The organism is Bradyrhizobium guangdongense, assembly GCF_006483445.1.
Taxonomy (GTDB): domain Bacteria; phylum Pseudomonadota; class Alphaproteobacteria; order Rhizobiales; family Xanthobacteraceae; genus Bradyrhizobium; species Bradyrhizobium guangdongense_A.
This window is the reverse complement of the sequence record NZ_PPPT01000043.1, coordinates 1-40,726: the sequence shown is the minus strand read 5'-3', so window position 1 is coordinate 40,726 and position 40,726 is coordinate 1. Positions and strand designations below refer to the sequence as shown.

Here is a 40,726-nt window from a genome sequence, read left to right as displayed (position 1 = left end):
GCCGTCGACGGCGTGTCGCTCGACATCAAGGCCGGCGAGTTCTTTGCCCTGCTGGGCCCGAGCGGCTGCGGCAAGACCACGCTCTTGCGCATGCTGGCCGGCTTCGAGGCGCCGGATGCGGGTCGCATTTTGCTCGCCGGCAGCGACATCGCGCAGGCGCTGCCGCATGAGCGGCCCATCAACATGATGTTCCAGAACTACGCGCTGTTTCCGCATCTCACGGTCTACGACAACATCGCCTTCGGCCTGAAGCGTGCCGGCATGGCGCGCGCCGACATCGCGACCCGTGTCGCGGAGATGGTGGCGCTCGTAAAACTCGAGGGTTTGGAGAAGCGCAAGCCAGACCAGCTCTCCGGCGGTCAGCGGCAGCGCGTGGCGCTGGCCCGCTCGCTGGCGCGGCGGCCGCAGGTTCTCCTGCTCGACGAGCCCCTGGCCGCGCTCGACAAGAAATTGCGCGAGAGCACGCAAGGCGAGCTGATGGCCCTGCAGCGCCGGCTCGGCATGACCTTTGTCATCGTCACCCACGACCAGGAGGAGGCGATGACGATGGCCGATCGAATCGGCGTGATGAACGCCGGCCAACTCGTCCAGGTCGCGCCGCCGCGCGAGCTCTACGAGACGCCGCGCTCGCGTTGGATCGCGGAGTTCGTCGGTGACATCAATCTGTTCGATGGCGAGGTGCAGTCGCAGGACGGCCATCGCCTCAGCATCGCGACCCGCGATGCCGGAACGCTGGTGGTGGCTGAGCCGCGCGAGCCCCGCGACAAGACGAAATTGGCGGTCGCGATCCGCCCCGAGAAGGTCAAGCTGTCGCGCCGCGGTCCCGTCAACGATCCCGGCCACGAGAGTGCGATCAACCGGCTTGAGGGCGTCGTCACTGACGTCTGCTATCTCGGCGGCGCGACCTCCTACAAGGTGAAGCTCGCGACCGGCGCCGTGGTGCAATCGTCGATGGCCAACACCGCGCGGCTCGACAGCGACACCTTTCATCTGGATCAGCACGTCGTGGCCTGGTTCACGCCCGATGACTGCCTGGTGCTGGACCAATGAGCGCGCGCCGCATCTTTGCGCGGCCGGCACGCTTCGCCGCGATCGCGCCCTATGTGTGGATGGTGCTGTTCTTCCTGGTGCCGTTCGCCTTCGTGCTGAAGATCAGCCTGTCGCAGACCGCGATCGCGCAGCCGCCTTATGAGCCGGTGTTCGACCTGACCGCAGGGTGGGACGCAATCCGGGCGGCGTTCGCAGCGCTCTCGATCGACAATTTCAAGCTGCTCGGCTCCGACGATCTCTACATCTACGCCTACGTGCGCAGCGTCACCGTCGCCGTCACCGCGACCGCAATCCTGCTCCTGATCGGCTACCCCATCGCCTACGGCATGGCGCGGCTGCCAAAGCGCTGGCAGGCGGTGGCGATGGTGCTGGTCATCGTGCCGTTCTGGACCTCGTTCCTGATCCGCATCTATGCCTGGATCAACATTTTGCAGCACGATGGCCTGCTCAACAAAATCCTGCTGGTGCTGCATGTGGTGAGCGCGCCCGTGGTGTGGCTCTCGACCGACACCGCGATGTATATCGGCATCGTCTATTCCTATCTGCCGTTCATGATCCTGCCGCTCTATGCGACGCTCGCAAAAATGGAGCCGGCGCTGGAGGAGGCCGCAAGCGATCTCGGCGCGCCGCCCTGGCAGGTGTTTTGGCTGGTTACGTTTCCGCTGTCGCTGCCCGGCGTCGGCGCCGGCGTGCTGCTGTGCTTCATCCCGATCGTCGGCGAGTTCGTGATCCCGGATTTGCTCGCCGGTTCGAACGCGCTGATGATCGGGCAGACGCTGTGGCTCGAATTCTTTACCAACAAGGACTGGCCGGTGGCCTCGAGCGCGGCCATCGTTCTGCTGGTCGTGCTGCTGCTGCCGCTCCTGCTCTATGAGCGCCTGCAGCGCCGGCAACTGGAACAGGGGCGCTGAGATGCGCAAGCTGAACCGGCTTTCCCGCTTCAACATCGCCTCGCTCGTGCTGGGGCTCGCCTTCCTATACTTGCCGATCGTGATCCTCGTGATCTACTCATTCAACGCCTCGCGGCTGGTGACCGTCTGGGGCGGCTGGTCGCTGCGCTGGTATGTCGAGTTCTTCAACGACCGCGCCATGATCGAGGCCGCCTGGATGAGCCTGCGGGTTGCGGTCGCCTCGGCCAGCATCGCCACCGTGCTCGGCACGCTGGCTGCGGTCGCGCTGTCGCGGGGCGAACGGTTTGGTGGCCGCACGCTGTTTTCGGGCATGCTCTATGCGCCGCTGGTCATGCCGGAGGTGATCACCGGCCTGTCGCTGCTGCTGCTGTTCGTGGCGCTCAACGCCGAGCGCGGCTTCTGGACGGTGACGATTGCGCACACCACGCTCACCATGTGTTTCGTTGCCGTCGTGGTGCAGTCGCGCCTCGGCTCGCTCGACCGCTCGCTGGAGGAAGCCGCGATGGATCTCGGCTGCAATCCCGTAAGCGCCTTCCTGTCGGTGACGTTGCCGCTGATCGCGCCTGCGATCGTCGCCGGCTGGATGCTGGCCTTCACGCTGTCGCTCGACGACCTCGTGATCGCGAGCTTCACCACCGGTCCCGGCTCGGCGACGCTGCCGATCCGGATCTATTCCGAGGTGCGGCTGGGCGTAAAGCCCGAGATCAACGCCATCTGCACGCTGGTGATCGGCCTGATCGCTATCGTCATCGTGCTGGCGTCGCTGGCGTCAAAGCTGTCGAGCTCGCAGGGCGAGAGCGCGGCGCCGCTCTGAAGGACTGGAGCGATGATGACACTTGCCTACCAGATTGTGATTCACACCCCGGTCTGGGTCTGGTTCCTGCTCGCCTATCTGGTCTGGCAGGGCATCAAATCGATGCAGCCGCGCAAGACAAAGATCTGGCGCGCGCTGATCGTGCCTGTGGTGTTCATCGTCTGGGGTATCTCGCGGATCGGCTTTGGCCATTTGGACAGCGCATGGCCGGTCGTCGCCTGGGCTGCTGCCGCGCTGGCGCTGCTGCCGCTCGGCGTGCTGACGCCGCGGCCGTTCGACGTGGACCATGTCACCGGCGAGATCATCCGCCCTGGCAGCATTTTTGCCTTGGTCCGGAACCTCGTGGTGTTCTCGCTGCAATATACCGTCAGCGTGATCTCGGCGATCAGCGCCAGCGAGCGTGCGCTCGCCTTCATCGTCGGCCGCGCCATTTCGGGCGCGACTGCCGGCTATTTCCTGGGCTCGCTGATCGCGCTGCTGCTTGCTTACAGGCGAAAGCGCGCCGAGGGATGATCAGCGCGACCGCGGCGCGCGCTTCGAAGCGCGCGTGCCGGCTGGGCGGGTCGCTGTGGCCGTGACGTTATTGGTTTGCCGCGCGCGCACGGCGCCCTGGATCGCGGCGCCGAGCTGGCGCAGGGCGAGGCTGTTGAGCGGAAACTCGAGCAGAATGTGGACCAGGCTCAGCGCCAGCAGGAAGGTGAAGCCGAACGCATAGTCGTAGAAATACAGCGCGGTGGACGCGGTGCTGGCGACGACCATCGCTGCGAGCCGCGCTTTTGGGACCGCCGTCCAGCGGATCACGTCCGCTTTGATGAACCAGTTGAGGTAGTGGTAGGTGTAGACGAAGGCGAGCAGGCTCGTCAGGCGGGTGTCGAGCACGAGGCCGGGCACGCCGAACAGCCGGCCCAATGCCGGACCGACATTGCCAAAATAGTCCTGCCCGACCCGGGCGAAGCTCGCAATTCGGATGTCGGCAGTCGGCGGCAGCAGCAGGATCGCTGCGATCGAAAGCAGGTAGACGGCCACCAGCGCGGCCTGCGTACGGCTGCCGGACTTGTAGGCGCCGAGCGCCATGAAGATCAGCGTGAACAGCGAGACGTGGATCAGGGTCGGAATCAGGATGCCGATGACCGCGAGCGAGGATCCGCTCGAGTACATGATCGCCGACAACGCGATCGCCACGATGAACAGCAGCATGCTCTCGATCGCGGTGGTGGTCGCCGCCAGCATCGCGCAGATCACCAGCGCGCCCCACATCGCGAAGCCGAACCACGAGGCGTTGTCGATCAGGGCGGCGGCCACCGCGACGAGCGCGAGCGCGATGGCGATGCCGCGGTGAGGCAGAAAGTAGCTGCGATCGTGCAGCCACGAGATCTCGGTGAAATAATGCGCCGGACCGAGCACGACATAGGCGAGCAGCAAAAGCTCGAATGGCACGACATAGGCCGCGGCAAGCGCCAGCAGGATCAGTCCGAGATGAATCGCATCGTTGCTGCGCATGTGGCGGGCCCGCAATGAGGCCCGCAGGTTAAAGCAGGCATGGACAACCCGCAATTGTCCACGGCGTCGGCCAAGCGTGATGCTTGCGGCGACGCGATGCGTCCTGCAGCGTCAGGACTTCACCGCACCCGCCGTGAGCCCGCCCACCATGTAGCGCTTGAAAGCGTAGTAGATCGCGGCCGGCGGCAGCGCATAGATGAAGCCGGTGGTCATCAACAGCTCCCACGGCGAGTCGTCGGCGGCGAGGAAGTTGCCGAGCGCCACGGGCAGCGTGAGATTGGTGTCCTTGGACAGGAGCAGGAACGCGTAGAGATATTCGTTCCAGGCGAGCAGCACCGCATAAGTTCCGATCGCGACCAGCGACGGCATCATCAGCGGCACATAGACCAGGCGGAACAACTGCAGCGTGGTCGCGCCGTCCATCACGGCGGCCTCGTCGAGCTCCACCGGCAGCTTGTCGGACGCCTGCTTCAGCACCCAGATCGCGTAAGGCGAGGCGATCGTCACCATGGCCAGGATCAGCGACCAGTGATTGTTGAGCAGGCCGTAATTGCCCATGGTGCGGTACATCGGCACGGCGAGGAACGCCGCCGGGATGAAATAGGTGAACAGGGCAAGGTTCATCACCCAGCGGCCACCGGGCACCCGCAGCCGCGAGATCGAGAATGCGGCCGCGGTCGCGATGAACAGGGTCAGCGCACCGGCGGCCAGCGCAATGACCGTCGAATTCCAGAACTGGATCCAGAAGTCGCGCAGGAAATAGTGCTCCTGGTAGAACACGATGTGGAAATTGTGCAGCGTCGGATGATCCGGCCACAGCTTGCCCGAGAACGCGTCCTCCTTCGGCGAGATCGCGAACAGGAACATGTGGTAGATCGGAACCATGGTCCAGATGAAGACCGGGATGCCGATCAGCAGCAGCTTGGCCTCGGTGCCGACTTCGCGGAGGGTGGGAAGCTTCATCGCGACAACCGTTTCATCATGAAATACACGAGCGGCAGCACCAGCGGCATCGCGACGACGATGGAGGCCATCGCGAGCGAGAGCTGGTCGAGCCGGAGATAGCGGATACCGAGCGTCGACAGCACGTGCGTGAGGTCGGCCGGGCCGCCGCCGGTGAGCAGGTAGACGCTGTTGAAGTCGCCGAGCGTCCAGATCATCGAGAGCAGCGTGCAGGTGACGTAGAGCGTCTGCATCGACGGCCAGGTGATGAAGCGGAATTTCTGCCACGGGTTGGCCCCGTCGACTTCGGATGCCTCGTACAGATCGTGCGGAATGGCAAGCCGGCCGGTCAGCAGGATCAGCGTCCAGAACGGCAGCGACTTCCAGATGTGCACGCCGATCGCCATGGTCAGCGCCACCGTCGGATCGTTCAGCCAGTTCGGGCCGTCGTCACCGGTCAACGCGAAGATGTAGTGGTTGATCATGCCCCATTCGGGATTGAGCATGAAACGCACAGACAGGATGGTCGGGATCGACGGCACCGCCCAGGGCAGGATGAAGATCACCGACAGCCATTTGATCCAGGGACGCTGCTGGGCGAAGAAGCCGGACAGGAACAGCGCGATCAGCATCTTCACGTTGATGCCGATGACCAGGAAGATCAGCGTGTTGACCGCGGCGCGCGCAAAGATCGGGTCGTTGTACAGCGCGACATAGTTTTGCGGATCGCGCGCCAGGTACAGCCCGTAGCAGACGGGATAGACGACGAAGGCAAGGAAGACGAGCAGATAGGGCGCGAGCAGCAAAATGCCCCAGACCTGCTGCGTCGTCAGGCGCGAGGACAGGGGAGGAGCCGGGATTGTGTCTGAACCGGAAAGTGTGATCGCCATATCGCTTACCCACCGAAAGCAACCGGCCGCGGAGGTCCGCGACCGGTAATAGCATACATCTATATCAGTCCGGGATCAGCCCGCGACCTGCTTGATGCGGGCGATCAGCTCGTCGACCGCCTTGTCCACCGGCACCTTCTCGCTGACCACGCGGTTCATCGCCTTGGCCCAGGCGTTCTCGTTGTTCAGGATGGTGAACTTCCAGTTCTTGGTGAAGTCGAACGCGGCGGTGCCGCCTTTGAACTGGGTGTAGACCGCCTTGCGATGCTTGTCGGCCTGCCAGAACGGGCTTTCCTGGCTTTCCTTGGTCACCGGGAACCAGCGGCCGAGCGCGCCCTCGATATAGGGGCGGACGTTCTCTTCCTCGAGCAGGAAGGCGACGAACTGCTTCGCCTCGGCCTTGTTCTTGGCCGCCTTGAAGATCAGCCCGGTCTTGACGTCGGAGCGGTACTGGATGGTCGAGCCGTCCGGCGCCTTCGGGAAGGAAGACGTGATGATGTCTTCTTCATACGCCTTCTTGCCGGCCGCGCGCTGTTCGGGGGTCAGGGTCTGGTTGCCCGAGTCCTCGAACCATTTCGCCGCGATCGAGATCGTGAAATTGTGGGTCATCACGATGGTCTTGTTGTGGAAGGCGACGTTGTTGTCGGGATCCTTCCAGGTCGTGGAGGAGGGCGGCGAGCAACCCCGGATATAGGTGTCGGTGTAGTCCTTCATCGCCTTGATCAGGTTCTCGCGAACCTTGGGATCGTCGACCAGCAGCTTGCCGTCGTTGTCGACCAGCTTGACGTGATAGGCGTCCATGAAGGTGTAGAACGACTGGAAGCTGTCCGTCGATTCCACGCCCATCGGCTGGCCCACCGCGTAGATGCGCTGGCCGGTCGCCTTGCGGATCCCCGACTGCACCTTGTCGCACCAGAAGGTCCAGTAGTCCTCCCACTTGTTGGGAATGTCGCTCTGCTTGAAGCCGGCCTTCTCCAGCATGTCGTTCCAGATCTGGACGTGCATGCTCTGCTGCTTCAGCGGGAAGCCGTAATAGGCCTTCTTCTTGGCGACGTCGTCATAGAGGATCGACGCATCCAGCGTGTTCTGCACGAACCGACCCTCGATCGGCTTCATGATGTCGGAGAGGTCCTCGAGCTTGCCCTCATAGGCCCACTTGCCCTGCACCTGCACGTCATAGGTGTCGGCATAGGCGACGTCAGGCACGGTCCCGGAATCGAGCGCCGCGACCGTCTTCGGAATCATGTCCTGAATCGCATATTGCGACAATTCGACCTTGATGCCGGTCTTGGCTTCGAATTTCTTGATCGTCTCGGCGAGCGCTTCGTCCTCGGACTTGTAAAAGCCCTTGCCCCACCAGATCGTAATCGTTTTCTGCTGGGCGAATGCGGGTGCAGTGACTGCGAACAGCCCGACTGCTGCAACTGCCAGCGAAACTGCGCCAATAACCTTGGATCTCACGTTTTTCTCCCTCAATCCACCGATCTTTTAACCGGTTGGATAAAACACTAGCGCATGCCGCAAGTGCGATCTAGCGGCATGTTGTCAGACCAAGGTCGTGGGTAAATCATGCGCAGCGCGCGAATTGATTTAATCGACGCATCAATTCATGTCGATCAATTCGCCTTCTGCGCCCTGACCGCGCCAGAGCGCGGCGGCGAGCGCCACGCGTCGAGAAGCATCTTGAGGAACTGGCTGGCATGAGGAGACAACGTCGCCCCGTGCCTGCGCACGATTCCGATCGTCCGCGACACCTCCGGCTCGATCAGCCGTACGGTGTGAATGATCGGGTGGCCGGCGGCGGGGGTCGCCAGTCTCGGGAGCACGGCAATGCCCAGCCCCGCCTCGACCAGACCAAGCGAGCCGGAGAGGTGAGAGACTTCGTAGGCCCAGTTGAGCTGCTGGCCGTGTCGCGCCAGCGCATTGTCGATCAGCGCGCGATTGCCGCTGTTGCGGCCGACGGTGATGACGCGGTGCGGCGCGATCTCCGACCAGCTCACCTGTTTGCGCGATGCCAGCGGATGGTCATGGCGGCAGGCCAGGACAAAGGGGTCCTCGACGAGTTTCTCGAATTCGATTTCGGCATGCGAAGCGCCGATGAAATTGATGCCGAAGTCGGCTTCGCCGCGCGCGACCGCTTCCAGTCCCTCATTGGCGCCGATGTCCAGAATCCGGATGCGAATGCGCGGATAAGCTTCGGCGAAGCGGCCGATCGCGCGCGGCAGGAAGTAGAACACCGCCGTCGGCACCGCGGCCACCGAGACCAAACCCGAGCTTCGCGCGCCGATGTCATGGATCGCGAGCACCGAAGTCTCGAACTCGTCGATGAGCCGGCGCACCTTCGGCAGGAGATCCCGCCCGGTCATGGTGAGGTTGACGTGACGCGTCGAGCGTTCGAGCAACGGCGCACCGAGGCTTTCTTCCAGTTTCTGAATGCGACGGCTGAGCGCCGGTTGAGACAGGTTGAGTGCCTTGGCGGTCCGGACGAAGCTTCCCGTCTCCGCAACCGTGATGAAGGCCTTGAGGTCGAGCAGTTCTGCGTTCACGGGGCCAGGCTCCATTATTCCTAATATCGAAATAATACATCAGATATTTGCATTTTACAAAATAGTGGCGTCGAGAGACTGTCAGGTCCGGCGAAGACATCTCGAACGGACGGGTTCCATGAACGATCAGATTGCCATTCCCTGCGTGGTCATGCGCGGCGGAACCTCGCGCGGGCCGTTTTTCCTGGCCAGCGATCTCCCGGCCGATCCCAGCGCGCGCGATGCGGTCCTGTTGTCGGTGATGGGGGGCGGGCACGATCTGGGCATCGATGGCATCGGCGGCGGCAATGCCGTCATCAACAAGGTCGCGATCATCGGACCGGCATCGGTGCCCGGTGCCGATGTCGATTATCTGTTCGCCCAGGTGCGGGTGCGTGAAGGGATCGTCGATACCTCGCCGAACTGCGGGAACATGCTGGCGGCGGTGGGGCCGTTCGCAATCGAAGCCGGCCTGGTCGCCGCTGCCGCAGATCGCACCCAGGTGCGCATCCACAATGTCAACACCGGCAAGCTGATTGATGCGACGGTCGCCACCCCGGGCGGGCGGGTGACCTATGAAGGCGAGGCGCGGATCGACGGCGTGCCGGGAACGGCCGCGCCCATCGAACTGTCGTTCCCCAACGCGGCCGGCGCACGCACCGGTCGCCTGCTGCCGACGGGACGGCCGGTCGATCGCATCGATGGGATCGACGTGAGCTGCGTCGACGCAGCGATGCCCGTCATGCTGGTCCGCGCGGCGGATCTGGGCTGGACCGGCCGCGAGGCACCTTCGGCGTTCGCCGACAGCGGCTTCCGCGCCCGGCTCGAAAACCTGCGCATCGAGGCCGGATGCCGGATGGGCTTTCCAAATTCAGCGTCCATGGTGATTCCGAAGCCGGTCCTGATTGCTCCCGCGACGGAAGCGACGTTGCACACGCGGTACTTCATGCCGCACGATTGCCACAGCGCGTTGGCGGTGACCGGCGCGGTCGCGATCGCGACGGCCTGTGTGACGCCGGGAACGATCGCGGCAGAGATGGTCGGAGCGCTGGCGCCGCCGGTGCCGATCACGCTCGCCCATCCCTCCGGCCAGCTCGTGGTTCGGCTGGAGCCAGGCCCGGTTGCCCGGGTGCAACGGACGGCCCGTCGAATTTTCCAGGGTCACGTCTTCGCTCGGCGAGCGCACGTGCCTCATTCAATCCTGGCGGCCTGAACTCTATCCGCCTTCAAGCCATCGATAAAAATCAAAGCCAAAATCAGAACCATGGGAGAAACGAGAATGCACACGCAGACGCTGGCTGGGTCTCCGAACGTCGAGGCACGCAAGCCATTCTACCGTATCCTCTACGTCCAGGTGCTGATCGGTCTCGCGCTCGGTGTCCTCGCCGGTCATTTCTGGCCTGAGTTCGGCGCTGCGCTGAAGCCCTTCGGAGACGGCTTCGTCAAGCTGGTCAAGATGATGATCGCGCCGATCGTCTTCTGCACCATCGTGAGCGGCATCAACAGTATTAGCGATTCCCGCGAGGTCGGCCGTACGCTGGTGAAATCCATGGCGCTGTTCTACCTGCTGACCGTGCTCGCATTGCTGGCTGGACTGATCGCCGTCTCGCTGATCCAGCCGGGCGTCGGCATGCATGTTGCCGTCAACACCCTCGATCCGTCGGTGGCCGCGAAATACACCAAACAGGCGGCGACGTCCGGGTTTGCGGACTTCATGCTGCACATCATTCCGCATTCCTTCTTTGGAGCCTTCGCCGATGGTGAAGTGCTGCCGGTCCTGCTGGTCTCGATCCTGGTCGCCTTTGGGCTCAGCCGCGCCGGCGACGACGGTGCGGTGGTGACGAAGGCGGTCGCCTCGTTTTCACACGTGCTGTTTGTGGCCTTCGGCTTCATCATGAAGCTGGCTCCCCTCGGCGCCTTTGGCGCCATGGCGTTCACGGTGGGCCGCTACGGCATTCGATCGATAGGCTCGCTCGGATTGCTGATCCTGACATTCTACATCGCCTGCGCGTTCTTCGTGGTCGTCGTGCTCGGCACGCTGGCGCGACTGAATGGCTTCAGCCTCTGGAAGACCATCCGTTACTTCAAGGAAGAACTGCTGATCGTGCTCGGCACCTCATCGTCGGAGCCGGCGCTGCCTGGCGCCTTGCGCAAGCTGGAGCAGCTCGGATGCCGGAAGGGCGTGTCAGGGCTCGTGCTGCCGATGGGTTACTCTTTCAATCTCGATGGCAGCGCCATTTATCTCACGCTGGCGTCCATCTTCATTGCCCAGGCCTGCGACATTCACCTGTCATGGGGACAGATCGCGGCGATGCTCGGGCTGATGCTGCTGACGTCCAAGGGGGCGGCCGGTGTCACCGGCAGCGGCTTCGTCGCGCTCGTCGCAACTCTCTCCGTCATGCCGGATCTGCCCGTCACCGGCGTCGCGCTGCTGATCGGCATCGACCGTTTCATGTCGGAGGCGCGCGCGCTGACCAGCATGATCAGCAACTGCGTCGCATCGATCGCCGTCTCGCTGTGGGAGAATGCCTGCGACCGCGAGGTGCTGGACCGTGAATTGGGACAGAGCAGCACTCCCAGGCTCGCTGCCGCATCGAAGATTCCCGCGGCAGCAATGGTGCAGGACGAGAGCTGGATTGCGACGACGCAATCGGCCGCCTGACGACGCGCTTGGGATCAATTGGCAAATGGCAGGCTGCGGCGCGAGTTGCCGCACCCTAGTTGGACTTGCTAGTTTGACTTGGCGTTGTCCTTGGCGTTCTCTTTGCCGTTTTCCGCCGATGGCACCGGCGCCGCATCGGGCGCGGGCTTGCCGCCGGTGAAGCGTTCGAGCACGGAGCGCACGGCGTCGCGGGTCTTGCGGTCCTTCACCGCGTCGAGCAGCGGCGCCGACGCCGGCGAGCGGCGGATCAGGCTTTCCGGATCGGGGAAGATCAGCGGATCGTCCCACGGGCCCTGCACCACGAAGGGCAGCTCGAAGCCCGAGGTGGCGTTGAGGCTCGCGACACCCTTCATGTCGTATTCGCGCGCCGGCACCGAGGCCGTTCCGGTCAGCGTGATCTTGGCCGAGGGTCCCTCGATGCGGACGTCCTGCGCGGTCGCGATGCCGTCTGAGAATTTCACGGCGATGTTGAGCTTGTCGTAGGGCGTCGAGCCGTTGCGGAAGTTGCCGCCGCCGGACAGCGGCCGCCGCTCCAGCCGCTTCAGGAGCTGCTCGGCATTGAAGCCGGAGATCGCGCCGTTCTGTCCGGTCACGGTGGCGGTGCCGTCGAGCGAGCTTGCGAGGCCAAACGGGCTCGAGCCGGAGGCGACCAGTGCGACGCTGATATTGCCGCGGCCACTCAGCTTGTTGACGCCGAACAGTTCGGTCGCGCAGGCCTGCAAATCGACATCGGTGAACTGGAATTGCGCCTTGACGTCGGCCTGGCTGTCGGAGCGGATGATGTTGAACGAGCCCTTGGCGATGCCGCCATAGACCTGGGCTTCGCCGACCGACAACGCCAGCGTGCCGTTGCGCAAGTTGGCGCCGATCGCGGTACGGCCGAGCTTTGACGGCCCGACCGTCAGCTTCGCGGCCGACAGGCGCATGTCGAGATCGGTCGCAAGCAGCGCGTTGAGATCGAACAATTGCCGGTTCCAGTCGCGCGCGCCGCTGGCGAGCAGGCGGAAGGTCGAGATGTAGGGCGTGAAGTCGAGCGCGTCGGCGGCGAGCGTGGCCTGCAGGGTCTGCCTTCCGTTATTGGCGTAGGTCATCACGCCTTCGGCGACATTGCCGTCGAGCTCGACATTGACATTGGTGAGCGCGATCGAGGCGCCCACCACATTGGCACGCGCCTTCAGCGCGAAGCGGCCGAAGCCGCCGCTCGCAGGCGATGGCTGCCCGGTCCAGCGCAGCGCGTTGCGCAAGGACGGGCTGTCGATCGTGAGCGTGCCTTCCATCATCGGGCTGGTGCGGTTGGCGACGCTGCCGTCGAAGGCGACCTTGAGCGGCGCGCTGACGATCCGCGCCTTCAGGCCCGAACGGTCGCCGGACAGGGCCGCGGCGAAATCGGCAAAGCTGATCGCGCCGTCGACGCGCTCGCCGCGCCAGTCGAACTGTCCGGTCGCGGCAAAGGAGCGCGAGATCGAGGGCCAGGCCAGCGACAGGTCGATGTCCTCGAATTTTTCGGTCGCGTGGCTTGCTGTGTCTTCGTAGTTGAGCACGCCGTCCGAAATCCTGATCTCGGAGAACGAGACCTGGTTGTCGGCGCCGGGTTTCATGGTGCGCGCGATGGTCTGGATGAAGGGCGTCCAGTTGCTCTCGCCGTTCGGCTCCAGCGCGACGCGGATTTTTGGCCGCAGCAGCATCAGGTCGGCGATCTCGAACCGCTGCAGCAGCAGCGGCAGCAGCCTCAGATTCGCGGTGAGCACGTCGACGTGAAGAGCAGGGTCGCCGGCATTGCCGCCGCCCTTGAGGCCGACGTCATGGAACGACACATAGCTTGCCGGCAGCACCGATATGTCGATCGACCCGGCGACCGTCAGCTCGAGGCCGGTGACGGCGCGAATCTGGGCTTCCACCGCGTTGCGCAGCGCGTCGCGGTTGATCAGCCAGGAGGTCGCGATCAGGGCGATCAGCACCACGCCGAGCAGCGCCGCAATCGGCGTCCCCAGGCGCTTCATTCCTTGGGCCATCGTCAATGGCATGTCCTGATCGGGTTTGGTTGTCGGTGGCCGAAAGGGGCGGTTGCGGGAAACCAGCGCGCCCCTCGCCCAACCCCCGCAACTTGATGGGTTTTCTTGTCGCTTTCAAGGCCGCGATGGCGGTTATGCCCACGGCGTGGGCACCTCTACCACAGGGGCGGCGCCGGTGAAGCCCGTAACATTGACGGCTTCCGACCATTTCGCCTAATACTCCGGCCAATAACACGCCCCTTCAGCCAAGGTTTGCTGCATGAACAAGGTCTATCCCGACGCCAAGTCGGCTCTCGATGGCATCCTGAAAGACGGCATGATGATCATGTCCGGCGGGTTCGGTCTCTGCGGCATCGCCGAGGCGCTGTCGGATGCGATCCGCGATTCCGGGGTCAAGAACCTCACGGTGGTCTCCAACAATGCCGGCGTCGACGGCATCGGGCTCAGCCGCCTGTTGGAAACCCGGCAGATCAAGAAGATGATCTCGTCCTATGTCGGCGAGAACAAGCTGTTCGCCCAGCAATTCCTCGCCGGCGAGCTGGAACTCGAATTCAATCCGCAGGGCACGCTGGCCGAGCGCATCCGCGCCGGCGGCGCCGGGATCCCGGCCTTCTACACCAAGACCGGCGTCGGCACGCTGATCGCCGAAGGCAAGGAAGTGAAGGAGTTCGACGGCCAGAAGTACCTGATGGAGCGCGGCCTGTTTGCCGACCTCGCCATCGTGCACGCCTGGAAGGGCGACACCGCGGGCAACCTCATCTACCGCAAGACCGCGCGCAACTTTAACCCGATGATGGCGACCGCCGCCAAGATCACGGTGGCCGAGGTCGAGCATCTGGTGCCCGCCGGTGAGCTCCACCCCGACCACATCCACACGCCCGGCATCTTCGTGAAGCGCATCATCGAGGTCGGCAACGCCAAGAAGCGCATCGAATTCCGCAACACCCGCCCGCGTCCTGCGGCCTAACATCAGGAGAGCCACATGGCCTGGACCCGTGAACAAATGGCTGCGCGTGCCGCAAAGGAATTGCGCGACGGCTTCTACGTCAATCTCGGCATCGGCATCCCGACGCTGGTCTCGAACTACATCCCGGACGGCATGGACGTCTCGCTCCAGAGCGAGAACGGCATGCTCGGCATGGGCCCGTTCCCCTATGAGGACGAGGTCGACGCCGATCTCATCAACGCCGGCAAGCAGACGGTGAGCGAGCTGCCCTCGACGTCCTATTTCTCCAGCGCCGATTCCTTCGGCATGATCCGCGGCGGCCACATGGATCTCTCGATCCTCGGCGCCATGCAGGTGGCCCAGAACGGCGATCTCGCCAACTGGATGATCCCCGGCAAGATGGTGAAGGGCATGGGCGGCGCGATGGACCTCGTCGCCGGCGTCAAGCGCGTCGTCGTGGTGATGGAGCATTCCGCCAAGGACGGCGCAAAGCTGCTCAAGCAGTGCAATCTGCCGCTGACCGGCGAGCGCGTCGTCGACATGGTCGTGACGGATCTTGCGGTCTTCACCATCGACAAGCACGGCGACGGCGGCATGGCCCTGATCGAGCTCGCCGACGGCGTCACCCTCGACGAGGTCAAGGAAAAGACCGAAGCCGAGTTCCGGGTCGCGCTGAAGAATAGCTGAGGCTGTCGCAATGGGGCGCGCATGACGATCAGGTCAGCGCGTCCAGTCGACGCCGGGTTCATCGCAAGAACCACGCGCCGGGTTTTCGCATGTTTGTGCGGGCGATTTGATTTTCCTTCCCGCAACGACATTACCGCCAGTCCCGTCATCCTGAGGTGCGAGGCTTGCGATGCGAGCGCATCGCAAGGTGAGCCTCGAAGGATGAACGGCCGAGATGCAGCCGGGCCGTCGCCCTTCGAGGAATCCGCTACGCTCCGGCGCCTCAGGGTGACGGTGTTGGGTTAGTGTTTGCGGCACAGTGTCGTAGCAGGGACTTCTCCCCGGGTGTCGCTTCGCTCACCCGGGCTACCGGTCAGGGCGACATTGCGTCAAGCGCGGTCATCTGCGATTGGGTGGGAGCGGGGGAAACAAGCATGTGGCTGACATATCTTGGCGTCGCGGGCGCGGTCGTTTTGGTCGGGCTCGCTTGTCTCAACTATGTCTTTCCGGAGTTTACGGCCCGACGGCTGCTGGCGCTTCGGCTGAAGGCGGGTGGATTTGCAGACAAGCGCGCCGCCACCCCCGGATTCAACATCGCCTATTGGGAGGCCGGCAGCGGTGAGCCGCTCGTGCTGGTTCACGGCATGGGCGTCGACCGCGGCACGATGCTGGATATCGCCGAGAAGCTGAAGCAGAAATTTCGCGTGATCCTGCTGGATCTGCCGGGGTTCGGCGACAGCGACAAGCCAGATAATGCCGACTACGGCATTGAGGCCCAGGTCGAACATCTCAGGCAATTCATCCAGGCCCTTGGTTTGCAGCGCGTGCATCTCGCCGGCCATTCGATGGGCGGCTGGATCAGCGCGGGTTTTGCGGCCAGCTATCCCGACATGGTGTCCACGCTCTGGCTGATCGCGGCTGCGGGGACCTCCGACCTCGAACACGGGCTTCCGATGGAAGCATTTCGACGCGGCGAGTACATCCTGTGCTGCCGCACGCCGTCGGACCTGCCCGGCATCATGCAGCTTGCGATGGTGAAGGTGCCGCGATTGCCGCATTTCCTCTGGACGGCGTTGGGGCGCCGGGCTGCAGCCAACTACGAGCTTCACAAGCGCATCTTCAAGACGATCGCGGACGATGTTGCGGGCTACGATCTGGAGAGGCGGCTTCCCGCCATTGCTGCGCCCACGCTGCTGGTTTGGGGAGATTCCGATCGGCTGGTGCCGCCGTCCGCAATGCAGACCTTCAAGCGGCTGATTCCGGGCGCGCAGGCGATCCTCATGGAGCAGATCGGGCATGTGCCGCAGATGGAGGCGGTCGGGCGCTGCGCGAACGACTACATGGCCTTCCGGCAATCGGTGACCTGACCGGGCGTCGTAACCCGCATGAGCGCAGCGATATGCGGGGACTCCTTTCCCGGGTGTCGCGGGCCTGTCATCGGGCGGCGCTTCGCGCCGACCCGTTGGCTCACCCGGGCTACGGGTCTGAGCCTACGACCTCGCCGACCACACCTTGCCGAGCCGGCCCGACACGCTCGCCACCCACGAGGAATTCTCCCGCACCAGGCGGAAACCGAGATTGGCGGGCGGGACGCCTTGCGCGCAGCCGCCGGCGCGGGCGTCGCGGATGAAGTCGGTGACGTAGGCGCGGTGCGCGCCTTCGGCGATGCGCACGCCGCAATTGACGGTCGAGCGCCCGGCGTTACCGTTCTCGTCCTGCCGCGAGCGCACGAAGCAGCTCGAGGTCCATTCCCAGACGTTGCCCGCCATATCAGATACGCCGTGCTCGTTGGCGCCGCCCTTGCCGAGCGGATCGGGTGTGTTGTCGGTGAACGTGCGATCGGACTCGCGCTCATAGCGGCTGAGAGAGCGTTTTGAGGGATCGTTGGCATCGACCGGCCCGCCGTCGTCCTTGAACCGGCTGCCGGCCGCATAAGCCCATTCCTCGTCGGTCGGCAGGCGATAGCGTTCGCCGGTCTTGCGCGACAGCCAGTTCGCGTAGGCGTCCGCATCGTGCCAGCTCACCTGCACCGCGGGGCGGTCAAGCGCAACGGCGACGTCGCGGTCGAGCGCGCGGCAGGCACCATCCTGCACGCAAGCCTGGTAATCGGCGGAAGAAACCTGATGGCGCATGATCGCAACCGGACGCGTGAAGCGCACCGAGACGAGCGGCGCCTCGGCCTGCTTGCCGCCGCGGGTGAAGTCGCCGGCCGCACGGTAAGTGAATTCGCCGGGGGCTATCTCGACGATTGCGGGTTCGCCCGCTGCGCCGTGTTTCGCGACTTCAGAGACCAGTGGTCCCACGGCCAGCGGCCCGGAAAGGCCGGCGACACAAGCCAGTGCCACCTTCAATTTGAATGCAATCAACATGATACTTCCCCCGAAAAGAAGAAGGGGCCGGTGATGAGCCGGCCCCTTGGTTTCAGTCAGTTGATCTTGGGGGCCGGGATTTCGGCAGGCGCCTTCACCTGGGTCATCAGATCGTCGTTCCACTTGCCTTCGACCTTGAAGTGCGCGGTGGCGCCGAGATTGGCGGCCTCGATCAGGTTATGCGTGACATAGGCGTAGATGCCCGGCTGCAGGAACTTGTACAGCGCAGCTCCCGCCGAACCGCCGCGAATGAACCAGGTCTCGAGCCCGGTCTCCGGCGCGTTGGAGAACTTTCCGGTCTCCCAGACATAGTCGCCATGGCCGCCGATCAGATGCGGACGGCTGTCGCGGTTGGCCTGCGAGTGCACGATCAGCACGTTCTCGCCGACCTTGGCGGTCAGTGCGTTCTTGCCGGTGAGCGCACCGACCTTGCCGTTGAACACGACATGCGTCGGGATCAACTTTCTCATTACCTCTTCGGTCTCGGTGTAGGCCTCGCCCGGCGAGTCGTAGCTCTTGAAGTTGCCCTTCTCGTCGCGCGGCACGTACATGTCCTGCTCGCCGATGTAGTAGACCTTGTCGTATTTCAGCGCTTGGCCCTTGCCGTCGTTCAGTCCGTCACGCGGCAGCACCATCACGGCGCCGTTCATGCCGGAGACGACGTGCCAGGGGATCATCGGGCCGCCCGGTGCGCAGTGATAGACGAACACGCCGGTGCGGGTTGCCTTCCAGCGCAGCACGACCTGCTCACCGGGATTGACGAGCGTCAGCTCGCCGCCGCCAAGCGCGCCGGTGGCGGAGTGGAAGTCGATATTGTGCGGCATCGTGTTGGTCGCGGGGTTGACCAGCGTCAGCTCGACATAGTCGCCTTCGTGCACGACCATCAGCGGGCCGGGCATCGAACCGTTGAAGGTCATCGCCTGGAAGGTGGTGCCCTTTTCATCGATGACGACCTTCTTCTCCTCGATGGTCATCTTGAATTCCATGATCTTCGGGCTCTGCTTGGTGGCCTGCTCGTGCGCGTGCACGAAGGGCGGCGCAACCAGCTCGACCTTCTGCCGCGGCAGCTTGAGATCGTCTGCGGCGAAAGCGGGGACGGCCAGCATCAGGGAAGTCACGGCAGCGCTGATCAATGCGGCTCTGCGGGTCAACATCGGAAGCATCCTTCATCCATCTGAAACGTTCTAATCACGAGGATGAGTTTGCGCCGATCCCGGCAAGACGGTTTGTGCTGCAACAAACATCCGCCGGATTTGCCTCCGGCACACTCCTTAGGTGCCTCACCCCGAGCAGGATCGGTGACACGATGTTAACCGTGTCGGATGCGTCGTCTGTGTGCGCAGCCGGGCGAGACCGTGGAGACCGGTTCGCGTCGAGACCGCGCGTCAAGGTAAATCTAGAACAGGCTGATGGCGAACCAGACCGTCGCCCAGACCGCGAACGACAGCACGGCGAAGACCGCGACCATTGCGGCGAGAGCACGGATCAGGCGGGTCGAGGCGGATACCGGCACGGCCGGTACAGGCTGAAAATCGTCGAACCGCGGAATGTGACCGCGTATGCCCGTCAACCACAACACGACATCGAGCACGAACAGTCCCATGGTCAAACTCCGCCCTGGCCGGGTCATCCGGCCTCAAACATGGACCGGATCGGCAAATTCCGCTTTGCGCGAGCGCAAGCCTGGGTCGTCGGCGGCTTTGACCGAGCGCAAGGTCGTCCGCCGCGAATGGCGGTAGAGGAGGACCATTAAGGGCTTGGGCAAGGATTTTGGCAGGGATTCTGGAATGAGGACCGATCTTGCGGCGGCCTATGGCGAGGAACGCCTGCCGCGCTACACGAGCTATCCGACCGCACCGCATTTCTCGCCGGCCGTGACGCCTGATGTCTATGCACGATGGCTCGCCGAGATTCCGGCCAATGTCAGCGCCTCGCTGTACCTGCACGTGCCGTTCTGCCGGAAGATGTGCTGGTATTGCGGCTGCCACACCCAGATCGCCCGCCGCGAGGATCCGGTGGCGCAATATCAGGCGACGCTTTTGCGCGAGGTCTCCCTGGTCGCTGAAGCGATCGGCCGCCGCATCAAGGTCGAGCACATTCACTTCGGCGGCGGCACGCCGACCATCATGGCGCCGGAAGCTTTTACCGAGCTGATGGCGGCGATCCGCCAGGCCTTCTTCGTGCTGCCGACGGCCGAGATCGCCGTCGAGATCGACCCGCGCACGCTGACATCGGAGATGACCGACGCGCTGGCGCTCGCCGGCATCAATCGCGCCAGTCTCGGCGTGCAGAGTTTTGATCCCGCCGTGCAGGTCGCGATCAACCGCGTGCAGAGTTTTGCGCAGACCAAAAAGGTCACCGAGGATCTGCGCCAGGCCGGCATAAAGGGCGTCAATTTCGACCTGATCTACGGTTTGCCGTACCAGACGGTCGCCTCCTGCCTCGCCACGGTGCAGCGCTGCCTCGAGCTGCGCCCCGATCGCTTCTCGGTGTTCGGCTATGCCCATGTCCCGAGCTTCAAGAAACACCAGCGCAAGATCGAGGAGGCTCGCCTGCCCGCTAGCCGCGCGCGGCACGACCAGGCCTGCGCGATCGCCAATGCGCTGAAGGAAGCGGGCTACGTGCAGATCGGTCTCGATCACTTTGCATTGCCCGGCGATCCCATGGCGGTTGCCTTCGAGCAGCATCGGCTGCGGCGCAATTTTCAGGGCTACACGACCGACAGCAGCGACGTCCTGATCGGCCTCGGCGCGAGCGCGATCGGGCATCTGCCGCAGGGCTACGTCCAGAACGACGTGCGCATCGAGACCTATGCAGAGGCGATCGATGCCGGCCGGCTCGCCACCGTCAAGGGTTATGCGCTGACCGACGACGACCGGCTCCGCGCCGACATCATCGAGCGCATCATGTGCGATTTTGCCGTCGATCTCGGCGAAGTCTGCGCCCGCCACGGCACGGCGTCGGCCGTGATGCTGCAATCCGCGCCGCGCCTGAAGACGCTGATCTCGGACGGCGTGGTCGAGCTCGACGGCGACCAGCTCGCGGTCAACAGCGACTCCCGCTTCCTCCTGCGCAGCGTCGCCGCCGCCTTCGACGCCCATCTCGACACCGCGAAGCAGTTGCACAGCCGCGCGGTGTGAGGCCTCACGACGTCCCGCCGTCCGAACGAAGACGCAACGCCCGATCTTTCCAAAATGGTCAGGGCGCGCGGCTTTGCTTCCGCACGATGTCTCTGGAATTTGCCAGGAGCCGATGCTTGTCCTGCTGCATCTCTTGCAGAATCCATGCGGTAAAGCTCTTGACGATCCAGCGCGATTGATCGCGCCGCCGGTAGGTCACGAAGAAAGCGCCCGCGCTGACGCGTTTCGTACGAAATGGAATGACGAGATTCCGTGCGATCGGTGCGTCCCACACGATCGGGTCGAGACCAAGAACGAGCCCGCGACCTGCCGCCGCTGCCTCCAGGGCAGCGGGCACGGTATCGAACGACAGGCTGGACCTGGGTTTAACCGGTGCGTTGCCGCTTGCCGCAAGCCAATTTTGCCATCCGTCGGGCCTCGCCGAAATATGAATCAAGGTCGCGCGTGACAAATCGGAAGGCCGCTTGATCTCTTCCGCAACACGCGTTGCGCACAGGGGCACGGCTCTCAAGTCGATCAGCTTGTGCGAGATGAGATTCGGCGACGGCCGATGGGCGCTCCTGATCGCTACATCGACGCCGTCGGTCTCGAAATCGGCAAGCGCGTTGCTGGTATCGATCTCGATGGCAACGTCCGCTCCTTCCTTTGCACACAGCTCTTGAAATCCCTGCAGGCGCGGGATCAGCCAGCTGGATGCGATCAGCGGCAGCGCACTGATACGCAACGATCTGTCGCGCGCGCCGGCACGCGCTGTCGTGGCCGCCTCGGCGATGGTGCGGAAAGCAGTGTCGAGGCGGCGAAACAGTGTTCGCCCCCTTGCGGTCAATTGGATCTGGCGCCCCGTCCTGAGGAATAGCTGTTGGCCGACCCAGTCCTCGAGAATCCTGATCTGGTGGCTCACGGCGGACGGTGTAACTCCGAGTTCGTCGGCAGCCGCGCGCACGCTTTCGCAACGCGCCGCTGCAACGAACGCGCGCAAGGTGGAATAGGCCGGCAGTTCATCCCGGGGCATGCAATAGCTGAGCACAGCTCAACAATCGCGTAAAGATCTCATGCTGCTCGGACAGGATCGGTTCGCTACGAAGGTGTTTCCGGCCGGGTGCGCCGGGTCCTGAGTCCCACTGAACCGAGAGGCCTGCCCGATGAACCGTCGTCTCAGCGTCATCACGATTGCCGCAACCGGACTATTTGCCTTTGCGCCGGCATTTGGCCAGGCGGTCAACTCCGAAAAGCTCGTCGCAACGATCGTCATCGCGAAGCGCCCGCCGAGCGTGCCGCGCGACAAGCTCGATCAATTGATCGTCGCGTCCGTCCCGACCTATCAGAAGATCTCCGGGCTGCTCGCCAAGTTCTTCACCGTCAACGATGACAGCTACGGCGGCATGTATCTTTGGAGCGATCGCAAGGCGGCCGAGGCCTGGTTCACGCCGGCGTGGACTGCGAACGTCAAGGACAAAACCGGGGCCGACCCCCAAGTCATCTATTTCGATTCCCCCGTCCAGATCGACAACCGTGGGCCACGCCACTGACGGAGCTTTGGCCGTGCGCCAGTTGACGTTCATCGAGCCTGGTAAATTCGAATGGCACGACGTGCCGGCGCCTCGGATCAGCTCTGATACCGACGCGATCGTCAGACCGCTCACGGTCGCGCGCTGTGATCTCGACTTCTACATTGCGCGCGGTATTGCCAGGCATCGCGGTCCCTTCGCGTTCGGCCACGAGACCATCGGGGAGGTCGTCGAGGCCGGCCCGGCGGTCCCCTTCAGGCCCGGCGAGCGCGTGGCAGTGCCGTTCCAGCTGTCGTGCGGCAGGTGCGCCAATTGCCAGCGCGGCTTCACCAATTCCTGTTCGAGCTTTCCATTTGGAGCCGCCTATGGGCTGAAGGCAACCTCGGGAACGGAGTTTGGCGGCGCCCTCTCCGACCTCATATACGTCCCTTTTGCCGATCACATGCTGCTGCCATTGCCCGCTGGAGTCGATCCGATCGTTGCGGCAAGTGCCCCGGATAACATCGCTGACGGCTGGCGAGCGGTCCAACCGCACCTGCAGGCGCGACCGGGCGGCTCGGTTCTGGTCGTCGGCGGCGGTGAAAACAGCGATGGCCTGGGTGCGATGAGTGTCGGCCTGTACGCCGCCGGCGCCGCCGTGGCGCTGATGGCTGGCGAGGTGCTCTACCTCGACGATGATGAGAACCGCCGCCAGCGAGCCCGGTTGATGGGGGCGACCGTGGATCGCCTGGCTCTCGCAGAAGGGCGCAGCGCCGAACGCCAGTTCGACATCGTGGTGCTGGCTCTCGGCAGCGATGCCGCACTCCAGTTCGCGATACAGTCGACCGGACCGAATGGCGTATTGACGAGCGTGACGATATTTCTGGATCGCACCAATGCCGTGCCGCTCACCCGCGCCTACACCAAGGGGCTGACATTCCTGACCGGGCGTGTGAACTCGCGATCGGTCTTGCCCGGCGTGCTGGCCTGCATCGCGTGCGGGGCCTTTCATCCGGAGCACGTCACGAGCCGAACATTCACCTTCGACCAGGCCGCTGATGCGATGACGGAGGCAGGGCCGAAATTCGTCTTTTGCCGACAACTGCGGTGACACAAGGGCCTCCCGCCTTTGCAAGGATGCAGCCCCTCTCCCCGCAAGAACGGGGAGAGGGAGAAGATCAAGCCTGCCCGCCACCCGCATTCTGCTCCGCCAGCACAAAGATCTTGTGCGGCTCCCGCAAAATGATCCGCTGGCGGCCGCCTTCGATCAGGCCGAGCTGCTCCCAGCCGGAGAGGATGCGGCTCACCGTGTGCAACGTGGTGCCGGTCATCTGCGCGATGTCCTGGCGGCTGATCGGGAAATCGATCTCGACGCCGTGGTCGAGTTTCTTGCCGGATTGCTTTGCGAGCCGCAGCAGCGCGTGCGCGACGCGCTGCTCGACCTGCTGGGTCGACATTTCGAGCACCCGGGTGTGGGTTTCCTGCAGGCGTGCGCCGACCGTCTGCAGCGTGTTGGTGGCGAGCGCCGGGAATTTTTGCACCAGCCGCGGCCAGGTGCCGGTCGGCCAGGCCAGCACGACGCTGTCGTCGACCGCGGTCGCAGTGGCCGGATATTGCGCGAGCCCGATCGCCATCGCGAGCCCAAAAGTCTCGCCGGGCGCGACATAGCGCACCACGATCTGCTCGCCGGTCGGCGTGGTCTTGGCGGCTCTGATATGGCCGTGCAGCAGCAGGAAGAAGGAATGCGCGTCCCCGCCCTGCTCGAACACATGGCCGTTCTTCGGATAGCGCGCGGAGCGGGCCTCGCGCAGGATCTCGTCGAGTTCCTCGCCCTTGAACCCCGCAAACAGCGGCAGATGCGCAACCAGCGACGGATCGACCTTGGCCATGATGCCTCCAGCTCCGGCTGTGTCATGGCACCTCTGATCGTCCGGCAGTTTGCGATAGCGCAAAACGAGCCGGCCGGGCCGCCGGTATTTTTGTGCCTGAGAAAATCGATTTCACCGGAGTTGACCGCCATGTCGGGCCGTTCCCGCAACCATCAAGGCTGGCCGCTGCTGGCTCACAGCTTTCGCCCCTTCTTTCTGCTGGCTGCGCTCCAGGCGGCGGCCTCGATCCTGGTCTGGCTGCCGGCCTTCTATGGCGAGCTATCGCTGACCTCGGCCTTCGCCCCGCGCGACTGGCATGTGCACGAGATGCTCTACGGCTTCCTGCCGGCCGTCATCACCGGCTTCCTGTTCACGGCGATCCCGAACTGGACCGGACGGCTGCCGATCCAGGGCACGCCGCTGGCGGCGCTCGTGATCGTCTGGCTCGCGGGCCGGATCGCGGTGACGCTGTCGGCCGAGACCGGCTGGCTGTTTGCGCTTCTGATCGACGCGTCGTTCCTGGCGCTGGTGGTTGCGGCGGCGGCGCGCGAGATCATCGCTGGCAGGAACTGGCGCAATTTGCCGGTCGTGCTGATGATCTCCGTGCTGCTCGCCGGCAATGTCGCCTTCCATCTCGAAGCGCATCTTGCCGGCAGCGCCGACATCAGCATCCGCATCGGCATCTCCGTGGTCGTGCTGCTGCTCTCCCTGATCGGCGGCCGCATCATCCCGAGCTTTACCCGCAACTGGCTGGTCAAGATGAATCCCGGCCGCTTGCCGATTCCGTTTGGCCGTTTCGACGGCGTCGTGATCGGGCTGAGTGCGCTGACGCTGCTGGCTTGGATTGCAAGCCCGCTGAGCGCGGCGACCGGTGTCGCGATGGTGCTCGCGGGCGGCTTGCATCTCGTGCGCCTCGCGCGCTGGGCCGGCGACCGCACCTCGCGCGAGCGGCTGCTGCTGATCCTGCATGTCGGCTACGCCTTCGTGCCCGTCGGTTTCCTGCTGCATGCATTGGCTGCCTTCGGTGTGCTGCCGCCGAGCGCAGGCATCCACGCCTGGATGACCGGCGCCGCCGGCACCATGACGCTCGCGGTGATGACACGCGCGAGCCTCGGCCATACCGGCCAGACGCTGACGGCGTCGATCGCGACGCATGTCATCTACGCCGCGATCATCATCGCCGGCGCGACGCGGGTCTGTGCGGTGCTCGTGCCGGCGCATAGCGACGCGGCGCTGCATGTCGCAGCCTTCGCCTGGATAACGGCCTATCTCGGCTTCGCCGTGGCGTTCGGCCCGCTGCTGCTCGGACTGCGCTTCCGCGCGCTGGCGACGGTACGTCCAGCCACCGTCGCTCGCTAGCGTCTCACGCCCTGGCCAGCGCCTGCGAAAACACCACTTCGATCAGCGTGCCGGAATTCGCCGCGCTCTTGATGTGGAATTTGGCGCGGTTGGCTTCGACCAGCGCTTTCGTCAGCGACAGATTGAGCGCGGAATTGTCTGCGGCGTCCGACGGCGGCGGGGTGCGGAACGGCTCCATCGCGGCCGCGACCTCGCGTTCGCTGAGGCCATGGCCGGTGTCGCGGATGCGCAAGACCACCTCGCCGCGATCGGTCAGCGCTGTGGAGACGATCACCTGGCCGCCGGCGCTGGCGAGCCGGATCGAGTTGCCGATCAGATTCATCGCGATCTGCCGCATCGCGCGGGCGTCCGCCGTCACGGATGGCAGCGCATGCGCGAGCGAGGTGCGGATGATGATGCGCTCGCGGTTGGCCTGCGGCTGCATCACCACGACACAGGCCTCGACGAGGTCGTTGAGGTTCAAGTTCGTGAAGGCGAGGTCGAGCTTGCCGGTCTCGATCCGCGTCAGCTCCTCGAGATCGTCGATGATGGAGATCACGCGCTCGCCGGAGGCGCGGATGTCCTTCATGTATTCGCCGTAACGCTCGTTGCCGAGCGCGCCAAAGCGCTCGGAGATCATCACCTCGGAGAAGCCGATGATGGCGTTGAGCGGCGTGCGGATCTCGTGGCTGATGCGCGCCAGCATGTCGGCCTTGGCATTGGCCGCGCGATCGCTGAGAGCTTGCGCCTCCCGCATCTCCTTCTCGCCCTTCTTGCTCTGCGAGAGATCGCGGAACACGGCGAAGAAGTTCGGACCGTCGGGCCGCGTGCGGCCCATGATCATGGCGAGCGGGATCAAGCCGCCCTTGGCCTCGCGCCCCAGCACCTCGCGGCCGTAATCGAGCAGGCTCGCGATGTCGTGGCTCTTCAGGCTGTCGAGATAGTCGGCGACCACGCGCTGGCTTTCGGGTGCGAACAGCGTGGCGAGATTCTGCTGCAGCAGGTGCTCGCCGTCATAGCCGAACAGCGCCTCCGCGCTGCGGTTGCAGGCGTGGATGTTGCCTTCGGCATCGAACATGATGATGCCTTCGGCCGTGGTGTCGAGGATCGCGGCGAGATCCTCCGCATTGGCCTGGCCGGCCTCGGCGTCAGGCTCGACCTCTGCGATCGCCTCGACCTCTTCCACCGTCGTGACGACGGCCTCGGTGATAACAGTTGCGGCCTGCGGCAGGCCGCAGATCAGCGCATGCGCGGATTCGCCGTCCCAGGAGATCGTGTGCAGATGCGCCTCGGTGGCGCCGTCCGCCGGCGCATCGTCGGTGTCATTGTTGGTGTCGTGGTTCGCCGACACAGTCACCGGCGTGCCGGCCTCCGACGTGCTGCTCGCGGAGGAGACGCCGGGCGCGACATAGAGCGCATCGAGCCCGCCGGCGTCCTCCAGCGCGTGCAGGCTTGCAAAGCCCATGCGCGCGAGGAACGCCGGGTTGGCATAGAGCAGGCGGTCGAGGCGGTAGATCAGGATGCCCGAGGGCAGGAGATCGAGCAGCACGCGGTCGCGCGCGCTGTCGCCGCGCGGCGCCGGCTTTGGCTCGGTCAACCATTCCGCCGCGCTTGGCGTCGGCGCTGCGCTATGCGTCGGCGGCGGCGCTTGCGGCGGCTCAGGCGAGAGCGGGGGAGGTGGCGGCGGCTCGCTCACGGCCTGCGCCATCTGCTCGGGTGCGGTCGGCGCCAGCAAAATGTCCTGCTCGCGTTCGAGCCGCTCGGACAATTGCCGCGCGAGCTCGTTGAAGGCGCTGTTCTCGACGGGCGTGAGCGTCGGCGCCTTGGTGGTTTCGCCTAATGGGCGGAACGGCACGACGTTGGGGGGCGTTTCCACGGCTTGATCCAAATCGGTTTGTTGTGAATTCCCTTGGATAGTTTCTTGGATAGTTTCTTGGCTAGTTTCTTGGCTAGGTTCTTGGCTAGTTTCTTGGGTGGTTTCTTGGATTGCTTGTTCCGGCAGCTTGTCGTCGATTGTCTGTTCGGACATGTCTGCGACGATTTCGGGCTCGTAGAACTCGACACGTGAAGGCGGCGGCTCCCGCACACCATCGTCTTCCACGATGTCGGTCGGCGCCGCAGTCGCGGTCGGCTCCACGGTTTCCCCTCGGGGTTCGATGGGCTCGGCGATATCTGCGTGACGATGCGCGACCGGCGGCTCCGTGAACAGCTCGAACCGCCTGAGCGCCTCGAGCTTGTTCAGCCCGTCGAGATCGCGGCAGACGCCAAATCCCTTGAAGCCCGCAAAGTTGCGCGCGCGGTCGTAGACCGGCAGGCCCGCAAGCTCCACGGTCAGCGGCTCGCCGCCGTCGACCGGCCATTTCACGGTGACGCCGGCCCAGGTATCGCGGCTGGCGATCGCTTTTGCGACGCGCCCCTCCGGATCGAGCCCGAACACGTCTGCGATCTCCGACCACGGACGGCCGAAGCCCGCCGCGCTGTGCGCGCCCATCAGGCGGATGAACTCATCGGAGCCGAGCACGAAGCGGCCTTCCGCATCCATCTGCCACAGGAAGCGCAGCGGATGGTTGCGCGGCGCGGCCTTCTCCGCGTGGGGGGGCGGCTCGTCCATGAGGCCTGTGATCGGCTCGACTTGGGGCGGCACAATGTCCTTGGCGGAGTCTTCAACAGGCGTTTGCACGGGTGCCGCTTCGACCGGCGCGGAGACCGCTTCGACGGCCGGCCCCGGCGCCGGCACGACCGGCTCCGATGTCGGCGCAGGCGCAGGCGCATCCAGCGGCTCGTTGAAGGGATCGAACAACATGAATTCGGACGGCGCCTCGTTCGACAGCGCCGGCTGCTCGTAGTCGGGCACCGCAGGCACTGCGGGCGTGTCCGGCACGGCCTGAACCGGCGGCTCGGGCGCTGCCGCTGTAGCCGGCTCCGCCGCAACGGTCTCCGCCTCCGGCGGTGTCTGCGGCGCAGCCGGCTGAACCATCGCGATCAGCCCGGTATCCGCGCCGGAGCCGACGCGCTGCAGGACCACATGCCCGTTGCCGATGGGCATCTCGACGCGCCCCGTCGCCAGCGCATCGCTGCGCGCGTGCTCGAGGCCGGCCTCTTCGAGATTGCGACAGCCGCGCAAGGGGCGCGCGAGCTCGCTCGCGGCAATGAAGGCGCCGTCGGTCGCGAACGCCGCCATCGGGGTCACAGCGCCTTCGACCAGCCGTTGCAGCCGTTCATTGAGCGGCATGACGCGAACTGGGGTATCCATCGCGGTCACCAGCACGCCCTGGCTGCCGTCGGCAAATTTCAGCCGCAGGCAGGCGCAGGTCATGAGCACGCCGAGCGAGGCGCCGAAACCGCGCAGCCGCTCCATACGAACAGCGCCGTTGACCGGAAGCTGGTGCGCCAGACGCGCGACCTGGCGGCGCTGCGGATCGGCCGGGCCGATTTTCCTGGCGGCGAGCTCGGCGCTATTGGCCGCGCCGAACAGTCTTGCGCCGACCGGGTTGGCCCACAGCACGCGCGCGCCGTCGAGCGACCACAGCCAGGCCGGCAAAGGAGAGGTCGCATGCACGGCCAGCCGCGGATCGCTCACACTGCGCAACTGGAAATCCGAACTCGTCATCCGACCGGCTTGTGTCTCTGGGAGATCCAAGGCCGCCGGAATGACAGCCTTAAGAAAGGGTTAGTATCGCCCCAGCGCGGGACCAGGTCCACGCCACGCCCGCGATAACCTTAACGCCCCAGCCCCCGCAAGCGCCCCACGCGTCGTGCCTGTGCATGGGGAGGAGCGGGAAACTACGGGGCCAATCCCGGGGGCCCGTCATTCCGGGGCGCGCGTCCGCCGAAGCTCGAAGAGCGCAGGCGAAAGCGCGAGCACGCCGTCATTCCGGGGCGCGCCCGCTTGGGCGCGAGCCCGGAATCCATTCCTCCGCGCGCTCTGCGGCCCGATGGATTCCGGGCTCTCTCGCTTCGCTCGAGCCCCGGAATGACGTCGGAGGCGAGTGCGCCGTCATTCCGGGGCGCGCGTCCGCCAAAGCTCGGAGAGCGCAGGCGAAAGCGCGAGCCCGGAATCCATTTGTCCGCACGCTCCGCGGCCCGATGGATTCCGGGCTCCTTCGCTCCGCTCCGGCCCCGGAATGACGAGAACGGGGAGGCCGCCGCTCGCCACCCCCTCAACCCCCAGTTCCCCACCCCAGGAACTGCATCCTCCCCGGGACAGCAATGCGGCATTGCACCCCAGATTGCATTGCATTGCACAATGTTGACATGATACTGGTGTTCACTGCTGGGCGCTGGGCGAGCCGTTCTCGTATTGCGTTTCAGTTTGTCCGTACCCGCCGCTGTGACCGGCGGGCGCGCGCCAGAAGGCTCACTCCGCTTCCAACATTGTGAGGGACAACCATGACAGGTGCGACTGATCCATTCTCCGCCTCGATCATTCCGTTCGAGGTTCCGGAACAGATGCGTGCGTTCGCCGAGAAGGGCGTTTCGCAGGCCCGCGAGAGCTACGCCAAGTTCAAGGATGCTGCCGAGAGCCAGAACGGCACCATCGAGGCGGTGTTCACCACCGCCAGCAAGGGTGTCAGCGAGTACACCGCCAAGCTGATGGAATTCGCCAAGGCCAACACCTCGACGCATCTCGACTTCATGCAGTCGCTGATCGGCCTCAAGTCGCCGGCCGAAGCGCTGGAGGTGTGGACCGCCCACACCAAGAAGCAGTTCGAGACCCTCCAGGCCCAGGCCAAGGAGCTCGCCGAAATCGGCCAGCGCGTCGCCACCGCGACCGCCGAGCCGATCAAGGCCTCCGCCTCGAAGCTCTACCACCCCGCCGCCTGATCCGGCCGGGTCCTTGTGAGTTGAAGTTAAGCCCGGGCCCAACGGCCCGGGTTTTGTTCTGAAGTTCGTGTTTTTGCGTCGGATTCTGGTCGCCTGCGGCCTTGCCAAACAGGGCCGTTGCACCTAGTTTCCGCCCCGTCCAGCCCCCCTTGGTTCGGCTCTTTTCAGGCCCCAAGCGGCGGCTCGCCCGGATGCAGTTGTAGCTCAGTTGGTTAGAGCGCCTGTCTGTGGAACAGGAGGTCGGTGGTTCGAGCCCACCCAACTGTACCAGGGGTGCGGATGACGCCGAAACTCTCGTCGCTTGCAGTAATTCCCACAGTTCTGATTTGTATACTTCCTAGCTGACCCAAATCATCAGCCCGGCTTCGATTGTACGCTTTCAACGCTCGTAAATGGGTATGTGATAGGTCCCAGCGAGCAGGTTGGAATAGGACGAATGTCAGACAGACACCAGTACTCGAAACCCCCGCTTATCGAGGCCGTCATAGAGCTGAGATTCGATCAGGCGATGTCTGACAAGGACCTGACGCGGGCGAAGGATCGGCTGCACCGCGCATTCCCGGCGGTGGATGAGATGAAGACCTTCCAGGCCAAACTTGAAGCTCATGGCGCAGTCCAGGACATGGGCCTTGCGGGCTATAAGATGACGGCCAAGAACGGCTTAGATGTCGTTTTGCTGCAGCGAAACATACTCGTTACCAGCCGGCTCGCGCCCTACGAGGGATGGGATGCGCTGGTAGCGAAGACGCAGGCCAACTACGAAATCTTTGAAAGGGCGGTTGGATTTAGACGCATCGTACGGCTTGGTTCGCGCTTCGTGAACCGAATTGATGTACCCGATCGCCTGTTGGCAAATAAGCCCATCAGCGATTTGCTAAATATCAAGATTGCTTTGCCTGCCGGAATTGCAACTTCTCAGTCAGGATTCTCACTTGCGACCAACTTTGTGCACAGCGGAAGCGATCTGAAAGTGCTGGTGCAAGTTGCAATGGGCGATCCTGTACTCATTGATCATACGTCCGTCTTTGTGGATTTGGATTGCTCCATCGATCAGCAAATTCCGATGAACATGGAAGAACTTTGGAAGCTATTGGCGACGATTAGAGATCCGAAGGACGAAATTTTTGAGAGCTTGCTCACACCTGAGATCCGAGAGCTATTCAGATGATGCGCTCGAGTGCGTTGCCCTCTCAATCGATTAACGAGGCGCCAAATTCGCGTCCCTTGGTCGGTGGCACCGTTAAGACTTCGGATGAGCGAGGTCTGTTCTCGCGCTCTCTGAGCAAATCATTCGAAGAGCGGATAGACGATGCCTTGGTGCAATTGAAGGCTGCGGTCGCTCAGTACGCTATGCACCTTCCAGCCGAGCGGCGACAAGCCATCTCGGATCAACTGGAAAACATCATAAACGTTGATGATTGGTATGACGGCGACGAGTTTCCTGATCTGAACGCCTTTAAGGACCTCCTTGCATGGAGCATCTATGCTGAAGTGCCCGGATGGGATTCTTTGGGGGTGGATGATGAAGGAGACGTCCTTATCGCTTGGCACAGGCATGACGTGACGCTCACTGCTAATTTCGATGGGCACCGCCTGGTACGTTGGACGTCGCGTTATCAGGCCGAGGGAGACACGGTAGCGCACGCTTCGGGCGATTGCTCTCTTCGGCAGTTCGCGCGCCAAGCAAAATTCTATTTGCATGGCGGAGCGATCAATGGCGACTAAGCCGATGGCGGATGAGCATCACCTTGTGAGGCACTGCAAGAAGAAATTCCTTATATGGAAAGATGGACAAGTTGTTGGCGTTCAGCCAGAGGCGTTTGCATTGCGTGCGCCCTCTGCAGAGCGTAAGCAAGAAACGTATCTCAGCGCAGTCCACTACGAGCACTTCGAAGGCGACCATAAAGCCAAGATGAAGGCCTGCTGCCAAGCCACGCCACTTGAACCCAAGCCGGAAGACCGATTGTTGCTCATAAACGCCGGTCTATTGAAGAAGCACGGAACGTACGATCACTATAGAGTCAGGGCTCTTCATATGCCTAAGGCTGATCGAAAGTCGTATGCGGGTATACACGGCTTACCCGTGAAGACAGACGCGGACTTGAACAACCGTCTTCTCACTCAATGTGTCCTTGAACGGATGTCGGTCAACGATGCTATGTCCGTTTAGCTGCCAGGTCCGCTCGGCATCGCCGAGAACAGTGCAATGACGCTGGCCGCTAGCGGCGAGAGGTCTAACAGCTTCAACAGCAATCCAGTCTCATCATGCGTCAGGAGATGATCGCCTTCACCAGCGCCGTGTCCGCAAACTCGGTCAGCTCAACAATCTTCCCATCCTGAAACCTGAACAGGTCCAAAATCTCCGTGCTGAAAACCTTCCCGCTGGGATTAAATCGGATGACCATGCGGGAGTGGACTGCCACGCGATCTCCATCAACCAGCTCGGCCAGGATCTCGCGTTTCTGGAAGTCGAAATTGTCGATGAATTGACCGAAGGCCGCGAGCAGGGTCGCCTGCCCCTGAAAGCTTCCTGTCAGGTGCAGCGCGCTCTTGTCGCCCACCAGGCTGAACGAGCCCTCGGGATGAAAAGCTGCCACCAGGCCCTTCACGTCACCGGCACCGCGCGCGGCGTAAGCGCGCCTGATGACGTCGAGCATGTCCTCGCGTTGTCCCATTTCCCCCTCCTGTGATGCGTATCATCGCAGGATAGCTACCTTTGCGTGCGAAGGCAAAATCATAAGCTACGGATGCGTAGAGCACTTTGCGTGGCTAGCTTGCTTCGGCTGGAAGGGCGCGGGTGAGGGCCGCGTTATACTCGTTTCGCGAACTGCGTATAACCCTCGGGGATTGCGGTGACAGCCCGTAGGATGGATAGAGCGCTTGCGAAACCCATCATGCATCTTGTCGTTCGACCCATCGATGGGTTTCGCCTTCGCTCTACCCATCCTGCGGTCCTGGAACGACGTCGGCGGCCAGTCGCGTCATGGATCGAAACGGGACGCATTCCGGAGTCTTGCGGGCGTCGCGATTAACGTGACGTTAGCCGTGCTGGTGGCGAGATGGTCTCCCTGCAAATCCCCCGGAGGAACAGGTTCCTCTTCCATGCTCAAGGACGGCACATACGCGGCCTGGTTCAAGACCCCGCAGCGGGAAGGGACGGGAATCGTCCACGTCGCCGACGGCGAGATCTGGGGCCGTGACGGCGTCATGACCTACAGCGGATCGCTTCAGCGCGATGGAGATCGCTTCACGGCGATCGTCGTCACCAGGAGGCACACCGAAGGGCTGCCCACCGTTTTCGGCAATGATGTCGAACTGACGCTCAAGCTGACCGGCACGAGTCGCGGAAAAGTAGCGACCTACGTCGGCACGGCCGAACAATTTCCGGACGTGGTGCTCGAGGGCAGGCTGATCTTCAACGAGCAGCAGGCGCAGGCCTCCGCGCCGACGCAGCAGCCCAAATTCGATCCGCGTAAATTGCCGAAACTGCCGAAGCGCCGGGGTCGTTGACTCCTGGGCCGGCTCTGCCAGCCGATCGCGAAATCACCCGTCGCTCTTCGGGCTTCCGGCGCAGCACCCGACGCGCCTGTTGACATCTCCTGCGCCAATTTCCGCACGTTCGGTATTTCGGTATGGGCGTGCGCCATCATCCTACCGATCGAACGGCGCGACGCACGCGCGCGGAGTACGCATCCCTCTGGATCACCGGCGGGCGTCATGCTTTGCTTGCGCGTTACGGGGCTGGGGAGCTCTTTCATTTTGGCTGACGCATTTTTCGAGCGGCGGCTGGCGACCGACGGCGTCAGCGTCTCGAGGTTCTGGATCGCAGCCTGTGCGCTGCTCGTGGTCGCGCTCACGATGATGCGCGCGACGTTCGCGACGCTCGTTCCGCTGCGGGTGGACGAGGCCTATTACTGGACCTGGTCGAGCGAGAGCGTGCTCTCCTATCTCGACCATCCGCCGATGGTGGCCTGGTCCGTTCAGCTCGGCACCTTTCTGTTCGGAGACACCAATCTCGGCGTCCGCCTCGGCGGGCTGCTCGCGATGCTCGCGATGCAGGGTCTCCTCGCCGACATCGTGTGGCGGACGACGCGCGATTGGCGCTACACCATTTTCGCCGTGCTGCTGCCGGAAGCCGCGCTCGACTATGGGCTGATGATGAGCAAGGTCGCCCCGGATACGGCGATGATCGCGTTCAGCATGGCGATGGTCTGGGCGCTGGTCCGGCTGGCGTTGTCGGGCGACCTGCGCTGGTGGCTGCTGGCGGGCCTGTTCGGCGGCTTGGCGTTGCTGTCGAAATACACGGCCATCCTGCTGGTGCCGGCGATCATGGCCTTTGCGGTCGTGCCGTCCTGGCGGAGGCAACAGCTTTCGAGTCCTTATCCCTGGCTTGCGGCCCTGATCGCGCTCGTCGTGTTTTCGCCGGTGCTGTACTGGAACGCGGTGCATGACTGGGTGTCGTTCAGGTTTCAGCTCGATCGTCCCGTACAGCTTGAGGAATGGTCCTTGAGGTTCCTCGGCGATTTCGTCGGCAGCCAGTTCGTGCTGCTCGGCCCGCTGCTGTTTCCGGTCCTGTTGATCGGCGTGGCCATGCTCGGCCGGCGCGGCTTTCGTGCCCGCGATCCCGTTGCGATCCTGCTGTCGATGTGCGTGATCGGTCCGCTCTGCTTCTTCCTGTGGCGGTCCTTGTACGGCCGTATCGGCGACAGCTGGCCATTGTTCGTCTGGCCGTTCGGCTTTGCCTGCGTGGCCATCAATCTCGCGGGCTGGCGCCGGGAGGCGCCGGCCTCACCCATGGCGCGGATCGCGCCGGACGTTGCGGCCATCACGGTTCTCGGCGGAATCGGATGCGTCGTGCTCGCAGCCGTCTACTACACCGCGTCGAACGCAAATCATCTGGCGCAGAACGATCCGATCGGGAAGGAGGCCGGCTTCGCGCTTGTGGTGGACGCCGCACGAGACGAACTGGGCGGGGCGGGCGCGAGCTGGTTCGCGACCACCGACTACCGCATCTATGCGATGTTGCGCTGGCATCTGAAGGACCGCATCCCCGTCGTTCAGGTCAACGAGCGGAGCCGGCAGATCGGGTTTCGTGCCGGACAAGCGGATTCGATCGGCCTGGTCGGGCTCTACGTCGCCCCGAAAGACCAGCCCATGCGTGAGGTCTGGGAGACCACGACGGCGGTGCTCGAGCCGCGCGCGCTGGTCGACCTGACCTGGCGCGGGGTGCGCTACGACACCTACCGGATGGAGAAGCTGACCAAGTGGCAGCCCGTGCTGTCGCCGCCTCCCGGCGATCCGCTCTATGTCAGCAGGCCGCATTGACGCAGCCCCGCCGTCCGTTGTCCGCCACGCGTTTCAGCTCAACCCCGCCACGGCCAGCACGATCACCGGCAGCGTCGCCGCTGCCAGCAGCGTGCCCAGCGCCACCGCGCCCGACACCGGGTTCACCAGCCGCTGATACTGCACCGCAAAGATGTAGGCGTTGGCGCCGGTCGGCATCGCCGACAGCAGCACGACGACGCCGGCGGCGAGCGGTGGCAGGTCCATCAGCTTGGCAAACGCGAACGCGATCGCCGGCATCGCCATCAGCTTGAGCGCGCACATCGCGACGACGGTGAGCTTTTCGCCCTTCACCTCGAAGCGAAACAAATTGATGCCGAGCGCGATCAGCGCGGCCGGCGAGCCCGCCTGCGCCAGCAGGCCGATCGTGGAGTCGACGACCGCGTTGAGGCCGAGGCCGGTGAAGCGCCAGATGACGCCAAAGCCGATCGCGAGCATGATCGGGTTTTTTGCGAGATCGGCGATCACGGGGCCGACGATCGAGAGCGCCGAGCCGGTCTGCTTGCGGTCGACCAGCTCCATCTGCAGCGTGCCGCACAGCCACAGTAGCGGCGTGTTGATCGACAGGATCAGCGCCAACGGCCCCGCGGCCTGGCTGCCGAGCGCGGAGAGGGTGAGGGGAATGCCGAGCATCACGATGTTGCCGTAGACCGAGCCGATCGCGAACACGACGCCGTCCTCGCGGTCCTCGCGCCGCGCGCGCAGCAGCGCCGAGACCGCCAGCGCCAGGGTCCAGGTGATGGCGAGCGCGCCGTAATAGGCGCCCCACATCCGCCACGGGCTGACGTCGGGGAATTCCGACACCACGATGGTGCGGAACAGCAAGGCGGGGATCGCGATCGAGAAGGCGAATTCGGAGATGCCCTTGTGCGCGGTCTCCGAGACGAAGCGAAACAGCACCGACGCATAGCCGGCCGCGATCAGGGCAAAGACCGGCGCGACGATCAACACGGTGGCCATGCGGTGCTCATGTCAGCGGTTTTTGGACGGCTTTTGACACCGCGGAGCAGCTTTTTGCGCGCGCATGCCGAAAGATGCAAGAAATGCCAGCTCTGATGCGATGATGGCAGTTCGCAACGGCCCGGTCCGCCCACACGCTGCGATAGTGCCAATATACGTCTGATTTGCCCGACGGGTCAAGCGATTTTTTGTAAAATCCGAAATGAGGCGGCGGCCCGGACGGCCGCGCGGCGGCTCCCCGCCGCCTACTGTGCATGGGGTTGTTTTCGGCGTTATTTTTCGAGGCTGGGGCACGCCCGACCACCGGACCTGTTGCCCGGAGCGCACAGGGGCGAAATGTCGTCCGGACCTCTGTTGCCAAGCCGGGAGGCATCGCCCACACTCCGATTCGACTGATGCGATGGGGGGAATGAATGCCGGCGTTCCGCTTGGGGAGTTTTGCGTGTGCCGCCCTGTTCGGGGCCGCGCTGACCGTTCTGATCCCGCCCGCAACTGGCCACGCCTATACGCCGGAGCAGCAGCAGGCCTGCACGCCCGACGCGATGCGGCTCTGCGGCGAGTTCGTGCCGAACGTCGATGCCATCACCGCCTGCATGATCCAGAAGAAGTCGCAGCTCTCGCCGCAGTGCCGGCCTTTCTTCCGCCCCGGACCGGAGCCGGTGGCAGGCCAGCCGACCAACATCCGGCCGGTCGCGGCCAAGCCGAAGCCGAAGAAGACGACCACGGCCAAGAAGAAAAAGCCGAAGACCGAAGGCTAGGCTTCGCCGGCGTCGGTCGAGTCACGCGACGGACTCTTTTTGTTCGCCTCGCTTCGCCGATCTCCTGCACCGATTACGGAAACGATCGAGGGAAAAAGGGACGCCGAAGACTTTGCTCGGCCAGGTTGCGTGCCGCTTTGTCCCGACCGACTGCTCAAAAAACGCACCAACTGCTCGTGCGACGGGCCATTCGCTGCGTTTTGTGTCTGCGACGCCAGAACAGTGTGACTCAAAAGCCAACACGGCTGTTATTTCGTGGCGTCGATTCAACTCCCGGTAAATTTTTCTTTCACGAATCAGCGCGCTGATTCATTTTCGTTGCCTGGGGTCAATCTGGAGGCCAGAGGTATGAACGTTATTGTTTTCGCATCGCGTAAAGGCGGCTCGGGCAAGAGTACCCTCGCCGCACATCTCGCAGCGCAGATCAAGGGTAGCAAGCAGATCCTGCTCGTCGACGCGGATCCGCAGGGGTCCCTGACGCTGTGGCACAAGCTGCGCGGCACCAACGAGCCGCAGATCAAGGCAGCGGTCAATTCCGTCAGCGGCATCGTCTCCGCTGCCAAGCGCGACGGTTATGAGTGGGTGTTGATCGACACGCCGCCGAATCTCTCGGCCGTCGTCGACGACGCGATCCGCAACGCGACGATGGTGATCATCCCGGCGCGTCCGGGCGTGTTCGACGTCAACGCGGTGCAGGAAACGATTCAGATGTGCCGTGCGGCGCGCAAGCCCTACGCGGTGGTTCTGAACGGTGCGCCGGCGCGGCGCGACGACGCGGAAAGCCCGATCGTCGCCATCGCGCGCGAGGCACTGGCAAAGTTCCGCGCACCGGTATGGGGCGGTCAGATCACCAATCGTTCGGATTTGTTGATGGCACTCAGCCATGGCGAAGGCGCGCGCGAGTATCAGGCCGAGAGCCGGGCGGCACAGGAGATTGCAAGGCTGTGGGCTGCGATCGAGCGTTCGGTCAAGGCGATCCGCGGCACGGTGTCGGCCTCCGGCGCGATGCACAAGCAGGCAGCGTAATTTTCAAGAGTTCATTGCCCGACGGAAACGCGCGGTCGTCCGCGCGTTTTGCGTTTCTCGAGCATGATCCGGGATGGCGTGGTTACGCCACCATCAGCACGTAGAACATGATGACCGGTGACAGTGTCAGGATCACCGACCAGATGCCGACGGCCCAGAGAATGTCCTCGGTGGTAAAGCCCCGCTGATCGGCGGCCGGGCAGGCCGGCGCCAAATGACCTTCTGTATTCACGATCGCCCCCGCGATTTCTTCGCTTATGGGCGAGAGTGATACCAAGGTCGGCTTAAAATCCCGGTCGCGATTTCGCTCGTATTTGAACGCAAGTCCACAACCGCGGATTAACCACGCCCCGCGTCTTGCCTCAGGCGAGCCAGAGGCGAAACAACAATACCGGCATCAGGCCGAGCATCACGGCCCAGAAGCCGAACGACGAAATCACCAGAATTCCCTGCAGGAGATCGGCCGGCGCATAGTGTCGTGCGACACTGTCTTCAGTGCGAAGCTCCATGATTTCCCCCTTCGAATTTTAGTCTCTGGGGAAACGATAGGAGCGGATGCGTAAACGAGACGTGGATGCGTCATGGCGCGCTGCGGGAGGGATTCACGCGAGGTTAACCACGCGCGCTTCTCACCTTCTCCCACAAGGGGAGAAGGAAGAAAGCGCGCGCGGCGTTAGTACCAACCGCAATGCCTCAGCCTGATCGCGTCGATGGCATCCATACTCGATAGCACGACGTCCTCAGTCAGCCCGACATCGCGGCGCAGCCAGGCGGACAGGGACGACGCATCCACACGCTCATCCCCCGACACTCGCCGCCACGCAGCCTTCGCCGCCTCACGCCACCAGCGCGTCCCCGCCCGCTGATTTTTCCGTCCTCCGCTCGATCTCGCGATCGATCGTCGCGGCGAGCTCGCTGCCGATCTCCACCATCGGCAGCCGCACCTCCGGGCTGTCGATCAGGCCGGTGCGCCACAGCCAGTACTTCGCCGGCGCCGGGCTCGGTTCGGTGAACAAGAGTCGCGTCAGCGCCGCGACCTCCTGCCAATGCGCCAGCGCTGCGTCCGCATTGCCGCGTCGCAATTCGCTCGAGACGGCGGCAAAGGTCGCGGTCTCGATATGGGCCGAGAGCAGGATGCCGCCGTCGGCGCCGTCGCTGAGCGCCTCGTGGTAGTTGGCGTCCTCGCCGGTCAGCACGCGAAAACTCTTCGGGCGGTCGCGGAGCAGCGCGATGGTCTGCTCGCGGCTGGCGCAGCAATCCTTCAGACCTATGATGTTGTGATGCTCGGCCAGACGCAGCAGCGTCTGGTTCGTCATGTTGACGCCGGTACGATAGGGAATGTTGTAGAGCGCGAGCGGCCAGGCGGCGTGATCGGCAAGCCGTTCGAAATGCGCAAGCAGCCCGCGCTGCGAGGGCCGCACATAATACGGGCTCGCGATCAGATAGCCGTCGATCGGCCAGTCCGCGCTCTCGTCGAGGCGATCCTGCATCGCGCGCGTGTCGGCGCCCGACAGCCCCAAGAGAATCGGAACGTTGCGGCGCGCAGCCGCCATCTCCTCGCGCACGACGGCGACGAGGCGTTCGAGCTCGCTGGGTCTCAGCGTCATGCCTTCGCCCGAGGTCGCACCGAGGATGAAGCCGTCGACGGCTTCTCCCGCGTAGTGGCGCGTCAGCCGCTTGAGCGATGTCTCGTCGAGCTGCCCGTCACGGAACGGCGTGACGAGCGGCAGCCAGAGGCCGTGCAGATGATGTCTCAGATCGGTCATGTTCCATCTCCTTGTCAGTTGGGTCTGAGACGGAGGGCACATGAAAAAACCCCGTCCAGACGGCGGGGTTTTGGGAAAGCGGCAATGACGACGTAGCTACTGCGCGCAAAGATCCCGAGGCCCCGGATGGGGGCCTTTTTTCGAGATGGCTGCGCACGACTTCGTGATCATTTGCAAATCATGCGCGGGCTGCACGGAACTGTCAACACGCGCGGAAAGCGAGAGCCTGATTCAACAAGAAAAAAAGCCGGGCCCATGAGAGCCCGGCTTAGGTATTGGCCACGTGAGGCCGACACAATCACCTTCCAAGAGGGATTACTGAACGCCCGCGCCACTGGAGGAGGGGGACAAATGCGCAACGCGAAAGCTCAGCGTGAAAACATTATGGGCTCGCCTGACGCCTTGCAGCAACCGCCGAGGTCGCATGTCAGTCATGCGGAAATCAGGACGGCCAGCGCTGCGCCTTGCTCACCACGAAGTCGCGGAACACCTGCACGCGCGCAACGGTTTTCAGCTCTTCCGGATAGACAAAATACGTATCGAGCTGGATCGAATCCGACTCGCCGAAGAGCTGCACCAGACGGCTCTGCTCCTCGACCAGATAGTCCGGCAGTGCCGCGATGCCGAGGCCTTGCTGACAGGCGCGCACGAGACCGAGAATGTTGTTGACGCGGAAATAGGCCTCGCGCGGACCCGCGCCGTTGCGGCCGGCTTCGACCAGCCAGTTGCGGTTCTGGAGGTGCGGCGCGAAGTTGCCGTCGCTCAGCGAGATGATGCGGTGCGCATCGAGCTCTTCCAGCGTGCGCGGCGTGCCGAAGCGCTTGATGTATTCCGGCGAGCAATAGGCGTGGAAGCCCATCGCGAAAAGCTTGCGCTGGATGAGATCCGGCTGCGTCGGCTTGCGGGTGCGGATCGCGACGTCGGCCTCG

Annotated in this window: 39 protein-coding genes and 1 tRNA gene; 22 read left to right on the top strand and 18 right to left on the bottom strand. The window is 63.9% G+C overall.

Translation table 11 applies throughout. The features are described from left to right. From C2U70_RS07120 to C2U70_RS07105, 4 genes are all read left to right on the top strand, one after another. Positions 1-1,050 (top strand): ABC transporter ATP-binding protein (locus C2U70_RS07120; RefSeq protein ID WP_140977296.1); only part of this gene is annotated, 1,050 nt, incomplete at its 5' end. After that, on the top strand, positions 1,047-1,961 hold the full coding sequence (locus C2U70_RS07115; RefSeq protein ID WP_140977295.1) for an ABC transporter permease: 915 nt from the start codon (positions 1,047-1,049) through the stop codon (positions 1,959-1,961). The genes C2U70_RS07120 and C2U70_RS07115, both read left to right, overlap by 4 nt. A 1-nt stretch (position 1,962) precedes the next feature. Further along, positions 1,963-2,775, top strand: a complete 813-nt coding sequence (locus C2U70_RS07110; protein WP_140977294.1) for an ABC transporter permease — start codon at positions 1,963-1,965, stop codon at positions 2,773-2,775. Positions 2,776-2,790: 15 nt separating this feature from the next. After that, complete coding sequence (locus C2U70_RS07105) at positions 2,791-3,288, top strand: DUF6622 family protein (RefSeq protein WP_140977299.1); 498 nt, start codon at positions 2,791-2,793, stop codon at positions 3,286-3,288. Here the strand turns inward: C2U70_RS07105 and C2U70_RS07100 are convergent, their stop codons facing one another. From C2U70_RS07100 to C2U70_RS07080, 5 genes are all read right to left on the bottom strand, one after another. Then, positions 3,289-4,275, bottom strand: coding sequence for a hypothetical protein (locus C2U70_RS07100; RefSeq protein ID WP_140977293.1), 987 nt, complete (start codon positions 4,273-4,275; stop codon positions 3,289-3,291). 111 nt (positions 4,276-4,386) lie between these two features. Next, complete coding sequence (locus C2U70_RS07095) at positions 4,387-5,238, bottom strand: carbohydrate ABC transporter permease (RefSeq protein WP_140977292.1); 852 nt, start codon at positions 5,236-5,238, stop codon at positions 4,387-4,389. Further along, positions 5,235-6,107 carry a carbohydrate ABC transporter permease gene (locus C2U70_RS07090; protein ID WP_140977291.1) on the bottom strand — a complete coding sequence of 291 codons (873 nt, stop codon included), beginning with the start codon at positions 6,105-6,107 and terminating at the stop codon, positions 5,235-5,237. The genes C2U70_RS07095 and C2U70_RS07090 overlap by 4 nt, the downstream gene beginning before the upstream one ends. Before the next feature lie 75 nt (positions 6,108-6,182). Beyond that, on the bottom strand, positions 6,183-7,568 hold the full coding sequence (locus C2U70_RS07085) for an ABC transporter substrate-binding protein (protein WP_140977290.1): 1,386 nt from the start codon (positions 7,566-7,568) through the stop codon (positions 6,183-6,185). A 155-nt stretch (positions 7,569-7,723) separates the two neighbouring features. Beyond that, positions 7,724-8,653: a LysR family transcriptional regulator gene (locus C2U70_RS07080; protein WP_246666684.1), complete on the bottom strand. Its 930-nt coding sequence runs from the start codon at positions 8,651-8,653 to the stop codon at positions 7,724-7,726. Positions 8,654-8,771: 118 nt separating this feature from the next. On the opposite strand from C2U70_RS07080, the gene C2U70_RS07075 reads away from it, so the two are divergent. Both C2U70_RS07075 and dctA read left to right on the top strand, forming a co-directional pair. Then, positions 8,772-9,845: a 4-oxalomesaconate tautomerase gene (locus C2U70_RS07075; RefSeq protein WP_140977288.1), complete on the top strand. Its 1,074-nt coding sequence runs from the start codon at positions 8,772-8,774 to the stop codon at positions 9,843-9,845. 66 nt (positions 9,846-9,911) lie between these two features. Then, on the top strand, positions 9,912-11,294 hold the full coding sequence (dctA, locus tag C2U70_RS07070; RefSeq protein ID WP_140977287.1) for a C4-dicarboxylate transporter DctA: 1,383 nt from the start codon (positions 9,912-9,914) through the stop codon (positions 11,292-11,294). A 68-nt stretch (positions 11,295-11,362) separates the two neighbouring features. Here dctA and C2U70_RS07065 read toward each other — a convergent pair whose 3' ends face one another. Continuing rightward, on the bottom strand, positions 11,363-13,306 hold the full coding sequence (locus tag C2U70_RS07065) for an AsmA family protein (protein ID WP_140977298.1): 1,944 nt from the start codon (positions 13,304-13,306) through the stop codon (positions 11,363-11,365). Between the two features lie 259 nt (positions 13,307-13,565). On the opposite strand from C2U70_RS07065, the gene C2U70_RS07060 reads away from it, so the two are divergent. The 3 genes from C2U70_RS07060 (at position 13,566) to C2U70_RS07050 (ending at position 16,285) form a co-directional block, all read left to right on the top strand. Further along, the gene (locus tag C2U70_RS07060) at positions 13,566-14,273 is read left to right on the top strand and encodes a CoA transferase subunit A (RefSeq protein WP_140977286.1); all 708 of its coding nucleotides are present in this window, start codon (positions 13,566-13,568) and stop codon (positions 14,271-14,273) included. A gap of 15 nt (positions 14,274-14,288) precedes the next feature. Beyond that, on the top strand, positions 14,289-14,939 hold the full coding sequence (locus C2U70_RS07055) for a 3-oxoacid CoA-transferase subunit B (protein ID WP_140977285.1): 651 nt from the start codon (positions 14,289-14,291) through the stop codon (positions 14,937-14,939). 413 nt (positions 14,940-15,352) lie between these two features. Further along, entirely contained in the window at positions 15,353-16,285 is a 933-nt protein-coding gene (locus C2U70_RS07050; protein ID WP_140977284.1) for an alpha/beta fold hydrolase, read from the top strand. Positions 16,286-16,408: 123 nt separating this feature from the next. Here C2U70_RS07050 and C2U70_RS07045 read toward each other — a convergent pair whose 3' ends face one another. The 3 genes from C2U70_RS07045 to C2U70_RS07035 form a co-directional block, all read right to left on the bottom strand. Next, a complete protein-coding gene (locus tag C2U70_RS07045) occupies positions 16,409-17,287 on the bottom strand; it encodes a formylglycine-generating enzyme family protein (RefSeq protein WP_140977283.1) in 879 nt (292 codons plus the stop codon). Between the two features lie 56 nt (positions 17,288-17,343). Then, positions 17,344-18,441: a copper-containing nitrite reductase gene (nirK, locus tag C2U70_RS07040; RefSeq protein WP_186294105.1), complete on the bottom strand. Its 1,098-nt coding sequence runs from the start codon at positions 18,439-18,441 to the stop codon at positions 17,344-17,346. Positions 18,442-18,683: 242 nt separating this feature from the next. Further along, complete coding sequence (locus tag C2U70_RS07035; protein ID WP_140977281.1) at positions 18,684-18,890, bottom strand: hypothetical protein; 207 nt, start codon at positions 18,888-18,890, stop codon at positions 18,684-18,686. Positions 18,891-19,074: 184 nt separating this feature from the next. On the opposite strand from C2U70_RS07035, the gene hemN reads away from it, so the two are divergent. Further along, the gene (hemN, locus tag C2U70_RS07030; protein WP_140977280.1) at positions 19,075-20,427 is read left to right on the top strand and encodes an oxygen-independent coproporphyrinogen III oxidase; all 1,353 of its coding nucleotides are present in this window, start codon (positions 19,075-19,077) and stop codon (positions 20,425-20,427) included. A 58-nt stretch (positions 20,428-20,485) separates the two neighbouring features. On the opposite strand, the gene C2U70_RS07025 is transcribed toward hemN, so the two are convergent. Continuing rightward, positions 20,486-21,454, bottom strand: a complete 969-nt coding sequence (locus tag C2U70_RS07025) for a LysR substrate-binding domain-containing protein (protein ID WP_140977279.1) — start codon at positions 21,452-21,454, stop codon at positions 20,486-20,488. A 115-nt stretch (positions 21,455-21,569) separates the two neighbouring features. Here C2U70_RS07025 and C2U70_RS32870 point away from each other — a divergent pair, with 115 nt between their 5' ends. Both C2U70_RS32870 and C2U70_RS07020 read left to right on the top strand, forming a co-directional pair. Beyond that, positions 21,570-21,956, top strand: coding sequence for a hypothetical protein (locus tag C2U70_RS32870; protein ID WP_186294104.1), 387 nt, complete (start codon positions 21,570-21,572; stop codon positions 21,954-21,956). A 13-nt stretch (positions 21,957-21,969) separates the two neighbouring features. Continuing rightward, positions 21,970-23,025, top strand: a complete 1,056-nt coding sequence (locus tag C2U70_RS07020) for a zinc-dependent alcohol dehydrogenase (protein WP_186294103.1) — start codon at positions 21,970-21,972, stop codon at positions 23,023-23,025. A 67-nt stretch (positions 23,026-23,092) separates the two neighbouring features. On the opposite strand, the gene C2U70_RS07015 is transcribed toward C2U70_RS07020, so the two are convergent. Further along, entirely contained in the window at positions 23,093-23,803 is a 711-nt protein-coding gene (locus tag C2U70_RS07015) for a Crp/Fnr family transcriptional regulator (RefSeq protein ID WP_140977277.1), read from the bottom strand. Positions 23,804-23,932: 129 nt separating this feature from the next. Between C2U70_RS07015 and C2U70_RS07010 the strand changes: the two genes are divergently transcribed. Then, entirely contained in the window at positions 23,933-25,141 is a 1,209-nt protein-coding gene (locus C2U70_RS07010; RefSeq protein ID WP_140977276.1) for an NnrS family protein, read from the top strand. A gap of 4 nt (positions 25,142-25,145) precedes the next feature. On the opposite strand, the gene C2U70_RS07005 is transcribed toward C2U70_RS07010, so the two are convergent. Continuing rightward, positions 25,146-28,730 (bottom strand): sensor histidine kinase, encoded by a 3,585-nt coding sequence (locus C2U70_RS07005; RefSeq protein ID WP_140977275.1) that lies wholly within the window; start codon positions 28,728-28,730, stop codon positions 25,146-25,148. 779 nt (positions 28,731-29,509) lie between these two features. Here C2U70_RS07005 and C2U70_RS07000 point away from each other — a divergent pair. The 5 genes from C2U70_RS07000 (at position 29,510) to C2U70_RS06980 (ending at position 32,114) form a co-directional block, all read left to right on the top strand. Further along, complete coding sequence (locus C2U70_RS07000) at positions 29,510-29,944, top strand: phasin (RefSeq protein WP_140977274.1); 435 nt, start codon at positions 29,510-29,512, stop codon at positions 29,942-29,944. Positions 29,945-30,137: 193 nt separating this feature from the next. Next, positions 30,138-30,214: transfer RNA gene (locus C2U70_RS06995), tRNA-His, on the top strand. Positions 30,215-30,380: 166 nt separating this feature from the next. Then, positions 30,381-31,112, top strand: coding sequence for a TIGR04255 family protein (locus C2U70_RS06990; RefSeq protein ID WP_140977273.1), 732 nt, complete (start codon positions 30,381-30,383; stop codon positions 31,110-31,112). Next, on the top strand, positions 31,109-31,669 hold the full coding sequence (locus C2U70_RS06985; protein WP_140977272.1) for a hypothetical protein: 561 nt from the start codon (positions 31,109-31,111) through the stop codon (positions 31,667-31,669). Before C2U70_RS06990 ends, C2U70_RS06985 begins: the two co-directional genes overlap by 4 nt. Further along, entirely contained in the window at positions 31,659-32,114 is a 456-nt protein-coding gene (locus C2U70_RS06980) for a hypothetical protein (protein WP_140977271.1), read from the top strand. The genes C2U70_RS06985 and C2U70_RS06980 overlap by 11 nt, the downstream gene beginning before the upstream one ends. A 100-nt stretch (positions 32,115-32,214) precedes the next feature. On the opposite strand, the gene C2U70_RS06975 is transcribed toward C2U70_RS06980, so the two are convergent. Beyond that, positions 32,215-32,619 (bottom strand): nuclear transport factor 2 family protein, encoded by a 405-nt coding sequence (locus C2U70_RS06975; RefSeq protein WP_140977270.1) that lies wholly within the window; start codon positions 32,617-32,619, stop codon positions 32,215-32,217. 427 nt (positions 32,620-33,046) lie between these two features. Here C2U70_RS06975 and C2U70_RS06970 point away from each other — a divergent pair, with 427 nt between their 5' ends. Together C2U70_RS06970 and C2U70_RS06965 are read left to right on the top strand one after the other, a co-directional pair. After that, on the top strand, positions 33,047-33,454 hold the full coding sequence (locus C2U70_RS06970; RefSeq protein ID WP_140977269.1) for a hypothetical protein: 408 nt from the start codon (positions 33,047-33,049) through the stop codon (positions 33,452-33,454). 249 nt (positions 33,455-33,703) lie between these two features. Continuing rightward, positions 33,704-35,269: a glycosyltransferase family 39 protein gene (locus C2U70_RS06965; protein WP_246666682.1), complete on the top strand. Its 1,566-nt coding sequence runs from the start codon at positions 33,704-33,706 to the stop codon at positions 35,267-35,269. Between the two features lie 33 nt (positions 35,270-35,302). Here C2U70_RS06965 and C2U70_RS06960 read toward each other — a convergent pair whose 3' ends face one another. Beyond that, complete coding sequence (locus C2U70_RS06960) at positions 35,303-36,247, bottom strand: AEC family transporter (protein ID WP_140977268.1); 945 nt, start codon at positions 36,245-36,247, stop codon at positions 35,303-35,305. A 413-nt stretch (positions 36,248-36,660) separates the two neighbouring features. Between C2U70_RS06960 and C2U70_RS06955 the strand changes: the two genes are divergently transcribed. Beyond that, positions 36,661-37,005 (top strand): hypothetical protein, encoded by a 345-nt coding sequence (locus C2U70_RS06955; protein WP_140977267.1) that lies wholly within the window; start codon positions 36,661-36,663, stop codon positions 37,003-37,005. Between the two features lie 348 nt (positions 37,006-37,353). Further along, complete coding sequence (locus C2U70_RS06950; protein WP_140977266.1) at positions 37,354-38,031, top strand: ParA family protein; 678 nt, start codon at positions 37,354-37,356, stop codon at positions 38,029-38,031. Positions 38,032-38,113: 82 nt separating this feature from the next. On the opposite strand, the gene C2U70_RS32865 is transcribed toward C2U70_RS06950, so the two are convergent. The 4 genes from C2U70_RS32865 to C2U70_RS06940 form a co-directional block, all read right to left on the bottom strand. Then, positions 38,114-38,263, bottom strand: a complete 150-nt coding sequence (locus tag C2U70_RS32865) for a hypothetical protein (protein ID WP_186294106.1) — start codon at positions 38,261-38,263, stop codon at positions 38,114-38,116. A 130-nt stretch (positions 38,264-38,393) separates the two neighbouring features. Beyond that, positions 38,394-38,540 (bottom strand): hypothetical protein, encoded by a 147-nt coding sequence (locus C2U70_RS32860; protein WP_186294102.1) that lies wholly within the window; start codon positions 38,538-38,540, stop codon positions 38,394-38,396. Between the two features lie 327 nt (positions 38,541-38,867). After that, on the bottom strand, positions 38,868-39,797 hold the full coding sequence (locus tag C2U70_RS06945) for a 4-hydroxy-tetrahydrodipicolinate synthase family protein (protein WP_140977265.1): 930 nt from the start codon (positions 39,795-39,797) through the stop codon (positions 38,868-38,870). A gap of 442 nt (positions 39,798-40,239) precedes the next feature. Beyond that, a partial coding sequence (locus tag C2U70_RS06940) for a LysR substrate-binding domain-containing protein (RefSeq protein WP_246666681.1) occupies positions 40,240-40,726 on the bottom strand: 487 nt, incomplete at its 5' end.

Coding starts and splice junctions, on each gene's coding strand:
- C2U70_RS07115 (WP_140977295.1), top strand. CDS start 1,047: ATGAGCGCGCGCCGCATCTTTGCGCGGCCGGCACGCTTCGCCGCGATC.
- C2U70_RS07110 (WP_140977294.1), top strand. CDS start 1,963: ATGCGCAAGCTGAACCGGCTTTCCCGCTTCAACATCGCCTCGCTCGTG.
- C2U70_RS07105 (WP_140977299.1), top strand. CDS start 2,791: ATGACACTTGCCTACCAGATTGTGATTCACACCCCGGTCTGGGTCTGG.
- C2U70_RS07100 (WP_140977293.1), bottom strand. CDS start 4,275: ATGCGCAGCAACGATGCGATTCATCTCGGACTGATCCTGCTGGCGCTT.
- C2U70_RS07095 (WP_140977292.1), bottom strand. CDS start 5,238: ATGAAGCTTCCCACCCTCCGCGAAGTCGGCACCGAGGCCAAGCTGCTG.
- C2U70_RS07090 (WP_140977291.1), bottom strand. CDS start 6,107: ATGGCGATCACACTTTCCGGTTCAGACACAATCCCGGCTCCTCCCCTG.
- C2U70_RS07075 (WP_140977288.1), top strand. CDS start 8,772: ATGAACGATCAGATTGCCATTCCCTGCGTGGTCATGCGCGGCGGAACC.
- dctA (WP_140977287.1), top strand. CDS start 9,912: ATGCACACGCAGACGCTGGCTGGGTCTCCGAACGTCGAGGCACGCAAG.
- C2U70_RS07065 (WP_140977298.1), bottom strand. CDS start 13,306: ATGGCCCAAGGAATGAAGCGCCTGGGGACGCCGATTGCGGCGCTGCTC.
- C2U70_RS07060 (WP_140977286.1), top strand. CDS start 13,566: ATGAACAAGGTCTATCCCGACGCCAAGTCGGCTCTCGATGGCATCCTG.
- C2U70_RS07055 (WP_140977285.1), top strand. CDS start 14,289: ATGGCCTGGACCCGTGAACAAATGGCTGCGCGTGCCGCAAAGGAATTG.
- C2U70_RS07050 (WP_140977284.1), top strand. CDS start 15,353: ATGTGGCTGACATATCTTGGCGTCGCGGGCGCGGTCGTTTTGGTCGGG.
- C2U70_RS07045 (WP_140977283.1), bottom strand. CDS start 17,287: ATGTTGATTGCATTCAAATTGAAGGTGGCACTGGCTTGTGTCGCCGGC.
- nirK (WP_186294105.1), bottom strand. CDS start 18,441: ATGTTGACCCGCAGAGCCGCATTGATCAGCGCTGCCGTGACTTCCCTG.
- C2U70_RS07035 (WP_140977281.1), bottom strand. CDS start 18,890: ATGGGACTGTTCGTGCTCGATGTCGTGTTGTGGTTGACGGGCATACGC.
- hemN (WP_140977280.1), top strand. CDS start 19,075: ATGAGGACCGATCTTGCGGCGGCCTATGGCGAGGAACGCCTGCCGCGC.
- C2U70_RS32870 (WP_186294104.1), top strand. CDS start 21,570: ATGAACCGTCGTCTCAGCGTCATCACGATTGCCGCAACCGGACTATTT.
- C2U70_RS07015 (WP_140977277.1), bottom strand. CDS start 23,803: ATGGCCAAGGTCGATCCGTCGCTGGTTGCGCATCTGCCGCTGTTTGCG.
- C2U70_RS07010 (WP_140977276.1), top strand. CDS start 23,933: ATGTCGGGCCGTTCCCGCAACCATCAAGGCTGGCCGCTGCTGGCTCAC.
- C2U70_RS07005 (WP_140977275.1), bottom strand. CDS start 28,730: ATGACGAGTTCGGATTTCCAGTTGCGCAGTGTGAGCGATCCGCGGCTG.
- C2U70_RS07000 (WP_140977274.1), top strand. CDS start 29,510: ATGACAGGTGCGACTGATCCATTCTCCGCCTCGATCATTCCGTTCGAG.
- C2U70_RS06990 (WP_140977273.1), top strand. CDS start 30,381: ATGTCAGACAGACACCAGTACTCGAAACCCCCGCTTATCGAGGCCGTC.
- C2U70_RS06985 (WP_140977272.1), top strand. CDS start 31,109: ATGATGCGCTCGAGTGCGTTGCCCTCTCAATCGATTAACGAGGCGCCA.
- C2U70_RS06980 (WP_140977271.1), top strand. CDS start 31,659: ATGGCGACTAAGCCGATGGCGGATGAGCATCACCTTGTGAGGCACTGC.
- C2U70_RS06975 (WP_140977270.1), bottom strand. CDS start 32,619: ATGGGACAACGCGAGGACATGCTCGACGTCATCAGGCGCGCTTACGCC.
- C2U70_RS06970 (WP_140977269.1), top strand. CDS start 33,047: ATGCTCAAGGACGGCACATACGCGGCCTGGTTCAAGACCCCGCAGCGG.
- C2U70_RS06960 (WP_140977268.1), bottom strand. CDS start 36,247: ATGGCCACCGTGTTGATCGTCGCGCCGGTCTTTGCCCTGATCGCGGCC.
- C2U70_RS06955 (WP_140977267.1), top strand. CDS start 36,661: ATGCCGGCGTTCCGCTTGGGGAGTTTTGCGTGTGCCGCCCTGTTCGGG.
- C2U70_RS06950 (WP_140977266.1), top strand. CDS start 37,354: ATGAACGTTATTGTTTTCGCATCGCGTAAAGGCGGCTCGGGCAAGAGT.
- C2U70_RS32860 (WP_186294102.1), bottom strand. CDS start 38,540: ATGGAGCTTCGCACTGAAGACAGTGTCGCACGACACTATGCGCCGGCC.
- C2U70_RS06945 (WP_140977265.1), bottom strand. CDS start 39,797: ATGACCGATCTGAGACATCATCTGCACGGCCTCTGGCTGCCGCTCGTC.